The sequence below is a fragment of the Pseudomonas sp. NPDC078416 genome (assembly GCF_050268485.1).
GTDB lineage: Bacteria > Pseudomonadota > Gammaproteobacteria > Pseudomonadales > Pseudomonadaceae > Aquipseudomonas.
The window spans coordinates 1-57,671 of sequence record NZ_JBNNGV010000028.1 but is presented as its reverse complement, the minus strand read 5'-3'; the positions used below and the strand labels follow the sequence as shown (position 1 = coordinate 57,671).

At 60.9% G+C, this 57,671-nt stretch carries 48 protein-coding genes (1 of these 48 running past the window's edge); 36 read left to right on the top strand and 12 right to left on the bottom strand.

Features of this window, described 5'->3' with window-relative positions; translation table 11 throughout:
- On the bottom strand, positions 1-1,238 hold the 5' portion of the coding sequence (locus ACQKEN_RS20635; protein ID WP_427688345.1) for a CitMHS family transporter. It extends 127 nt beyond the left edge of the window; the window shows 1,238 of its 1,365 coding nt (coding positions 1-1,238); its start codon is at positions 1,236-1,238; the stop codon falls past the left edge of the window.
- 105 nt (positions 1,239-1,343) lie between these two features.
- On the opposite strand from ACQKEN_RS20635, the gene ACQKEN_RS20630 reads away from it, so the two are divergent.
- From ACQKEN_RS20630 to ACQKEN_RS20605, 6 genes are all read left to right on the top strand, one after another.
- Positions 1,344-2,237 (top strand): LysR family transcriptional regulator, encoded by an 894-nt coding sequence (locus ACQKEN_RS20630; protein WP_427688313.1) that lies wholly within the window; start codon positions 1,344-1,346, stop codon positions 2,235-2,237.
- A 307-nt stretch (positions 2,238-2,544) separates the two neighbouring features.
- Positions 2,545-3,426, top strand: coding sequence for an iron uptake transporter permease EfeU (efeU, locus tag ACQKEN_RS20625; protein ID WP_427688311.1), 882 nt, complete (start codon positions 2,545-2,547; stop codon positions 3,424-3,426).
- Positions 3,427-3,521: 95 nt separating this feature from the next.
- A complete protein-coding gene (gene efeO / locus ACQKEN_RS20620) occupies positions 3,522-4,646 on the top strand; it encodes an iron uptake system protein EfeO (RefSeq protein ID WP_427688343.1) in 1,125 nt (374 codons plus the stop codon).
- A 65-nt stretch (positions 4,647-4,711) separates the two neighbouring features.
- Complete coding sequence (efeB, locus tag ACQKEN_RS20615; RefSeq protein WP_427688309.1) at positions 4,712-6,028, top strand: iron uptake transporter deferrochelatase/peroxidase subunit; 1,317 nt, start codon at positions 4,712-4,714, stop codon at positions 6,026-6,028.
- A gap of 27 nt (positions 6,029-6,055) precedes the next feature.
- On the top strand, positions 6,056-6,880 hold the full coding sequence (gene efeO / locus ACQKEN_RS20610) for an iron uptake system protein EfeO (RefSeq protein WP_133775788.1): 825 nt from the start codon (positions 6,056-6,058) through the stop codon (positions 6,878-6,880).
- Positions 6,881-7,394: 514 nt separating this feature from the next.
- Entirely contained in the window at positions 7,395-7,742 is a 348-nt protein-coding gene (locus tag ACQKEN_RS20605) for a hypothetical protein (RefSeq protein ID WP_427688306.1), read from the top strand.
- A gap of 550 nt (positions 7,743-8,292) precedes the next feature.
- On the opposite strand, the gene ACQKEN_RS20600 is transcribed toward ACQKEN_RS20605, so the two are convergent.
- From ACQKEN_RS20600 to ACQKEN_RS20590, 3 genes are read right to left on the bottom strand one after another with little or no spacing between them, the layout of a single operon-like run.
- Positions 8,293-9,063, bottom strand: coding sequence for a molybdopterin-dependent oxidoreductase (locus ACQKEN_RS20600; RefSeq protein WP_074889123.1), 771 nt, complete (start codon positions 9,061-9,063; stop codon positions 8,293-8,295).
- Positions 9,056-9,679, bottom strand: coding sequence for a cytochrome b/b6 domain-containing protein (locus tag ACQKEN_RS20595; protein ID WP_427688304.1), 624 nt, complete (start codon positions 9,677-9,679; stop codon positions 9,056-9,058). The genes ACQKEN_RS20600 and ACQKEN_RS20595 overlap by 8 nt, the downstream gene beginning before the upstream one ends.
- Before the next feature lie 57 nt (positions 9,680-9,736).
- Positions 9,737-10,357: a hypothetical protein gene (locus tag ACQKEN_RS20590; RefSeq protein WP_427688341.1), complete on the bottom strand. Its 621-nt coding sequence runs from the start codon at positions 10,355-10,357 to the stop codon at positions 9,737-9,739.
- Positions 10,358-10,683: 326 nt separating this feature from the next.
- Between ACQKEN_RS20590 and ACQKEN_RS20585 the strand changes: the two genes are divergently transcribed.
- Entirely contained in the window at positions 10,684-11,379 is a 696-nt protein-coding gene (locus ACQKEN_RS20585) for a heavy metal response regulator transcription factor (RefSeq protein WP_427688302.1), read from the top strand.
- A complete protein-coding gene (locus tag ACQKEN_RS20580) occupies positions 11,352-12,764 on the top strand; it encodes a heavy metal sensor histidine kinase (protein ID WP_427688300.1) in 1,413 nt (470 codons plus the stop codon). The genes ACQKEN_RS20585 and ACQKEN_RS20580 overlap by 28 nt, the downstream gene beginning before the upstream one ends.
- A 204-nt stretch (positions 12,765-12,968) precedes the next feature.
- Here ACQKEN_RS20580 and ACQKEN_RS20575 read toward each other — a convergent pair whose 3' ends face one another.
- Positions 12,969-13,637, bottom strand: a complete 669-nt coding sequence (locus ACQKEN_RS20575) for a polysaccharide lyase family 7 protein (protein ID WP_427688298.1) — start codon at positions 13,635-13,637, stop codon at positions 12,969-12,971.
- Positions 13,638-14,206: 569 nt separating this feature from the next.
- Between ACQKEN_RS20575 and ACQKEN_RS20570 the strand changes: the two genes are divergently transcribed.
- The 7 genes from ACQKEN_RS20570 to ACQKEN_RS20540 all read left to right on the top strand — a co-directional run bounded on the left by ACQKEN_RS20570 (position 14,207) and on the right by ACQKEN_RS20540 (position 21,607).
- Positions 14,207-14,659, top strand: coding sequence for a MarR family winged helix-turn-helix transcriptional regulator (locus ACQKEN_RS20570; protein WP_427688296.1), 453 nt, complete (start codon positions 14,207-14,209; stop codon positions 14,657-14,659).
- 5 nt (positions 14,660-14,664) lie between these two features.
- The gene (locus tag ACQKEN_RS20565; RefSeq protein ID WP_427688339.1) at positions 14,665-16,755 is read left to right on the top strand and encodes an FUSC family protein; all 2,091 of its coding nucleotides are present in this window, start codon (positions 14,665-14,667) and stop codon (positions 16,753-16,755) included.
- Positions 16,752-16,961 carry a DUF1656 domain-containing protein gene (locus tag ACQKEN_RS20560; RefSeq protein ID WP_065988670.1) on the top strand — a complete coding sequence of 70 codons (210 nt, stop codon included), beginning with the start codon at positions 16,752-16,754 and terminating at the stop codon, positions 16,959-16,961. The genes ACQKEN_RS20565 and ACQKEN_RS20560 overlap by 4 nt, the downstream gene beginning before the upstream one ends.
- Positions 16,958-17,878 (top strand): efflux RND transporter periplasmic adaptor subunit, encoded by a 921-nt coding sequence (locus tag ACQKEN_RS20555; protein WP_427688294.1) that lies wholly within the window; start codon positions 16,958-16,960, stop codon positions 17,876-17,878. The genes ACQKEN_RS20560 and ACQKEN_RS20555 overlap by 4 nt, the downstream gene beginning before the upstream one ends.
- Positions 17,875-19,299 carry an efflux transporter outer membrane subunit gene (locus ACQKEN_RS20550; protein ID WP_427688292.1) on the top strand — a complete coding sequence of 475 codons (1,425 nt, stop codon included), beginning with the start codon at positions 17,875-17,877 and terminating at the stop codon, positions 19,297-19,299. The genes ACQKEN_RS20555 and ACQKEN_RS20550 overlap by 4 nt, the downstream gene beginning before the upstream one ends.
- 236 nt (positions 19,300-19,535) lie before the next feature.
- The gene (locus ACQKEN_RS20545) at positions 19,536-20,369 is read left to right on the top strand and encodes an aldo/keto reductase (protein ID WP_427688290.1); all 834 of its coding nucleotides are present in this window, start codon (positions 19,536-19,538) and stop codon (positions 20,367-20,369) included.
- Between the two features lie 221 nt (positions 20,370-20,590).
- Entirely contained in the window at positions 20,591-21,607 is a 1,017-nt protein-coding gene (locus ACQKEN_RS20540; protein ID WP_427688288.1) for a transporter, read from the top strand.
- A 122-nt stretch (positions 21,608-21,729) separates the two neighbouring features.
- On the opposite strand, the gene ACQKEN_RS20535 is transcribed toward ACQKEN_RS20540, so the two are convergent.
- Positions 21,730-22,140: a hypothetical protein gene (locus ACQKEN_RS20535; RefSeq protein ID WP_427688286.1), complete on the bottom strand. Its 411-nt coding sequence runs from the start codon at positions 22,138-22,140 to the stop codon at positions 21,730-21,732.
- A 331-nt stretch (positions 22,141-22,471) separates the two neighbouring features.
- On the opposite strand from ACQKEN_RS20535, the gene ACQKEN_RS20530 reads away from it, so the two are divergent.
- From ACQKEN_RS20530 to ACQKEN_RS20520, 3 genes are all read left to right on the top strand, one after another.
- Positions 22,472-24,088, top strand: coding sequence for an inorganic phosphate transporter (locus ACQKEN_RS20530; protein ID WP_427688284.1), 1,617 nt, complete (start codon positions 22,472-22,474; stop codon positions 24,086-24,088).
- A gap of 345 nt (positions 24,089-24,433) precedes the next feature.
- Positions 24,434-25,570, top strand: coding sequence for an FMNH2-dependent alkanesulfonate monooxygenase (ssuD, locus tag ACQKEN_RS20525; RefSeq protein WP_172612785.1), 1,137 nt, complete (start codon positions 24,434-24,436; stop codon positions 25,568-25,570).
- Between the two features lie 241 nt (positions 25,571-25,811).
- Positions 25,812-26,915, top strand: coding sequence for a sigma-54 interaction domain-containing protein (locus ACQKEN_RS20520; RefSeq protein ID WP_427688337.1), 1,104 nt, complete (start codon positions 25,812-25,814; stop codon positions 26,913-26,915).
- A gap of 31 nt (positions 26,916-26,946) precedes the next feature.
- Here ACQKEN_RS20520 and ACQKEN_RS20515 read toward each other — a convergent pair whose 3' ends face one another.
- A complete protein-coding gene (locus tag ACQKEN_RS20515; RefSeq protein ID WP_427688282.1) occupies positions 26,947-27,288 on the bottom strand; it encodes an antibiotic biosynthesis monooxygenase in 342 nt (113 codons plus the stop codon).
- 179 nt (positions 27,289-27,467) lie between these two features.
- Here ACQKEN_RS20515 and soxR point away from each other — a divergent pair, with 179 nt between their 5' ends.
- The gene (gene soxR / locus ACQKEN_RS20510) at positions 27,468-27,929 is read left to right on the top strand and encodes a redox-sensitive transcriptional activator SoxR (RefSeq protein ID WP_427688280.1); all 462 of its coding nucleotides are present in this window, start codon (positions 27,468-27,470) and stop codon (positions 27,927-27,929) included.
- On the opposite strand, the gene ACQKEN_RS20505 is transcribed toward soxR, so the two are convergent.
- From ACQKEN_RS20505 to rlmM, 3 genes are all read right to left on the bottom strand, one after another.
- Positions 27,920-28,408 (bottom strand): hypothetical protein, encoded by a 489-nt coding sequence (locus ACQKEN_RS20505; protein WP_427688278.1) that lies wholly within the window; start codon positions 28,406-28,408, stop codon positions 27,920-27,922. The genes soxR and ACQKEN_RS20505 overlap by 10 nt on opposite strands.
- Before the next feature lie 164 nt (positions 28,409-28,572).
- A complete protein-coding gene (locus ACQKEN_RS20500; RefSeq protein WP_427688276.1) occupies positions 28,573-30,000 on the bottom strand; it encodes an FAD/NAD(P)-binding protein in 1,428 nt (475 codons plus the stop codon).
- Positions 30,001-30,534: 534 nt separating this feature from the next.
- Positions 30,535-31,602 carry a 23S rRNA (cytidine(2498)-2'-O)-methyltransferase RlmM gene (rlmM, locus tag ACQKEN_RS20495; RefSeq protein WP_427688274.1) on the bottom strand — a complete coding sequence of 356 codons (1,068 nt, stop codon included), beginning with the start codon at positions 31,600-31,602 and terminating at the stop codon, positions 30,535-30,537.
- Between the two features lie 234 nt (positions 31,603-31,836).
- Here rlmM and acnA point away from each other — a divergent pair, with 234 nt between their 5' ends.
- From acnA to ACQKEN_RS20470, 5 genes are all read left to right on the top strand, one after another.
- Positions 31,837-34,578: an aconitate hydratase AcnA gene (gene acnA, locus ACQKEN_RS20490; RefSeq protein ID WP_427688272.1), complete on the top strand. Its 2,742-nt coding sequence runs from the start codon at positions 31,837-31,839 to the stop codon at positions 34,576-34,578.
- 354 nt (positions 34,579-34,932) lie between these two features.
- Positions 34,933-35,724, top strand: coding sequence for a CPBP family intramembrane glutamic endopeptidase (locus ACQKEN_RS20485; protein ID WP_427688270.1), 792 nt, complete (start codon positions 34,933-34,935; stop codon positions 35,722-35,724).
- Positions 35,725-35,825: 101 nt separating this feature from the next.
- Positions 35,826-37,391 (top strand): methyl-accepting chemotaxis protein, encoded by a 1,566-nt coding sequence (locus tag ACQKEN_RS20480; protein ID WP_427688268.1) that lies wholly within the window; start codon positions 35,826-35,828, stop codon positions 37,389-37,391.
- A 284-nt stretch (positions 37,392-37,675) separates the two neighbouring features.
- Entirely contained in the window at positions 37,676-38,329 is a 654-nt protein-coding gene (locus ACQKEN_RS20475) for a hypothetical protein (RefSeq protein ID WP_427688266.1), read from the top strand.
- A 423-nt stretch (positions 38,330-38,752) separates the two neighbouring features.
- Positions 38,753-39,418: a hypothetical protein gene (locus ACQKEN_RS20470; protein WP_427688265.1), complete on the top strand. Its 666-nt coding sequence runs from the start codon at positions 38,753-38,755 to the stop codon at positions 39,416-39,418.
- A 75-nt stretch (positions 39,419-39,493) separates the two neighbouring features.
- On the opposite strand, the gene ACQKEN_RS20465 is transcribed toward ACQKEN_RS20470, so the two are convergent.
- The gene (locus tag ACQKEN_RS20465) at positions 39,494-40,771 is read right to left on the bottom strand and encodes an autotransporter outer membrane beta-barrel domain-containing protein (RefSeq protein WP_427688335.1); all 1,278 of its coding nucleotides are present in this window, start codon (positions 40,769-40,771) and stop codon (positions 39,494-39,496) included.
- A 75-nt stretch (positions 40,772-40,846) separates the two neighbouring features.
- On the opposite strand from ACQKEN_RS20465, the gene ACQKEN_RS20460 reads away from it, so the two are divergent.
- From ACQKEN_RS20460 to ACQKEN_RS20445, 4 genes are all read left to right on the top strand, one after another.
- Positions 40,847-41,830, top strand: coding sequence for a hypothetical protein (locus ACQKEN_RS20460; RefSeq protein ID WP_427688349.1), 984 nt, complete (start codon positions 40,847-40,849; stop codon positions 41,828-41,830).
- 483 nt (positions 41,831-42,313) lie between these two features.
- Positions 42,314-44,170 carry a hypothetical protein gene (locus tag ACQKEN_RS20455; RefSeq protein WP_427688263.1) on the top strand — a complete coding sequence of 619 codons (1,857 nt, stop codon included), beginning with the start codon at positions 42,314-42,316 and terminating at the stop codon, positions 44,168-44,170.
- A gap of 55 nt (positions 44,171-44,225) precedes the next feature.
- Positions 44,226-47,177 (top strand): hypothetical protein, encoded by a 2,952-nt coding sequence (locus ACQKEN_RS20450; RefSeq protein ID WP_427688261.1) that lies wholly within the window; start codon positions 44,226-44,228, stop codon positions 47,175-47,177.
- Between the two features lie 141 nt (positions 47,178-47,318).
- Positions 47,319-47,816, top strand: a complete 498-nt coding sequence (locus ACQKEN_RS20445) for a hypothetical protein (protein WP_427688259.1) — start codon at positions 47,319-47,321, stop codon at positions 47,814-47,816.
- Here ACQKEN_RS20445 and ACQKEN_RS20440 read toward each other — a convergent pair.
- Entirely contained in the window at positions 47,791-48,480 is a 690-nt protein-coding gene (locus ACQKEN_RS20440; RefSeq protein ID WP_427688258.1) for an alpha/beta family hydrolase, read from the bottom strand. The genes ACQKEN_RS20445 and ACQKEN_RS20440 overlap by 26 nt on opposite strands.
- 857 nt (positions 48,481-49,337) lie before the next feature.
- Between ACQKEN_RS20440 and ccoN the strand changes: the two genes are divergently transcribed.
- The 8 genes from ccoN to ccoS all read left to right on the top strand — a co-directional run bounded on the left by ccoN (position 49,338) and on the right by ccoS (position 57,542).
- A complete protein-coding gene (ccoN, locus tag ACQKEN_RS20435; RefSeq protein WP_427688256.1) occupies positions 49,338-50,780 on the top strand; it encodes a cytochrome-c oxidase, cbb3-type subunit I in 1,443 nt (480 codons plus the stop codon).
- A complete protein-coding gene (ccoO, locus tag ACQKEN_RS20430) occupies positions 50,780-51,391 on the top strand; it encodes a cytochrome-c oxidase, cbb3-type subunit II (protein ID WP_427688254.1) in 612 nt (203 codons plus the stop codon). The genes ccoN and ccoO overlap by 1 nt, the downstream gene beginning before the upstream one ends.
- A gap of 5 nt (positions 51,392-51,396) precedes the next feature.
- Positions 51,397-51,606, top strand: a complete 210-nt coding sequence (locus ACQKEN_RS20425) for a cbb3-type cytochrome oxidase subunit 3 (RefSeq protein ID WP_427688333.1) — start codon at positions 51,397-51,399, stop codon at positions 51,604-51,606.
- On the top strand, positions 51,603-52,583 hold the full coding sequence (gene ccoP, locus ACQKEN_RS20420; protein ID WP_427688252.1) for a cytochrome-c oxidase, cbb3-type subunit III: 981 nt from the start codon (positions 51,603-51,605) through the stop codon (positions 52,581-52,583). The genes ACQKEN_RS20425 and ccoP overlap by 4 nt, the downstream gene beginning before the upstream one ends.
- A 241-nt stretch (positions 52,584-52,824) precedes the next feature.
- Entirely contained in the window at positions 52,825-54,255 is a 1,431-nt protein-coding gene (gene ccoG, locus ACQKEN_RS20415) for a cytochrome c oxidase accessory protein CcoG (protein WP_427688250.1), read from the top strand.
- A gap of 12 nt (positions 54,256-54,267) precedes the next feature.
- The gene (locus ACQKEN_RS20410; protein ID WP_427688248.1) at positions 54,268-54,801 is read left to right on the top strand and encodes a FixH family protein; all 534 of its coding nucleotides are present in this window, start codon (positions 54,268-54,270) and stop codon (positions 54,799-54,801) included.
- A gap of 31 nt (positions 54,802-54,832) precedes the next feature.
- Entirely contained in the window at positions 54,833-57,301 is a 2,469-nt protein-coding gene (locus tag ACQKEN_RS20405; protein WP_427688331.1) for a heavy metal translocating P-type ATPase, read from the top strand.
- A gap of 25 nt (positions 57,302-57,326) precedes the next feature.
- On the top strand, positions 57,327-57,542 hold the full coding sequence (gene ccoS / locus ACQKEN_RS20400; RefSeq protein WP_427688246.1) for a cbb3-type cytochrome oxidase assembly protein CcoS: 216 nt from the start codon (positions 57,327-57,329) through the stop codon (positions 57,540-57,542).
- The last annotated feature ends 129 nt before the right edge of the window (positions 57,543-57,671 follow it).

The window sequence follows — 57,671 nt, the reverse complement described above, 5'->3', positions numbered from 1 at the left end:
GGCGTCAGCGGGCTGACCGGGAAGCCGGTGGTGTGCACGCCCAGCAGTGACGCCTGTGCCACTTGCAGCGGATCGACGCCCAGAGAGCGGCCGACTTCAGCGATCACCGGCATCACGCCGAAATAGAAGGAATCGGGATCGAACAGCAGGCTCAGGGGCATCGACACGAAGCCCACCACCATCGGAATCAATTTGCCGTGACCGGCCGGGATCTGCGCCACCGCCACTTCGGCCATGGCCTTGAGCATGCCGGTGCCCTGCATGATGCCGGTGAACACCCCGGCCGCCAGAAGAATGCTGGCCATGGTCAGGGCGGTCTTGGCGTGGGCATCGATGCGCGCGCGCTGGGCGTCGACGTTGGGGTAATTGATGCACAGCGCCAGCACCGTGCCGACCATGAACATCACCACCGGATCGACCCAGCCGGAGATCATGATCCCCATGACTGCGAGGGTCAGCAGCAGGTTGAGCCAGAACAGGCGCGGCCGGCGCAGCACCGCTTCCTGCTCGGTCAGCGTGCGCTGCGGCACCACATCGATGTGCTCGGCCGTGGTCTGAAAACGGCCCAGCCCCAGGCGCTTTTCCTCGCGCCGCCCGAGCATCCAGGCGCAGAAGAAGACAAACGCCAGGCCGACGATCTGCACCGGAATCAGCGGCTGAAACAGCTCGGACACCGGCACGTGCAGCGCCGCAGACGAGCGCAGCACCGGCCCGGTCCACGGCAGGAAATTCACCCCCGCCGCCATCGCCGCGACGCAGGCCAGAATCCGCCGGTCGATGCCCAGCCGTGTGTACAGCGGCAGCATCGCCGGGATCGTCACCAGAAAGGTCACCGCGCCGGAACCGTCGAGGTGCACCAGCAACGCCAGCAGCGCGGTGCCGACGACAATCCGCGTAGGACGCGTGCCCACGGTGCGCAGGATGCGGTCGATGATCGGGTCGAGCATGCCGGCGTCGGTCATCACCCCGAAGAACAGAATGGCGAACACGAACATGCCGACCACCGGGGCGACGTTCTTGATACCGGTGATGATGAAGCCGCTGGTTTGCAGACCGAATCCGCCGATCAGCGCAGCGATGATGGGCAAGGCGATCAGGGCGACCAAGGGCGAGAGGCGCTTGCTCATGACGGCAGCGAGCAGGCAGAGGATGGTAATGACACCGAGGGTGGCGAGCATGGTTTGATCCTTCGTCGTCCCTGACCGGCGTGCGGCGGGACGAGCTGTTGTTGTTTTCAGCGAGTATCGAAACGGGGGTAAGCTTTGTAAATTGAAATGTTCGGCGCCCTGCGTTCGGAAAAACCGAATGACGCCCGTGGGGCAACTTCTTCGGAAAACCAAGCCATGAAGAACTCGATTCAGCACATCCGCGCCTTCCTGGCCGTCGCCCACACCGGCAGCTTTGCCAAAGCCGCGCTGGAGCTGAATCTGTCACCGTCCGCCCTGACGGTGCAGATCCAGCAGTTGGAAGAATGGCTCGGCGTCGCGTTACTGGAGCGCAGCCCGCGCCAGGTCAGCCTGACCGCGGCGGGTCAGAACAATCGCGGGCCCATGGAGAAACTGCTGCTGGACCTGGACAACATTGTCAGCGGCTCGCGGGACCTGGCCGCGCTGCGTCGGGGCGTGGTGACGATCGCCGCCCTGCCCTCGATGTGTTCCGGCACGCTGCCGCCCATTCTGAAATCCTTTCGCGAGCAATTCCCCGGCGTCGAAGTGCGCCTGCGGGACGTGGTGGCGCAGCGGATCGATGCGCTGGTGCGTGAGGGCGAAGTGGATTTCGGGCTGGGCGTGCGGGCGCGAATGGGCCACGGACTGGCGTTCGGCGTGGTGATGGTCGACCGGCTGAGCCTGTTCGTCCCTGCCGATCATCCGCTGGCACGGGAACGCTCGATCACGCTGCAGGCGCTGACCGGACAGTCGATCATCCTTACCGGCCGCGACAGCAGCGTGCGTGAGCGGGTGGAACAGTTATTTGCCGAAGAAGGGCTTGTGCTGACGCCCGGGCTGGAAGCGAACTACATGTCGACGGTCATGGCGCTGGTGCGGCAAGGGCTGGGGATGACGTTGCTGCCGGAATCCGCCGACGAAGGCCGCGGCGATTTGACGCAGGTGCGGGTCGAGCATCCTGGGGTGTGTCGGGAGATAGGGCTGATCACCCGAACGGGTGTGGGCCTGAGCCCCGCCGCCCAGAGATTCGTCGAAATCATGAAGGACGCCCTGTCACCGCAACTACCGTAGGAGCCGGCTTGCTGGCGAAAGCGTCCGTGTTCAGACATCGCCCTCTTCTGACGTGCCGGGTTCGCCAGCAAGCCGGCTCCTACAGTAGATCTCGACTATTCCCATCATCTGCGGCGGACAAGATTCCGTAGGCCGTCAACCGCCCCAGCTGAACGCGAGCTGAACACCTACACACCAAGCAGCTTTTTGCAAAAAAACCAGTACACCCATTCAATAATGAGTATCATTATGTTACACAATGGCTGAATGCGAATGGCTACCTGACGCATTCACGTCGCACACCCTATCAGATCTGCACCGGTGATAAATGCTCGTTCCTTTTTTGATCATGCTGCGCGAAGGGATTGAAGCCGCGCTTATCGTTGGCATCATTGCCAGCTACCTGAGACAGACCGGCCGTGGCGAGTGGATGCCCGCGGTGTGGATCGGCGTGTTTCTGGCTGTCGCCCTGGCGCTGTTCGTCGGCGGTGGCCTGGAGATGGTCAGCGCCGAATTCCCGCAAAAGCAGCAGGAACTGTTCGAAGGCATCGTCGGCCTCGTCGCCGTGGTGATCCTCAGTTCCATGGTCGTGTGGATGCGCAAGGTCGCCCGCTCGGTCAAACATGACCTGCACCAGTCCCTGGACGCCGCTTTGGCCGGGTCGAGAAACCAGACTTACGCGCTGATCGGCATGGTGTTCTTCGCCGTCGCCCGTGAAAGCCTTGAAACCGTGTTCTTCCTGCTCGCCGTGTTTCAGCAGAGTGAAGGCATGTCCGGCCCGCTGGGTGCGCTGTTCGGCCTGATCATCGCGGTGTGCATCGGCGTCGCCATCTACAAAGGCAGCATGCGCCTGAACCTGAGCAAGTTCTTCCGCTACACCGGCCTGTTCATCCTCGTCGTCGCGGCGGGCATTCTGGCCAATTCGGTGCGCTCGCTGCACGAAGCCGGGGTCTGGAACCACTTCCAGGACGTGGTCTTCGACATCAGCGCGATCCTGCCGATGGATGGCCCGACCGGTTCGGTGCTGGCCGGCATGTTCGGTTATCAGGATGCGCCCACCGTCAGCGTGCTGGTGGCGTACCTGGCGTACCTGGTCTTTGCGCTGTTCCTGTTCTTCAAGCCCCAGGCGCGGGTGGTGAGTCTGCCCACCCGTCCGGCCCATGAACACGGCCACACTTCTTCCGTTACGAATTCAGTTACGAACAAATAAGGGCACTCATGAACTCCACTGCCAACGGCCTTCCTCCCAAGAAAGCCAAGCCATCTCGCGCCCTGCAGTTCGCCGTTGCGGGCTCGGTGGTGCTAATGATCGCCGCCGGCGCGATGTTCTATTTCGCCTCCCAGGCCGCGCAAAAAAAGCGCATCGCCAACAGTGGCAATGAGACCGTCGTGACCATCAACGCGAAAAACTGCGAGCCGAATGCGATCACCGTGCCGGCCGGCAAGAACGCCTTCCGCATCGTTAACGCCTCGGACCGCGCCGTGGAGTGGGAAATCCTCGATGGCGTGTTCGTGGTGGAAGAACGCGAAAACATCGTTCCGGGCCTGAGCCAGGTCATCAATGCCAACCTGCAGCCGGGCGATTACGCCATCACCTGCGGCCTGCTGAGCAACCCGCGCGGCACCCTGCACGTAACGCCGACCGCTGAATCGGATGCCGCCGCCAAAGCGCGTCCGTCGATGGTCGCTTTCATCGGTCCGCTGTCCGAATACCGCGTCTACCTGAGCACCCAGAGCAGCGCGCTGATCCGCGCGGTCAATGATCTGCAACAAGCCATCGACAGCGGCGATCTGGCCCAGGCGCAGAAAGCCTACGCGCCGGCCCGTGCTGCCTATCAGCGCATCGCCCCTGCGGCCCAGCGCCTGTCCGAGCTGGACAACGCCATCAACGCCCGCGCCGATTACTACGAAAAACGCGAGCAGGACCCGGGCTTCGGCGGCTTCCATCGCATCGAATTCGGCCTGTTCTCGCAGAAATCCGTCGACGGCCTGACGCCGGTCGTGCAGAAGCTGCAAACCGACATCGCCAGCCTGAAACAGCAACTGCTGGCTCAGAGCATCGCCCCGGAACAGCTGGCGAGCATGGTCGTGCGCAACATGCGCAGCATCGCCGAGGTCCGCAGCAACGGCGAAGAAGAACGCTACAGCCACCTCGACGTGAACGGCTTCGCCGCCAACCTGGAGGGGACACGCAAGGTCATCGAGCTGCTGCGTCCGCTGCTGGCCAAGTCCTCCGGCGAGGTGCTGAAAAAGATCGACACCGCGAGCACCGCGCTGGATGACCAGTTGCTGATGCTCAAGACCGCCGACGGCTTCACGCCGTACGACCAGGTCAGCACCGAACAACGAAAACAAATAGCAGACAAGGCCAAGGCACTGGCCGATGCACTCGATGGAATCGATCCGGCCCTCGGCCTCTCAGGCCTGTGAGCGTGCCCGGGCGGGTGCCCCATGCGCCCGCCTGGCCTTGAAACCAGAGCGAAGACAGCATTCACATGAAAGACTCCGATTCAAAAAACGCGCCGATCTCCACGGACCGTCGCCGCGTCCTGCTGGGCCTTGGCGCTGCGGGCGCAGCGGTGGCCGGTGCAAGCCTGACCGGCAACGCGTTCGCCGCCACCGCGCCGGCGCAGGTCACCGAAGCACCGAAAAGTGAAAAGACCCAGGACCACAACGAGTTCCATGGTCCGCATCAGAGCGGCATCGTCACCCCCCGCCCTACCGCCGGGATGATGGTTTCGTTTGACGTGCTGGCCCAGGACCGCGAAGACCTCGAGCGCATGTTCCGCACGTTGAACGAGCGCATTGCGTTTCTGATGACCGGCGGCCCCGTGCCCAAGGTCGATCCGAAACTGCCACCACTGGATTCCGGCATCCTCGGCCCGGTGGTCACGCCGGACAACCTGACCATCACCGTGTCGGTGGGTGACTCGCTGTTCGACGACCGCTTTGGTCTGGAATCCGTCAAACCCAAGCGTTTGCAGCGCATGGTCGGTTTCCCCAATGACGCGCTGGAGGCCGATTGCTGCCATGGCGACTTGAGCATTCAGTTCTGCTCGAACGCCCCGGACAGCAACATTCACGCCCTGCGCGACATCGTGAAAAACCTGCCGGACCTGCTGCTGGTGCGCTGGAAACAGGAAGGCACCGTGCCCGCCCAGGCCCCGCTGAAACCGGGCCAGGCGCCGGAAAGCGCGCGCAACTTCCTGGGTTTCCGCGACGGCTCGGCCAACCCCGATTCGAACAACCAGAAAACCATGAACGAGCTGGTCTGGGTGCAACCGGGCAGCGACGAACCGGCCTGGGCCGCCAACGGCAGCTACCAGGCAGTGCGCATCATCCGCAACTTCGTCGAGCGCTGGGACCGTACCCCGCTGCAGGAGCAGGAGTCGATCATCGGTCGGGTCAAAACCACGGGCGCGCCGATGCATGGCAAGACCGAAGCCGATGTCCCGGATTACGCGACAGACCCCGAAGGCAAGGTCACCAAGCTGGATGCGCACATCCGCCTGGCCAACCCGCGTACGGCCGAAACCCAACGCAACCTGATCCTGCGTCGCCCGTTCAACTACTCGAACGGCGTGAACAAAAACGGTCAGCTGGACATGGGCCTGCTGTTCATCTGCTATCAGGCGGATCTGGAGAAAGGCTTCATCACCGTGCAGACGCGCCTCAACGGCGAGCCACTTGAGGAGTACCTCAAGCCGGTGGGCGGCGGGTATTTCTTTACCCTGCCGGGCGTGGTCGACAACAACGACTTCATTGGCCGGTCGCTGCTGGCCGCCTCTGCCCAGACAACAAAAACTGCCTGACACCCCTTACCTCACAGGAAGAGCTCTATGAAAAAGTCGCCCCTCGCGTTATTGCTGACCTTTGGCGTGTTGCAGACATCGATGTCCGCGTTCGCTGCCACCGCGCCGCTGGACCTGGTCACGCCGGTTTCGGATTACAAGATCTACGTGACGGAAAACGTCGACACTCTGGCCGCCGACACCCAGAAGTTCACCGACGCGATCAAGAAAGGCGACCTGGCGACGGCGAAGAAGCTGTTCCCGACCACGCGTCTGTCCTATGAGTCGATCGAGCCGATCGCCGAACTGTTCAGCGACCTGGACGCGTCGATCGACTCCCGCGAGGACGACCACGAAAACGGCGTGAAGGCCGATGATTTCACCGGTTTCCACCGTCTGGAATATGCGTTGTTCTCGCAGAACAGCACCAAGGATCAGGGCGTGTTCGCGGACAAGCTGTTGGCTGACGTGAAAGAGCTGCAGTCGCGTATCGCCGGCATCACTTTCCCGCCGGAGAAGGTCGTGGGCGGTGCTGCTGCGCTGATGGAAGAAGTGGCGGCGACCAAGCTGTCGGGCGAGGAAGATCGTTACAGCCATACCGATCTGTATGATTTCCAGGGCAACGTTGACGGTTCGAAGAAGATCGTCGATCTGTTCAAGCCGCAGCTGGAGCAGTCGGACAAGGCGTTCGTGGCGAAAGTCGAGAAGAACTTTGCGACGGTGGACAAGATCCTGGCGAAGTACAAGACCAAGGACGGTGGCTATGAGACGTACGATAAGGTGAAGGAGCAGGATCGCAAGGCGCTGGCGGGTCCGGTCAATACGTTGGCTGAAGATCTGTCGCAGATGCGCGGGAAATTGGGTCTGAACTGATTTCGATGCGATGAAAAGCCCGTTTGCCGAGAGATGGCAGGCGGGCTTTTTTGTTTTTAGGCTGTAGAAGCCAGATCAAGTGCGTCGGCCTAACGGCCTCAGTTTCGCCTCCGGCGAGTTACTTGGAAAAGCACCCCAAGTAACCAAGGGTGCCTGCTCCTGGTTTGGCCCCTCCTCCGTCGGGGTTCCTTCACTCCGGTCTCGCTCCGTGGGCCCGCGCCGAACGGGCATCCATGCCCTGACGGCGCTCTCGCCGCATCCATGCGGCTCGGCCCACTCCGCGAAACCTGCGTTCAGCCTGCACCCAAGTCGCGATTGGCGGTGTTTGAGCTTTTTGCATATGAAGATCAAGAGCAGATCAAAAGCGCGTTAAGCAGATCAAGTGATTCCCGGCTGAAGCCGGTCCTGCGGGAAGCGCGGTCATTGTGGGACTGGCTTTAGCCGGGAAGAGGCCGGATCGCTCGCCATCCGTTTTGCGGCTTGACGATCAGACTATTACAACGGTGATTGTGAAATGAATACTACAAGAAACACTACAAAGGCCTATGTTGTGGAAGCCTCGCCATCAGAAATAACAGTGAAAGTCATAGATGATGGTGTGATTGACCTACTCGTAGCGTTAGGTTTCGTCCCCACGCCAGACAAAGAACAGAAAGTGATGTCTTTGGTAACACTAAATCAACGCTCAAAAATAATTGTTTTTGAAAAATTGCGAGATGCGGGAGTTTGCTTTTCCGCAGGTCCAGGTTGGTGTCCTGCCGACGTATTTGAATTTCTGAGAGAGAATAAGATGCTAAGCGGGCCGTACCGCAGAATAGTGTGGCGTGGGCCGGGTGAGTCGCAAATAATCGAAAACAGCTAGTGAATACTTCAAGGTATCTGGGAACCATCGTTTTTTGCGGTGTAACTATCGACGCTTTCCCGGCTAAAGCCGGTCCCACTAAAACACCGCGTCCCCCAGTGGGACCGGCTTTAGCCGGGAATGGACGCGGAGCGTCCTCAGATGCATACCCACGCGGAGCGTGGGCACGATCAGAGGGAATGAATGCGGTGTCAGTAGGACCGGCTTCAGCCGGGAAGCCTTTGATCTGCTTCTGATCTGCTTTTGATCTTCATACGCAAAAAGCCCAGACACCGCCAATCGCGACTTGGGTGCAGGCCGAACGCAGACGACGCGGAGTGGGCCGAGCGGCATGGATGCCGCGAGAGCGCCGCCAGGACATGGATGTCCGTTCGGCGCGGGCCCACGGAGCGTCGTCGGAGTGAGGGAACCCGACGAAGTCGGGCCAAACCGAGAGCAAGCACCCTTGGTTACTTGGGGTGCTTTTCCAAGTAACTCGCCGAAGGCGAAACAGTCTGCCCCCAGGCAGACGCTCTAGATCTTGATTTTGCTTCAAAGATCTCAAGCCAGACTAGATCCCGCTGAACCAGTTGTACCCCTGATCTTCCCAATACCCCCCGGGATTCTCATTGCTCACCACAATCTCCACGATATGCTTCGGATTCTTGAACCCCAGCTTCGTCGGCACCCTCACCCGCAACGGATAACCATACTCCGGCGGCAGCGCCACCTCGGCAAAATCCAGCGCCAGCAACGTCTGCGGATGCAACGCCGTCGGCATATCCAGACTCGAGTAATACCGATCCGCGCACTTGAACCCGACAAACTTCGCCGTCGTGTCCGCGCCCACATGCTCCAGGAACGTCCGCAACGGCACACCGCCCCACTGCCCGATCGCGCTCCAGCCCTCCACACAGATCAAGCGCGTGATATCGCTGCGCTGGGGCAACTTGCGCAGTCCCTCCAGCGTCCACGGCGCCTTGTCGCGGACCAGCCCCGACACACCCAGCTTCCAGTCCGCCGTGTCCAGCTCCGGAATATCGTCCTCGCTGTAAAACGCATTGAACGGAAACGGATTACGGACCTGATCCTTGCTGAACGTCGGCGCCAGCTTCTGCCCGCTGAACAGCCAGGCCTGAACCCGGTCGTTCCAGCGCGACATGCTCCACAGCACCTTATCCACCTGATCGCCATCCTGCAGGTTACAACCGGTGAGCATCGCCATCGCGCCCACGGTCAGCCCGCCTTTGAGGAAATGCCGACGCTGCAGGCTCTCCAGCTGGATCTGCTGGGCCGGCTCCAGCTTGATGCGCGCAATGGCGCGTTTTTTAGGCTCAATCATGCTCAACCTTCCCGCTTTCAATCCCACGCGTACCGCCGGTGATCATCGGCATCAGGGTTTTCGGCACCATCAGCACCAGGGCCAGATGCACCACCACGAACGCGCCAATGAACGCCATCGCCGCAAAATGCACATACCGGGCGAAGTCGTATCCGCCGAACACTGCAGTCAATTCCTGCAACTGAATCGGCTTCCAGATCGCCAGCCCCGTCAGCACGATCAACACACCGGCGGCCAGCACCAGCCAGTACATCAACCGCTGCACGGCGTTGTAGACGCCCTTCTCGTGCTTGAGACGAAAGCGCAACGCATCGAGCATGTCGCGCTTGACCGCTGTGGGGGTGACCGGCAAAAAATCGCGCTTGAAATGCCGACTGAACAGGCCATACAGCACGTAGATCAGGCCGTTGATCACCAACAGCCACATCACTGCGAAGTGCCACGCCAGCGCGCCGCCCAGCCAGCCGCCCAGGGTGAAATCCCGGGGGAAGGAGAAGCTGAACAGCGGCGACGCGTTATAGATGCCCCACCCGCTCATGAACATGCAGACCATGCCGAAAGCATTGATCCAGTGCGTCAGGCGGATGGGCCATGGATGAATTCTGGTTTTTTTCATGGTGCGAGACTCATCACGGATTCGGTGAAAGCGGCGCCGTGAGACGCCGCAACCCGCTTACATCGGCGGCTGGAAGCCGTCTTTGCCGACCGCGACACCGCGTGCGGTCTTGCCGTCTTCGCCCGGGAACACGACGATCTTCGCGCCCTTGACCAGCTCATCGACCTTGCCTGGCTGCACGTAGGCGATTGGCACGTCTTCCGGCACGACCAGCTGCTTCTCGCCGCCTTTGTAGCCGACGCTCAAGGTGCGGCCGTTGGCCTTGCTGAGCTTGCCGACGGTGCCGTTGGTCATGGTGCCGGTGCTGCCGTCAGCGTTTTCCCAACCGTAGTGGCCTTCGCCGCTGCCTTTGAGGCTCGGTTCAAACACGGTCACTTCCAGGGCTTTCAGCGTGCCGTCGGCCTGGGGGATAGCGGCCGAACCGATGAAGCTGTCCGCTTTGATCGACTCGATGTCGGTCTTGGAGACCAGACGGATGCCGGTCTTGTCGGTCAGGCCGATGCTCTGATGGGCGCCGGAACGGGTGGTGAAATTCAGGGTGTTGCTGTCGACGCTGTCGACCGTCCCGCGCAGTGGCTTGACCACCGGCATGTCACCCGCAGCCATGCCGGCGGCAGAGGCCATGACGGCGGCGCTGAGCATCAGCATGCCGAACGTGGTGGTCAGGGCTGTCTTCATCTTCATCGGTGAATTCCTTCTGGCAGTTAGGGAAAGTTGAAGCTGAGGGTCATGTGTGTTGCATGACGGCCATCCTGTACCCGCAACCGGCACCCGACAATGACCGCCCGATTACATTTTTGTCATTCAAGCACACCGCCGCTAAGCGTGTCGGCCAAGGCGGCAATCAATGACAAAAATGTAACCGACCACGCGCCATCCGTTCGTTACACTCCACATCCGGCCAGGCCTGCAGCCCTGCGCGCCTGTTCTGACCCAATCTGATGAATCATCCGACACCCCACGCCGGCGACGCTGCCAACGACGTGAAGCGAGCCTGACAGACGATGCACATTCTGCTTATCGAAGACGACACCAAGACCGGCGAGTACCTGAAGAAGGGCCTCACCGAGTCCGGTTACAAAGTCGACTGGACCCAGCACGGCACCGACGGCCTGCACATGGCCCTTGAGCACAGCTACGATTTGCTGGTGCTCGACGTCATGCTGCCGGGCATCGACGGCTGGCAGATCATCGAAATCCTGCGGGCGAAACAGGATGTGCCGGTGCTGTTTCTCACCGCCCGCGATCAGTTGCAAGACCGCATTCGTGGCCTGGAACTGGGCGCCGACGATTACTTGGTCAAGCCGTTTTCCTTCACCGAATTGCTCCTGCGCATCCGCACCATCCTGCGTCGGGGGGTGGTGCGCGAGGCCGATCATTTCCATCTGGCCGATCTGGAACTGGACCTGCTGCGCCGTCGGGTCACGCGCCAGCAACAGGTCATTACCTTGACCAACAAGGAGTTCGCGCTGCTGCATCTGTTTCTGCGCCGCGAGGGCGACGTGCTGTCCAGGGCGCAGATCGCTTCGGAAGTCTGGGACATGAATTTCGACAGTGACACCAACGTTGTCGACGTGGCGATCAAGCGCCTGCGCAGCAAGGTCGACACGCCCTACCCGAGCAAACTCATCCACACCGTGCGCGGCATCGGTTACGTCTGCGAGGTGCGGCCATGCGAGCCCGACGCCAACCATCCCTGACCCTGCGCGCGACCCTGGCGTTTTCGGTGGTGGCCATGCTCGCGGTCGCCAGCGCCGGCATGTACCTCTACGAGACCATGAAAGGCGCGGTGATGACCCGCAGCGACCATGCGGTGCTGGCGCGGCTGGATCACTTTCGCAAACTGCTGCAATACGACCTGACCCTGACCACGCTGCAAAGCAGCCCGCAGCTGTTCGAGAACATGCTCGACAGCGAGGACGACATTTTTATCATTGCCGAGCCGGGCAAGCCTGCGGTGATCATGGTCAACCCGCTGCACGCGCCGCTGCCGCCGATGCCGGTGGTGCCGGCCAACATGCCGCTGAGCGTGGCCGACATGCGCAGCGGCATGCTGGATTCAGGCGTGCCGATGCGCGCGGCGACGGTCGAAGCAGTGTCCGGCGGCAAGGTTGTGCACCTGACGGCGGCGCACATCGCGGTCAAGGAGATGGCCACCCTGGCGGGTTTCCGTAACCGCATCCTCTTTGCCGTGGCGGTAGCCTTCATGGTGACCGCGCTGCTGGGTTACGTGTTGCTGCGCCGGGGTCTGCGGCCGCTGCGCAGGATGGCCAGCCACGCGGCGGCCATCACCCCGGCGCAGCTGGACAGCCGCATGGACAACCGCGACACGCCGGTGGAGCTTCAACAACTGGGCGAGGCCTACAACGCGATGCTCGACCGGCTTGCCGATGGCTATCAGCGGCTGACGCAGTTTTCCGCCGACCTGGCCCATGAAATCCGCACGCCGGTGGGTTCGTTGATGGGGCATTGTCAGGTGGCACTGCGCCAACCGCGCACCGAGGATGAATATCAGGCGTTGCTGGCCTCGAATCTGGAGGAGCTGGAACGCATCTCGCGGATGGTCGAAAGCATCCTGTTCCTGGCGCGGGCCGATGAAGCCCAAGCCGCGCTCAACCGCCAGACGCTGGATCTGGCGGACGAGATGCAACGGGTGGCCGGGTATTTCGAAGGGCTGGCGGAGGAACGTGAAATCACCCTGCTGACCAAAGGCGACGCGCAAATCGACGCCGATCCCTTGTTGCTGCGCAGGGCGCTGAGCAACTTGGTGGCGAACGCGATTCGGTACGCCGATGAAGGCAGCGTGATCGACATTCGTGTAATCGAAAGCCGAGTGGTTGAGGGCAGCAGGCACTGCCGCATCGAAGTGGAGAACCAGGGCCCGACGCTGGACGACGCCACCCTGGGCAAACTGTTCGACCGCTTCTATCGCGGCGACGCCTCACGTCACCAGAGCTCCGACTCCAACGGACTGGGCCTGGCGATCGTCGCCGCGATCATGCAGCTGCATGGCGGCGAAGTGACGGTCAACCAGCCTGCGCCGGGGCGGATCTGTTTCGGGTTGGTGTTTCCTTCGCGGCGCTGACGGAGCAACTGAGGGAGTGGGTATGTCCGGCCAACACAGGACATGTAGGAGCGCGCTTGCCCGCGAAAGCGGTGGGTCAGGCAAGATTGATGGCACAGGCATATCGCCTTCGCGGGCAAGCGCGCTCCTACACGGTTTTTTGTATCGGCCAATATTCCGGGCTGTGACGCTCACTGATCACTGCCGCATCCGCATCGAAATGCCTCACGCCTTCTTGTCGTGGGTCGCCTGCAGTTTGTAGAACGTCGCCGCGCCGCCCTCGGTGGCGTATCCGGTGTTGTCCTGGGTGTACACGCCGGCCTTGAAGTACAGCGGCTTGCCGCTCCACGACGGGTCGAGTTTGGCGCCCCATTGCATTTCATGGGCGTTGACCGTGAGGTTGCCGGCGGCGGTCAGGTGGATGGTGTAGGTGAAGCGCTCCTTGAGCAGCACGCCGGTCGCGACCTGGATCACCGCTGGCTCGGAGGTCGGCGTCAGGCGAAACTTGACGACGATGTTGCCGCTTTTGAGTTTTTCCTTGTACTGATACTCAAGCTTGATCAGCGGCTCGGTGCTGCCATAGCAGTGGATCTGGCCGATGACGATCTTGCCCGTCGAAGGCACCTGATCCACGGTCAGCGCCGCGCGCAGGAAATTGTCCGCCTGGGAGTAGACCCAGTTGTGCACCGCACCGTTGGCGTAGGTCTCGCGCAATTCGGTACGGGGATAGATCGCGTTGTCAGTCCTTGACCCGGTGACCGGTGCCCAGAAGAACAAAGTGTCCCCTGAACGGAAGTAACCATCCTTGTAGCCGGCCACCAGTTTTGGCGTGTCGATGGTGGCGGCGGGGATACCGACCGGTACAGAAAGATTCCAGATGGCGAGATCAATCATGGTGCACTCATGGTGCGCGATGCGCACAGCAAAGAAGGTGTCTGGAACAGGCCTGTCACTGCCGTTCCCGTCATCTTTGCTATCGGCTGAACCGTTTGATCTTTAGTCGTCCCCGGAGTCAAGAAACCGCCGAGCCGCCTGGAGACGTGAGCAAGGCCAGTACAGTGCCACTACAGAATGAAAGTGGCCCATTGCCCTCTCGATTTGCACAGCCAGCGTAAACCGGGGAATGAGGGCTAATAATTTGGCGCCATTTTTTTGGAATCCGCTTAGACGGCGCTGAAAAAATTAGTTCAGGCAGCGAGGTGCTGGCCGACAGACGGTAGGAGAAAATTCCTGCCCGATACTGTTTTCCTTCCCGATTGGCGGTCGTAGGCGTCTGGCACGCCCCTCGCGTTCAAGACCCGATTCAGACAACCCCTCCTGCGACAATCTGCCAGACCTGCCCCATCAGATTCCATTTGACGCCACCACAGTGTTACAAGATATTATTAGTTAGCAGCCTAATAATGCAGCGCCTAATCATTCAGCTCCTAACCAAATCCACGTACCGTTTCAATGGCCTTTTCATGAACCCTGACACCCTGCAAATGCGCGTCACCGGCGGCGTCGTCGCGGCCTCCCGGCAGTGGCGTCGCGTCTGCCAGACCACGCTGATCAACGTCGGCGTCTCCGAAGCCTGCGCCGGCCCGTTGCTGATGATCGCGCGCCTGGGTGAAGGCGTGCGTCAGGTCACGGTGGCCCAGGCCTGCGGGCTGGAAAGCCCGTCACTGGTGCGCCTGCTTGATCAACTGTGCAAAGCCGGGCTGGTGCAGCGCACTGAAGACCCCACCGACCGCCGCGCCAAGGCCTTGAGCCTGACCGACGAGGGCCGCGCGCTGGCCAATTCCATCGAGGAGGAGCTGATCCGCCTGCGTCGCGACATCTTCAGCCACGTCGACCCCGCCGATCTGGAAGCAACGCTGCGCGTGTTCAACGCCATCGCCGAAGCCACGCCGACGGCGCCGGAGTCGTCATCTTGAGCAGCATGTTCAAAGGCTTTTTCGACGGCGTACCGCCGGGGCGCGACTGGTTCTACGGCGTGCGCACGTTCGCAGCGTCGATGCTGGCGCTGTACATCGCGCTGATGATGGAACTGCCCCGTCCCTACTGGGCGATGGCGACGGTCTACATCGTCTCGAGCCCGTTCGTGGCGCCGACCAGTTCCAAGGCGCTGTACCGCGCGGCCGGCACATTGCTCGGCGCTGCGGCGTCCGTGGTGCTGGTGCCGATGTTTGTGCAGACGCCTTTTTTGCTGGCGGTGGTCATCGCGCTGTGGACCGGCACCCTGCTCTTTCTGTCCCTGCATCTGCGCACGGCCAACAGCTACGCGCTGATGCTGGCGGGCTACACCATGCCGCTGATTTCCTTCCCGGTGGTCGACAACCCGCAAGCGGTGTTCGATATCGCCGTCTCGCGTACCGAGGAAATCTTCCTCGGCATCGTCTGCGCCGCAGTGGTCGGCGCAATGTTCTGGCCACGTCGGCTGGCGCCGGTGCTGGTCGATGCCATGGGCAAGTGGTTCAAGGACGCCTCGGCCTACAGCGACCTGTTCCTCTCCCGCAGCGCCACGCCGGAAGCGGTCGGCGGCCTGCGCACGGCCATGGTCGGCACGTTCAACAGCCTGGAGCTGATGATTGGCCAGTTGCCCCACGAAGGCGCCCATCGCCAGACCGTGCGCAACGCCAAGGAGCTGCGCGGCCGGATGATTCACCTGCTGCCGGTGATCGATGCCCTGGACGATGCCCTCTGGGCGCTGGAACGACGTTCGCCCGAGCACGTCGCCGACCTCGCGCCGCTGTTGATCGAGTGCCGCGACTGGGTCGAGCAGACCGCCGAAGGCGCGCCGATCAAATACTGGAAGGCGCTGCACACCGAGCTCGACCGGCTGCAACCCACGCCTGCGCAGATCGACGATCGCCGGCAACTGTTGCTGTCGAACGCGCTGTATCGGCTGCGCGAATGGATCGACCTGTGGCAGGACTGCCGCAGCCTGCAGCACGCCATCGAAACCGACGATCACTCGGCATGGCGCGCGGTGTATCGCCACTGGCGGCTGGGGCGGCTGTCGCCGTTTCTCGATCGGGGCATGATGCTGTATTCGGTGGCGACCTCGGTCAGCGCCATCATCGTCGCGTCGGTGCTGTGGATCATGCTCGGCTGGCAGGACGGCGCGAGCGCGGTGGCACTGGCGGCCGTGTCGTGCAGCTTCTTCGCGGCGATGGACGACCCCGCGCCACAGATCTACCGCTTCTTCTTCTGGACCATGATGTCGGTGATCTTCGCCAGCCTCTATCTGTTTGTGGTGCTGCCCAACCTGCACGACTTCCCGATGCTGGTGCTGGCGTTTTCGGTGCCGTTTATCTGCGTCGGCACCCTGACCGTGCAGCCGAAGTTCTACCTCGGCACGCTGCTGACCATCGTCAACACTTCGTCCTTCATCAGTATCCAGAGCGCCTACGACGCCGACTTCGTCAACTTCGTCAATTCAAACCTGGCCGGGCCGGCGGGTCTAGCATTCGCCTTCGTCTGGACGCTGATCGTCAGGCCATTCGGCACTGAAGTGGCAGCCAGGCGCATGACCCGCTTCAGTTGGCGGGACATCGTCTCCCTCAGCGAAGACGCCACCCTGGCCGAGCACCGGCACATGGGCGTGCGCATGCTCGACCGTTTGATGCAGCACCTGCCGCGCCTGGCGATCACCGCGCAGGATTCCACCAGTGCGCTGCGCGAGGCGCGCGTTGCCCTGAACATGCTGGATCTACTGGCGTACATGCCCCGGGTCGAGCCGGCGCCGCGTCAGTTGCTGCGCCAGGTCGCCACCGAAGTCGGCGCGCACTTCCGCGCCTGCCTGAAAGCCCGGGAGCGTTTGCCGGCCCCTAAAGGTCTGTTGATGACCATGGACCGCGCACGCCGCGCGCTGACATTCAACGGCACTGGTGATGACGCAGCGCGAATGAATCTGCTGCACGCCCTCAGTGGCTTGCGCCTGGCGCTGCTGCCGGGTGTGGAGATCGTCGATGTGCTCGCCGAGCAGGAAGAACAACCGCCCTATGGCATCGATGGAGCGCCGTTATGATCGGTGATGTGGACATCAGCGGGATCTTCCTGCCGACCTTTCTGGTGCTGATGGGCATCGCTTACCTGATTTTTCTGGTGGTGCACGCCGTGTTGACGCGCGCCCGCTTCTACCGCCTGGTCTGGCACCGGGCTTTGTTCAACGTCGGTCTATACGCTCTGCTGCTCGGCGTCGTGGATACCCTAAGTCGATACCTGATGAAATGAAAAAACCTCTTCTGACGCTGGGCCGCGTGGTCCTGACCCTGCTGGTTGTCACCCTCGCCGCGATCGTTGTGTGGCGCATGGTGATGTATTACATGTACGCGCCGTGGACCCGCGACGGACACATCCGCGCCGACGTGATCCAGATCGCCCCCGACGTTTCGGGGCTGATCGAGAAGGTCGCGGTGAGCGACAACCAACCGGTCAAGAAAGGCCAGTTGCTGTTCACCATCGACCAGGACCGCTTCCGCCTCGCCTTGCGCCAGGCCCAGGCCACCGTCGCCGAGCGCAAGGAAACCTGGGAACAGGCCCAGCGCGAGAACCGCCGTAACCGCAGCCTCGGCAATCTGGTCGCCCGCGAACAGCTGGAAGAAAGCCAGTCCAGGGAAGCCCGCGCGCTGTCGGCGTTGAACGAAGCGCAGGTGGCCGTCGATTCGGCGCAATTGAACCTGGACCGCTCGGTGATCCGCAGCCCGGTGGACGGCTACCTCAACGACCGCGCGCCCCGCGACCGCGAATTCGTCAGCGCCGGGCGTCCGGTGCTGTCGGTGGTGGACAGCAACTCGTTCCACATCGATGGCTACTTCGAAGAAACCAAGCTGGACGGCATTCACATCGGCTCCGGCGTGGACATCCGCGTGATCGGCGACAACGCGCGCCTGCGCGGCCATGTGGTAAGCATCGTCGCCGCCATCGAAGACCGCGACCGCAGCAGCGGCTCGAACCTGCTGCCCAACGTGAATCCGGCCTTCAGCTGGGTGCGACTGGCCCAGCGGATTCCGGTACGCATTGCGTTCGATGACGTGCCGGCGGACTTCCGCATGATTGCCGGGCGCACGGCGACGGTGTCGATCATCGATGACGCCCGCACAGATGCTCAGGGAAATGACCAACCCGTCCAGCCAGGAGCGCCGAAATGAAACACCGCGCACGCCTGCTGACCGTGGGCATGGGCTTGCTGTTGTCGGCTTGCACCGTGGTCGGCCCGGATTACAAGTTGCCCGATGAAGCCGCCGTCAATCGCCCCGATCTGCAAGGCGAACTGGCGGGTTCGTCGACCAATGTGGTGTCGGCGCCTGTGCCGGCTGACTGGTGGCGCCTGTATCACGATCCGAAGCTCGACGAGTTGGTGGGTCAGGCGCTGGTGTCGAGCACTGACCTGCGCGTCGCTGCGGCGAACCTGCAACGGGCGCGCTTTCAGATGAGCGAAGCGGACGCGGCCGGCGGCTGGAGCGGCACGGCCAAAGCCGGCGCGCAGCGCTTGCAGGAAGCCGGGCAGGCCTATCTGCTGCCGGAAAAAGTGCCGGTGTCCAATGTCGGTGATGTCGGCCTGACCACTTCTTACCAGTTCGATCTGTTTGGCGTGTTGCAGCGCGGCATCGAAGCCGCCCAGGCCAACGCCGACGCGACCCAGGCGGCTGCCGACACGGCGCGCATCACGTTGGTGGCTGATGTGGTTCGCGCGTACACGCAGGTCTGTGCCGCCAACGAAGAACGCAACATCGCCCTGCACTCCCTGGACCTACAGCAGCAGAGCCTGAGCCTGACCCAACGCCTGCGCGACGCCGGCCGTGGCGATGAAACCCAGGTGACGCGCTCGCAAACCCAGTTCCGTTCGCTGCGGGCCGAGTTGCCGCGTTACGAAGCGGCGCAGAAGTCGGCGCTGTATCGCCTGTCGATGCTCCTCGCCCGTCCGCTGAACCAGTTGCCCAACGGGGTGGCGGAATGCGCCGAGCTGCCGCACATCGCCCAAGTGATGCCGGTGGGCGATGGCGCCGCGCTGCTCAAGCGCCGCCCCGATGTGCGCCAGGCAGAACGGCGGCTGGCGATGTCGACGGCGGCCATTGGTGTGGCGACGGGCGAGCTGTATCCCGACATCAGCATCGGCGCGACGGTGGGTACTGTGGGGATTCTGGACGAACTGGGCGATCCGTCGACCAACCGCTGGGGCTTTGGCGGGGTGATCAATTGGACCATCCCGTCCAATGGCGCCCGGGCGCGGATTCATATCGCCGAAGCGTCAAATCAGGTAGCGCTGGCGCGCTTTGACGGCGTGGTGCTGAACGCCATCCGCGAGGCCCAGACCGGCTTGTCGCAGTACACCGCCCTGCTGGAACGCCGCGATGCGCTGGTTGAAACCGAAGAGTCGGCGCGCCAGGCGGCGGACCAGACCCATCGGTTCTTCCTGGCCGGCCGTGAATCCTTCCTCGCCGACCTGCAAGCCACCCGCACCTACACCGACATCACCGCGCAACTGGCGGCGGCCAACACACAGGTGGCGATGGGGCAGATCGACCTGTTCCTGGCGCTGGGCGGGGGTTGGGAGAACGGGCATAAGTAAGTTCTCGCAGGTTGGCGCGCACTCTTTGTTGTGGGACCGGCTTTAGCCGGGAAGGCGTCGGTCGCCACACCGCAAAATTGATGTCGCTCAAACGGGCCTCTTCCCGGCTGAAGCCGGTCCCACTATGGGTACGCAGTCCCACTCACTCGCCGCGTATTCGCTTGGAATTGAACCCCTGCCGGCCGGTACTGCCTGATTCTTAATCATTGAGTCCTATCCGCCCGGAGGCACCCCCGATGCGCACGCTTGAACTGGCAGACAAAACCGTCCCCGTTATCGGTCAGGGCACCTGGCACATGGGTGAGGACCGCCATCAGTTCGAGGCGGAAGTCTCGGCGCTGCAACTGGGCATCGACCTGGGCCTGACGCTGATCGACACCGCCGAGATGTACGGCGAAGGCGGCGCCGAGCAAGTGGTCGGCGAGGCAATCGCCGGGCGTCGCGACGAGGTCATGCTGGTGAGCAAGGTCTACCCGCACAACGCCAGCCGCGCGGGCATTCCGGCGGCGTGCGAGCGCAGCCTCAAGCGCATGAACACCGACTACATCGACCTGTATTTGCTCCACTGGGCCGGTCAGTACCCGCTGGAAGAAACCGTTGAGGCTTTCGAGCGCCTGCGTGAAGCCGGCAAGATCGGCCGCTGGGGCGTGTCAAATTTTGACGTGTCCGACCTGCTCGAGCTCGACTCGCTGGGCCTTGGCGGCGGGTGTGCCACCAACCAGGTGCTGTACAACCCGGAAGAGCGCGGCATCGAATACGACCTGCTGCCCTGGATGCAAACCGCGCGGATGCCGCTGATGGCGTACTGCCCGATTGGCCAGGCGGGCAACTTGCTGATGAACCCTGCCATTCTTGAAGTCGCCGAACGCCACGACGCCACCCCGGCGCAGATCAGCCTGGCGTGGGTGCTTCGGCAGGACGGCGTAATCGCCATTCCCAAGGCCGTCACCCCTCATCATCTGGAATTGAACGCTGCGGCAGTTGATATCGAGCTGTCCATCGAGGATGAATTGCTGATTGATTTGTCATGGCCGGCACCACTGCGCAAGACCTCGCTGTCGATGGTCTGAAGACGCCCGTTTTTGTAGGAGCGCGCTTGCCCGCGAATGCAGACTGCCAGCCAACATCGATTTCGCTGGCTGACCCGTTTCGCGGGCAAGCGCGCTCCTACAATGACCGCGATCAAATCGTAACCATCTGATACAAACCGTCACAAAACTGTCAAAACCCCTTGCGATGATGCCGCTTTCGATTTCGTGCCCTGCGGGGCACTTCCCGTCTGCGAGCCTTCATGAATCAACGCATCGCCCACCATCTGGATTCCGATCTGTTTGGCTTGCTGTACGGCTACCGTTTTCGTCCCGGCGAGCCTGGCCGCGAGCTGGATTCGACGGCCGCGCTGGAATGCCTGCGCCAGCCAACCGCGCCGGACGAGTTTGTCTGGCTGCACCTGAACCTCGCCCACGCCAGTTGCGAACGCTGGCTGAAAACCAACCTCGACCTGCCCGACGAGTTTCTCGAAGCGCTGCACGAAGGTTCACGCTCCACGCGCATCGAACACGTCGACTCCGCCCTGCTCGCGGTGGTCAACGACGTGGTGTTCGACTTCAACCGCGTCTCTACCGACATCGCCACGTTGTGGGTCTGCGTGCGCAGCAACCTGATGATCTCCGCGCGCCATCAGCCGTTGCGCTCGGTGGACCGGCTGCGCTCTTCAGTGAAACAGGGCGAAACCTTCCGCTCCCCCCTCGAACTGCTTGCCCACCTGCTGCGCGACCAGAGCGACGTGCTGAGCCAGTTCATGCGCAAGACCAGCCTCAGCGTCGACAAAATCGAAGACCAGCTCCTCTCCCAACGCCTGAGCAACAACCGCACGGAACTGGGCGCCATGCGTCGGGTGCTGGTGCGCCTGCAACGGCTGCTGGCGCTGGAGCCCGGCTCGCTGATGCGCCTGCTGCACCGACCGCCGCAATGGCTGTTGGAGGAAGATTTGCAAGAACTGCGGCAATCCACCGAAGAGTCGGCGTTGGTGATCAGCGACCTCACGGCCCTCGGCGAACGGATCAAACTGCTGCAGGAAGAAATCGCCGCCAACCTCAACGAACAGAGCAGCCGCACGCTGTTCACCCTGACGGTGGTCACGGTGCTGGCGCTGCCCATCAATATCGTGGCTGGTTTTTTCGGGATGAATGTCGGGGGCATTCCACTGGCCAGTGATCCTCACGGGTTCTGGGTACTGGTGGCGCTGGTAGCGACCTTTACGTTTATCGCCGGACGTTGGGCATTTCGAAAAAGTCGGGAGTATTAAACGCCGTTAATCATAAATCTGACGACCCGCCCCGACCGTCATGGGTAAGGGCGGGAAATCAGGCTTATGTTGAGTGGGGCGAACTTATGCCGCAGGAATTGAGGTTCTAAGCAGGCTACTATCTACTCGACAATGTAGACGTCACCCTTAAAGTTCTTTCCTGAATTAAATGTTCTGAGATCTTTGCCTTGTTTGATGAAATCTTGAAGTTCATGCTCAGCGCCCTTGGTGTTCTGGATAAAAATAAAGTAAGCCGTCACCTCGCCGGGTTTGACGTCGGACCGTAGCTGGATGGATTTGGATTTGAGTGGCTCGTCAGGACTAACGGCCGTTTCCGGCGCAGTCAGTATCGGATCGGTGGAAGCAGCACGACCATTTTCGTCAAACAAGCAAAGTACATACTTGTAGATCTGAATTTGCTTGGTAAATACTTCAACCGTGAACTCAACGCCTCGTTCAATAACATCTCTCGGGTTCTTCCCTGTCACGTAGGGCTTATCGTATGGGTGTTGGGTTTTATCGTTAGCGACCATGATTGCATTCCTTAGCAAGTAACATCACTGGATAAATTGAGTGAGGACCGAACCTCGATTTCACACTAGCCTATTCAGCCCCTGAGGCTTCAGATTTCCCGTCATCATGGACGAATGGTTAGAACGATTCGCGATGACTTAAATAGCCAAACTTTAAAACCTGGCGAGTTTAAATACTGGCGGTATCCGTCTGCGGAACCGAGAGCCGGTCTAGACAACGCATCCGTTGGTCTGGATCTCGATCTATCCACGCATCAATTGATCCACGTCGCATTTTTGTCACATTTTGAAATGATCATGTCTGCCATCCCCCTCAACAGGATCGCAACCCATGGCAACCCCCTCACTGGCTCAACGCCCTCTGCAACAGGGGCCCGGACTGAGTGCTCAATTCGGCCGCAAGCCTGGCGTGATGACGATGGTGATTTTCTTCGTCGTGCTGGTATTGGGCCTGTTTTACACCGGCTACAGCCTCAAGCAGGACATGGATGATCTGGGCACTGTGGTCCTGACCTGGACCCCGTTCATTCTGCTGGGCGTGGCGCTGGTCATTGCGCTGGGCTTTGAGTTCGTCAACGGTTTCCACGACACCGCCAACGCTGTCGCCACCGTGATCTACACCCACTCCCTGCCGCCGAACTTTGCCGTGGTCTGGTCGGGAGCGTTCAACTTCCTGGGTGTGCTGTTTTCCAGCGGTGCAGTGGCCTTCGGCATCATTGCGCTGCTGCCGGTCGAGCTGATCCTGCAAGTCGGCTCGTCGGCGGGCTACGCGATGATCTTCGCCCTGCTGATCGCGGCGATCCTGTGGAACCTCGGCACCTGGTGGCTGGGTCTGCCGGCCTCGTCTTCCCACACGCTGATCGGCTCGATCATCGGCGTCGGTATCGCCAACGCGCTAATGCATGGCCGCGACGGCACCAGCGGTGTCGACTGGTCCCAGGCGACCAAAGTCGGTTATTCGCTGCTCCTCTCGCCGCTGGTGGGCTTCACCTGCGCCGCGCTGTTGCTGATGGCGCTGCGCATGTTCGTGAAGAACCGCGCGCTGTACAAAGCGCCAGAAGGCAACAAGCCGCCGCCGATCTGGATTCGCGGTCTGTTGATCCTGACCTGCACCGGCGTGTCCTTCGCCCACGGCTCGAACGACGGCCAGAAAGGCATGGGCCTGATCATGCTGATTCTGGTGGGTACGCTGCCAATGGCCTACGCGCTGAACCGCGCCATGCCGGCCGATCAGTCGGTGCAGTTCGCGGCGGTCGCTCAAGTCACGCAACAGGCCCTGAGCAAAGCGTCGCCGCTGCCTGCGCCGGCCGACTCGCGCCAGACGCTGTCGGTCTACATCCGCGACAAGCAGGCGACCCCGGAGCTGGTGCCCGCGCTGGCGGTGATGGCCGGCAAGATCGGCGATCAGGTCGCCAGTTACGGCTCACTGGCCAAGGTGCCGGCCGAGGCCACCGCCAACGTGCGGAACGACATGTACCTGACCTCCGAAGCCATCCGCGTGATGGACAAGAACAAGGTGGGCAACTTTGACGCCGACACCCAGGCCAAGGTCGACACGTTCAAGCAGCAGATCGATACCGCCACACGCTTCATCCCGCTGTGGGTCAAGGTGGCTGTCGCCATCGCGTTGGGCCTGGGCACCATGGTGGGCTGGAAGCGGATCGTGATCACCGTCGGTGAGAAGATCGGCAAAACCCACCTGACCTACGCCCAGGGCGCATCGGCCGAAGTCGTCGCGATGCTGACCATTGGCGCGGCGGACATGTATGGATTGCCGGTTTCAACCACCCACGTCTTGTCTTCCGGGGTGGCCGGGGCCATGGTCGCCAACGGCTCCGGCCTGCAGATGCGCACCCTGCGCAATCTGGCAATGGCATGGGTACTGACCCTGCCTGCCGCGATTCTGTTGTCGGGCAGCCTGTACTGGCTGTTCACCCAGATTTTCTGATTTTCAAGAGTCTCCCGTACTCTCCTTCAGGCGCCTCGGCGCCTGTTTTTTTGCCCGGTGCTTTTTAGTGGGACCGGCTTCAGCCGGGAAGAGGCCTGTGTAAAGACCCTCAATCCTCCGGCGTGACGCGCAACGCCTTCCCGGCTAAAGCCGGTCCCACAAAGCGCGCTCCTACAGGGTTCTTCACCACCCAGGCATTCGCATCCAGCCCTCGGATCCGTACAAACCGGGCATATCTCTAACGGTTATAAAAATATGGAATTCAGTTCTTTTACGGAATAAATGGGAGCCTTTATAACGGGTGCACTTGTCACAAGCCCACCGATTCCGCTCGAAGGATTTCTCATGGATGTTTTCTGGTTTCTACCGACACACGGCGACGGCCATTACCTGGGCACGACCAAGGGCGCGCGCCCGGTCACGCTCAATTACCTCAAGCAGGTCGCCCAGGCCGCCGATGATCTGGGTTACCACGGTGTACTGATTCCGACCGGCCGTTCCTGCGAAGACTCCTGGGTGATCGCATCGGCCCTCGTGCCGTTGACCGAGCGTCTGCGCTACCTGGTGGCGATTCGTCCAGGGATCATCTCTCCGACCGTTTCCGCACGCATGGCCGCGACCCTGGATCGTCTGTCTGGCGGACGCCTGCTGATCAACGTCGTGACCGGTGGCGATCCCGATGAAAACCGTGGCGATGGCAGTTTCCTCGATCACAGCGAACGTTACGAAGTCACCGACGAGTTCCTGAAGATCTGGCGCCGCGTGTTGCAGGGCGAAGCCGTGGACTTCGAAGGCAAGCACCTTAGGGTGCAGAACGCCAAAGCCCTGTACCCGCCGATCCAGAAGCCCTATCCGCCACTGTATTTCGGTGGCTCCTCCGAGGCGGCCCATGAACTCGCCGCCGAGCAGGTTGACGTTTATCTCACCTGGGGCGAGCCCCCTGCGGCCGTGGCCGAGAAGCTGGCGGACGTGCGTGAGCGGGCCGCGCGTAACGGTCGCACCGTCAAGTTCGGTATCCGTCTGCACGTGATCGTCCGCGAGACCAGCGAAGAAGCCTGGAAAGCCGCCGATACCCTGATCGAGCACATCAGCGATGACACCATCGCCGCCGCGCAGAAATCCTTCTCGCGTTTCGACTCCGAAGGCCAGCGCCGCATGGCAGCCCTGCACGACGGTCGCCGGGACAACCTGGAAATAGCCCCCAACCTGTGGGCCGGCGTCGGCTTGGTGCGGGGCGGCGCGGGCACGGCGCTGGTGGGCAATCCCCAGGAAGTCGCCGCACGCATCAAGGAATATGCGGACCTGGGCATCGAAAGCTTCATCTTCTCCGGCTACCCGCATCTGGAAGAAGCCTACCGCTTCGCCGAACTGGTGTTCCCGCTGCTGCCCGAGCCGTATCGCAGCCTGGCAGGCCGCGGCATCACCAACCTCACCGGCCCGTTCGGCGAGATGATTGCCAACGACTTGCCGCCGCAGAAGTAAGTTTCAGCGCCGCCCCCTGTAGGAGGGACCGGGGTGGCGCTCCACCTTGCCCGCGATAGCAGATCCATCCGCACCCCCTGCTTCAAGTGACCCATCGCGAGCAAGCTCACTCCTACACACCCGTTTGCCGCGCGGCCGCGCTGCGCCTGGGAACCGGTTGATCTGCCAGCGCGACAACGGCCATCGCGACAAGGAGTCCTCCATGACAGCCCGCTTACCGTTCCAACCACAAGTGACCCCCATGCAGCTATTGACGCTACCACCCTCGCCGGCCCTGGCCACTTCGATCCGCGCCACCGCGCAGGTGTTCGAGGACCCGAGGTCCCAGGCGCTGCTGGCCCACATCGAACAAGTCGCGCCCAGCGATGCCAGCGTGCTGATCATCGGCGAAACCGGCACCGGCAAAGAGCTGGTGGCGCGCCACATCCACAACCTGAGCAGCCGCCGTCACCAGCCGTTTGTGGCGGTCAACTGCGGCGCATTTTCTGAGTCGCTGGTGGAAGCCGAGCTGTTCGGCCAGGAAAAAGGCGCGTTCACCGGTGCCCTCACCGCCAAAGCCGGCTGGTTTGAAGAAGCCAACGGCGGCACCCTGTTTCTTGACGAAATCGGCGATCTGCCCCTGGCGATCCAGGTCAAGCTGCTGCGCGTCTTGCAGGAGCGCGAAGTAGTGCGGCTGGGCTCGCGCAAGAGCACGCCGATCAACGTGCGGGTGCTGGCCGCCACCAACGTGCAACTGGAACGCGCCATTAACGCCGGGCACTTTCGCGAAGACCTGTTCTATCGCCTGAACGTCGTCAATCTGGAGCTGAGCACGCTGCGCGAACGGCCCGGCGACATCATGCCGCTGAGCCGGCACTTCATCGACGTCTACAGCCAGCGTCTGGGTTGCGGGCCGATCCAGATCAGTGCCGATGCCGAGCACAAGCTGCGCACCTACGGCTGGCCGGGGAATATTCGCGAGCTGGAAAACGTCATTCACCACACCCTGCTGATCTGCCGCAATGGCGTGATTCAGTCCAGCGATCTGCGCCTGTCCAACCTGCGCCTTGAGCGTCAGGAGGATTCAGCCCCCGCCGTCGACGATTCGACCGAAGCGCTGCTGGCCCGGGCGTTCCAGCGTCTGTTCGAGGAGCAGGCCGGCGCGCTGCACGAGAAGGTCGAAGACGCCTTGTTGCGCGCGGCCTATCGTTTCAGCCACTGCAATCAGGTGCACACCGCGCAATTGCTGGGGTTGAGCCGCAACGTCGTGCGCGCGCGACTGATCAAGATCGGCGAACTGGCCGTCAACAAACGCCGTCCCGGTGAGCAGACCCAGGGTGAACGGATGCTGCACTTGTCGGTGTGAGCCCACAGCCGTGCTACCTGTGGGACTGCGTTCACTCCTGACGCGGTCCTACGATTTCCCCTGCCACTTCGTACGCGTTGAAGATCATCGACGTCGCCCGGTGTTGACGAATCAATTCCCACATATCCCCTTCGCCCTGCTCGGCATTCTCGAACGCGCGCGCGCAGTCGGTCTTCGACCGCCATTGCACGTGGCTGAGCACCCGCTGGCGGTCTTCACTGACCTGCACGCTGGCGCGGACAAAGCCTGGGTAGGTGCGGGTGAATTGCTCGAAACGCTCGTGGAGCGCCCCGACCAGCCCGGCCTGATGGCGCGGATCGACGGTGAACTCAACGAACTGACTGAAAGGAAGATGAGCGGCTGCGGGTGTCATGAACGTTCTCCACGGATGACGGTTGATGCTGAACAGGATGCTGCGCCAACCGGCATGGCCCCATACGATTCTTGCGCCGGTGCGCCACTTGCCAAGCCGGTCCGGCCAAGCGATGCTGCGCAAGATAAAACCTCCAGTTAACTGGAGGTCAAGCATCGTTCGGCACACAGGAAGACTGCATGCTCACCCAGGACAACCCGCCCATCGCCCGCGAACTCACCGTCGGCCAGCTGTCCGCGCGCAGCGGCGTGGCCATCACCGCGCTGCGCTTTTACGAGGCCAAAGGCCTGATCAGCAGCCAGCGCAACGCCGGTAATCAACGTCGCTACCCCCGGGACGTGCTGCGTCGGGTGGCCTTGATCAAAACCGCTCAGCGCCTGGGCATTCCGCTGGCGACGATCCAGACCGCACTGCAAACCCTGCCCCAAGACCGCGCGCCCAGCGTTGAAGACTGGACGCGGCTGTCCGAGCGCTGGAAAACCGATCTGGATGAACGCATCAGCCGCCTCACCGCCCTGCGCGACCAACTCAATGGCTGCATCGGTTGCGGCTGCCTCTCGATGGAGGCCTGCCCGCTGCGCAACTTCGGCGACAGCCTGAGCGCGCAAGGCGCCGGGCCGCGCCTGCTGGATCAGGATTGAAGGTTTTGCGGACTGACCAGGGTGCCGGCGAGGGTCTGGTCGGCCAGTGACAGATGCATCTGCTGCATCGCTTGATTGAGCTGGTTGGTGGCCTGAATCAGCGAGTTGGTCATGGCCATGATTTCCATCTGCAACTGGCGCAGTTTGCCTTCCCGGGCGCGAGGCGAGAGCGATCGGTCGCTCATGAACGCGTGCATGTCCTGCATGCGTTTGGCGATGCGCGCCTGAATCGAGCGGATCAGTTTGAGCTGCTCCTTGATCCGGTCAGGCAGGTGCGTGGCGTCGATGTCGGCGTTCTTGTCACCCTTCTTCGCCGCTTTCTGCGCGTCCGGTGACAGCAGCACTTCGATGCCCTGACGCACCTGATCGGCGGCACTGAGGGTCTGCTGCGGGTCGTCAGTGCCGAGGGGGTTTGACGTAGCCGTTTGCGGCAGCAGCATCGCTGCTTCGGCAGGGTTTCTGAAACTCAAGCTCAACATGAACGATGGCCTCCATAGCCCTGTCCGATCGCTGACGTCCCTGTCGCCTCGCGATGAGAAGCGGGCGGTCTTACCGGGTCGATAAGGGGCTTTCGGCTCGTTCGGAGCGTGCTTTAGGAGGCGCTGCGGAAATTGTGTCGTGGTCGACACAATTTCTTGTCCAGTCAGCCTGGCACGTTGCTCGCCGCCGCCAGTCGCGCCGCCAGCGCTTTGGCCTGCAACGCCACGTCGGTGACGGCGGTGCTTTCCCACCACAGCCCGCGCAAGGGCGGGCCCATGGCGAACAACCGCGAGGAGTAGCGCCCTTCGGCGTCCATCACGGCGCCGCCCGCGTCGGCGGCAATGCCCAGCGCCAGCGGCCCCGGCTGAATCAGACCGCGGGCCAGCAGATTGCGCGGCAGGGCACGATCGACCCGGCGCCAGTCGTATTGAATGCCGGTCGAGTTGATCAACGCTGCCCCATGCTCCGTGGCGGCCATGTCCTGCCCGCGATAGCGAACGGTGATACAGATCTGTCCGCCCTGAGCGCCCTCAACGCTGAGCAACGAGGCAGCGTGGATGTGCAGGCGCCCTTCGCCGATCAGCCGCTCCAGCAACTGCGCACTGGGCGGTGGCGAGCGGTGGTGATGGCTTTCCCACCAGGGCCGGACATGGCGTACGAATTGGCGCCGCTGCAGGTCAGACGCCTGACTCCACAGCCGCGGAATATGCACGCGCACCGTGTCGAGCGGCGCCTGCCAGTCGATGCCCTGGGCCGCCGCCTGCGCGCACTGCTCGCGCAAGGCCCTGACCAGTTGCCGGGTGCTGCGAATGTTCGGGTCGGCAGCGAGAAAATCCGGCCACGTCGGCGGCTGGCGACGCACGTGGGGCAGCAGGCCATGGCGGGAAAACACGTCGATCGGCCCGCGGTGACCGGCTTGCTCCAGGGACACCACGGCGTCGACCATGGTCAGGCCCGAGCCGATGATCAGCACTCGGCCCTGGGGGTCGAGCTGGCCCATGGCATTGACGTCCCACGGATCGACAGCGGCAGCGTTGAGGGCATTTGAATCGCGCTGAGGCGTGCGCGCGGCGGCGAACATGCCCGTTGCCAGCACACCGAAGCGGCCAGTCAGGTGTTCGCCGCTGGCGAGGGTCAGGCGCAGGCTGGTGGCGTCAGTCTGCAGGTCGGTCACCTCGCCGCGCACGTGCTCGACGGTCGAACCGTGACGCTCGCCCACCGCCCGGGCCTCAGCCAGGCGCTGCTGGACGTACAGACCGAAAATTCCCCGCGGCGGAAACAGCTCGGCCACCGGCACGTGCTGCTGATCAGACTCCGGCCAGCCGCCGGCGGCGATGTAGTCGGTCAGCCAGCGGGTGAGATCATCGACGTCGTCCGGATCGACGCTCATGCGCGCGGCGTTGCCGTTCAGCGTATGGCCCAGTTCGGTGGCGCTGTAGGCCTCGCCCCGGCCCAACTCGCTGCGTGACTCGACGATGACGATGCGCCGTTGTCCCGGCAGGCGCAGCAGTTGCACCGCCAGCATGGTGCCGCTGAGGCCACCGCCGACGATGAGGATGCCGGCGTCAGGTCCATTGTGTTCAGCGCTCATTGCCTTTCCCCTTCTCTTCGCCCCGCGGGCGCGCACGGCTGATTATGGACAGCGTGCCCTTGCTCGTCGATCAGAGACGATTCGAGATAAAGCCTGGCGTGAAAAACGCCACGCCAAATAGTCAACTCCGTAGGAGCCGGCTTGCTGGCGAACGCGATGGATTAACCACGAATTTTGACCTGACACCCCACAGACAATTGTAGGAGCGCGCTTGCCCGCGAATGCGGTGGGTCAGGTGTGAGGATGTCGTCTCATCAACCGCGTTCGCCAGCAAGCCGGCTCCTACGGGGAACGGCGCACTATCGAGAATCGTCAGCGTGAGCGAGATCTTCGCACTATCGAAATCCACAGGCGTCTACGGGACCGTAGCAACGCGTGCGATCGTCGTCATACCCACCGTCCGTAGGAGCCGGCTTGCTGGCGAACGCGATCGTTCTGTGACTCACCCAGCGCCTGACACACCTCATTCGTGGGCAAGCGCGCTCCTGCAATGATCGGCGCCCGGCAAGATGTTTCAGACGGGTGATGGGCGGATCAGCCCTTGCGCTTCATGTCCAGTCGCCGCAGATGGCAGGTCACTTCTTCGCGGTCGTGGTACAGCTGCTTGCAACCGATGGCGACCTTGACGCCGCGCGCCTTGAAGCCGTCTTCGATGCGCTCCAGCAAACGCCGCACTTCGGCATAACGCTGTTTCATCGGCAACTTGAGATTGACCACGGCCTCGCGGCACAGACCTTCGCCGAGCCAGGTTTCCAGCAGCGCGGCGTTACGCGCAGGCTTTTCGACGATGTCGCAGACCATCCAGTCCACCGGCTGGCGGGGCTTGAAGGTGAAGCCGTCCGCCATCAAATGCTGCACCAACCCGGTGTCCATCAGGCTTTCGGCCATCGGTCCGTTATCGATCGCGGTGACCAGCATGCCGCGCCGCACCAGTTGGTAGGTCCAGCCACCGGGGGCTGCACCGAGGTCGACGCCGGTCATGTCGCCCGACAGGCGCTCCTCCCACTGATCCCGGGGGATGAAGTGGTGCCAGGCCTCTTCGAGCTTGAGGGTGGAGCGGCTGGGCGCTTCCCGGGGAAATTTCAGGCGCGGAATGCCCATGGGCCACATTGCCGAGTTGTTTGCGTCGGCCAGACCGAGAAACACTTCGCGTCCGCTTTTAAAGGTCAGCAGCAAACGCGGCAGGCTCGGGTTGTCGATCAGCTTGCCGGCCTTCTCCAGCGCCTTGCGCAACGGCGCCTCGAACTTGCGGCAGAAGGTCGAGAGTTCCTTGCCGTCATTGGTGTCGACCACTTCCAGCCACAGGCTGCCGCACGGCGCAAACCCGGCCATGTGCTCGAGGATCACGCTGATGCGGTCAGTTTCAGGCAACTGGACAAACACGCCACGGGCCCACTGCCGGGGGAAAATCAGCTCGCGGAACTTCAGGCTGTTCATCAGGCGCTCCGCACCATCGGCCTCGGTGCAGATGAATTCGGCAAAGGCGGCGTCGGTCTTGGCCTTCGCGTAGCCGGACACCTCAAGGCGAGCGGCGTGCTCGCTGAGTTCCGAGCAGACCTCGCTTTCGAAGCCGGGGCGGCAATGCATGAAAAGGGTGTTCACGGGACGGTCTCCTCGCGCGCCACGAATCGGATCGCGGCGCAAGCTGTACATGAGGATTAACCTCAATGACTCGAAAGCGGCGCATGATAGCCGAATCAGGAACCACTGGCTCAGCCGGTGGGTCCAGTACTACTCAACGATCACTTAAAGGCGCCAACCAGAGCGCTGCTGCAAGCCCGTCTTACCGTCGATCGCCCGTCCGCGCGTACTGCACGGACCGTCAAGGAGTCAGTCATGCCCTCCCTCGATAGCCTGAAAAGCCTCAAAACCCTCGAAGTCAACGACAAGACCTACCACTACTTCAGCCTCCCGGATGCCGCGCGCACGCTGGGCAATCTCGACAAACTGCCCATGTCGCTCAAGGTGCTGCTGGAAAACCTGCTGCGCTGGGAAGACAACCACACGGTGACCGGCGACGACCTCAAGGCCCTCGCCGACTGGCTGACCGAGCGCAAATCCCACCGGGAAATCCAGTACCGCCCCGCCCGCGTGCTGATGCAGGATTTCACCGGCGTGCCGGCGGTGGTTGACCTCGCCGCCATGCGTGCCGCCGTGGCCAAGGCCGGTGGCGATCCCCAGCGCATCAACCCGCTGTCGCCGGTGGACCTGGTCATCGATCACTCAGTCATGGTCGACCGTTTCGGCGACGACAAGGCCTTTGGAGAGAACGTCGACATCGAGATGCAGCGCAACGGCGAGCGTTACGCGTTCCTGCGCTGGGGCCAGAGCGCGTTCGATAATTTCAGCGTGGTGCCGCCGGGTACCGGCATCTGCCATCAGGTCAACCTGGAATACCTCGGCCGCACCGTGTGGACCAAGGAAGAAGACGGCCGCACCTACGCCTTCCCGGACACGCTGGTTGGTACCGATTCCCACACCACCATGATCAACGGCCTCGGCGTACTCGGTTGGGGCGTCGGCGGTATCGAAGCGGAAGCGGCCATGCTCGGCCAACCGGTGTCGATGCTGATTCCGGAAGTCATCGGCTTCAAGCTCAGCGGCAAGCTGCGCGAAGGCATCACCGCCACCGACCTGGTGCTGACCGTGACGCAAATGCTGCGCAAGAAAGGCGTGGTCGGTAAATTCGTCGAATTCTATGGCGATGGCCTGGCGGACTTGCCGCTGGCGGACCGCGCCACCATCGCCAACATGGCGCCGGAATACGGCGCAACGTGCGGTTTCTTCCCGGTCGACGACGTCACGCTAGAGTACCTGCGCCTGTCGGGGCGTCCGGACGAAGCGGTGAAATTGGTCGAAGCCTATTGCAAGGCCCAGGGCCTGTGGCGCTTGCCCGGTCAGGAGCCGGCGTTCACCGATGCGCTGGAGCTGGACATGGGCTCGGTGGTCGCCAGCCTCGCAGGCCCTAAACGTCCCCAGGATCGCGTCGCCCTTCCCGATGTGTCCAAGGCCTTCAGCGACTTCCTGGGGCTGGCGGTCAGCCCGAGCAAGCACGAAGAAGGCCGACTGGAAAGCGAAGGCGGCGGCGGTGTCGCAGTGGGCAACGCCGCCCAGGTGGGCGAGGCTGAGTATGAATACAACGGCCAGACCTATCGCCTGAAGAACGGCGCGGTGGTCATCGCTGCCATCACCTCCTGCACCAACACCTCAAACCCCAGCGTGATGATGGCGGCCGGGCTGCTGGCGAAAAAGGCCGTGGAGAAAGGCCTGCAGCGCAAACCGTGGGTCAAGAGTTCGCTGGCGCCGGGCTCGAAGGTCGTGACCGATTACTACAATGCAGCCGGTCTCACCCAGTATCTCGATCAGTTGGGCTTCGACCTGGTGGGCTACGGCTGCACCACCTGCATCGGCAACTCCGGACCGCTTCCTGACCCGATTGAAAAAGCCATTCAGCAATCGGACCTGACCGTCGCGTCGGTGCTCTCGGGCAACCGCAATTTCGAAGGACGCGTGCATCCGCTGGTGAAAACCAACTGGCTGGCCTCCCCGCCGCTGGTGGTCGCTTATGCGTTGGCCGGCACCGTGCGCACCGACCTGAGCAGCGAACCCCTGGGCAAAGGCAGCGATGGCAAGCCGGTGTACCTGCGTGACATCTGGCCGAGCCAGCAGGAGATCGCCGACGCGGTCATGAACGTCAGCACCGGCATGTTTCACAAGGAATACGCGGAGGTGTTCGCCGGCGATGAGCAGTGGCAGGCCATTGAGGTGCCCGAGGCGGCGACCTACGTCTGGCAGCCGGACTCGACCTACATCCAGCACCCGCCGTTCTTCGAGGACGTCGCCGGTCCGCTTCCGGTTATCGCCGACGTGCAGCAGGCTCGCGTGCTGGCGGTGCTGGGCGACTCGGTGACCACCGACCACATCTCCCCCGCCGGCAACATCAAACTTGATAGCCCGGCCGGTCGCTACCTGCGCAGCAAGGGCGTGGAGTACAAGGACTTCAACTCCTATGGCTCGCGGCGTGGCAACCATGAAGTGATGATGCGCGGCACCTTCGCCAACATCCGCATTCGCAACGAAATGCTCGGCGGCGAAGAAGGCGGCTACACGCTGCACGTGCCCACCGACGAGAAGCTGCCGATCTATGACGCAGCCATGCGTTATCAGGAAGAAGGCACGCCGCTGGTGGTCATTGCCGGGCAGGAATACGGTACTGGCTCCAGTCGCGACTGGGCGGCGAAAGGCACCAATCTGCTGGGCGTCAAAGCGGTGATTGCCGAGAGTTTCGAGCGCATCCACCGTTCCAACCTGGTCGGCATGGGCGTGCTGCCCCTGCAGTTCAAGGCTGGCGAGAGCCGCAAAACCCTGGGCCTGACCGGCAAGGAAGTGCTCAACATCACCGGACTCACCGGCGCCACTCTGCAACCGGGCATGAGCCTGGCGGTGCAGATCACCCGTGAGGATGGCCAGCAGGAAAACATCGACGTGCTGTGCCGGATCGATACCCTGAACGAGGTGGAATACTTCAAGGCGGGAGGGATTCTGCACTACGTGTTGCGGCAATTGATTGCGTCCTGAGCCTCATCCCGGCGGAAGCCGGTCTCGCTGTCAGTGGGACTGGCTTTAGCCGGGGAGGCGTCAGATGCCACAACGCAATATCAATGGTGCTCAAACCGGCCTCTTCCCGGCTGAAGCCGGTCCTACGGGCACACCGCGTGCAATTAGTGGGACCGGCTTTAGCCGGGAAGGCGTCGTCTGCCTCAACGCAAATTGCCAGCGTCTAACCCAAATCCCTCGTCATCAGAAACGCCCTACACTACCTTCGCCCAGCATCCACGAAACAATCGGACCAGCTCCCTGCTGATCTGACATACACACGCGTTTAATCAACGTTAAAATCGCCAGTCTATTCCGACGCTCAAGGACGACTTCATGTCGGTGCAACGCTGGACAACCCTCTTTCTGCTCTCTCTCGGCTACTGCCTGGCGCTGCTCTACGGCCAGTTGAGCGTGCCCGTGGTTGTCACGTTCGGCCTGCTGATCATGGCCGCCATCTGTGTCAGCCATTTCCAGCACCGCGCCGTGCGCCTCTTCGGCCACGCCCTGTTTATCGCCGTCGCAGCGGGGCTGGCCAGTCACTGGTGGCCGGGTTTCCTTAGCACAAGGGCGATTGCCGGCGTGCGCCTCAGCCCCGAGGCCGCGCCCTATTCGATGTACCTGAATCTCGACAAGCCCCTCATCGGCGTCTGGATCGCAATCGCCTGCCCTTGGGTGTTTATCGCGTTTGGTCCACGACGCTGGCTGGGCGTCACCAGCATTGCTCTTCCCTTCACCGCCGCAGCATGTTTATCAACAGCGCTGCTGCTGGGCGTCGTCGGCTGGTCGCCCAAGTGGCCCGAGCAAACGGGCATCTGGGCGTTGAACAACCTGCTGCTGGTCGCACTGACCGAGGAACTGTTTTTTCGGGGTTACCTGCAAGGGAGCCTGAAACGATGGCTGCAACCTCTGCCCTGCCACGACGCCCTCGCAATCGTGCTGGCGTCCGCATTGTTCGGCCTGGCGCACCTCGGCGCTGGCTGGGAATGGGCGCTTCTCGCGGGCATCGCAGGCACAGGTTACGGAGTGGCTTATCGACTGGGCGGCCTGCCTGCTGCCGTGCTCACCCACTTTGGCCTAAACCTGCTGCATTTCAGCCTGTTCACCTATCCGATGTTCGACCGGTAAGCGTGTTTGAAGACACCCGAAATATGAAGCAGTTCACAAAAGCTTAATTTTTTTCGCTTCGGGCCGATAACCGTTCACAGCCTTCCTGGATCGAATAGCTCATGCGAAATAACCAGCCCATTACTCAACGCGAACGGACCTTCCCGGCGCAGCAACGGTTGATCTCTACCACCGATGCGCGCGGCGTCATCACCTATTGCAACGACGCCTTCATTGAAGTCAGCGGTTTTTCCCAGGATGAACTGATCACGTCGCCGCACAACACGGTGCGCCATCCAGACGTGCCATCGGCGGTTTTCGAACACATGTGGGCCACGCTCAAGCAGGGCTTGCCGTGGATGGGCATCGTCAAGAACCGTTGCAAAAACGGCGACCATTATTGGGTCAACGCTTACGTCACACCGGTCTTCGAGAACAAGCAGGTCGTGGGCTTCGAGTCCGTGCGCATCAAGCCGACCGCTGAACAGGTGCGTCGCGCCGAAGCACTCTATCAACGCCTGAACAGCGGCAAAAGTGCAGTGCCAAGCCGCGACAAATGGCTGCCGATGTTGCAGGACTGGCTGCCATTCATCCTGGTGAGCCAGGTGAGCTTTTTGATTGGTGTGTGGCTGAATTCCCATTGGGGCTTCCTGCTCGCCGCCGCGCTGTCCGTGCCGCTGGGCCTGCTGGGGTTGAGCTGGCAACAGCGTGGCCTCAAGCGCTTGTTGCGGCTGGCCGAGCAAACCACCTCCGACCCACTGATCGCGCAGATGTACACCGACAGTCGTGGCGCGCAAGCACGGCTGGAGATGTCGATCCTCAGCCAGGAAGCGCGCCTGAAGACCTGCCTCACCCGGCTGCAGGACACTGCCGAACACCTCAATGCCCAGGCGCGTCAGTCCGACACCCTGGCGCAGGCCAGCTCCACCGGCCTGGAACGTCAGCGCGTCGAAACCGAGCAGGTCGCCACCGCTGTCAACCAGATGGCCGCGACGACCCAGGAAGTGGCCAATCACGTGCAGCGCACCGCTGACGCCACCCAGCAGGCCAACGAGCTGACCCGCCGAGGCCGCGAGATTGCCAGCGACACCCGCGAAGCCATCCAGCGTCTGTCGGCCTCGGTGGGTGAAACCGGCCTGACCGTAACTCAGCTGGCGAAGGACAGCGATGAAATCGGCGGCGTTGTCGATGTCATCAAAGGCATCGCCGACCAGACCAACCTGCTGGCCCTCAACGCGGCGATCGAAGCCGCTCGCGCGGGCGAAATGGGTCGTGGCTTTGCCGTCGTCGCCGATGAAGTCCGCCAACTGGCGCAGCGCACCACCGAATCCACCGGCCAGATCCACGCCCTCATCGCCAAGCTGCAACAGACGGCGACCAACGCGGTGCAGACCATGAACACAGGGCGTCGCCAGGCTGAAGAAGGTGTCGAGCAGGTCATGGAAGCCGACAGGGCGCTGGTGGGCATCAGCGATGCAGTGGCCAACATCACCGACATGACCACGCAGATCGCCGCCGCCACCGAAGAGCAAAGCTCGGTGGCGGAAGAGGTCAGCCGCAACATCAGCACCATCGCGCACCTGGCCGACCAGACCTCCGACGAAGCCCGTCGCTCGGCCACGCTCAGTGCGGAGCTGACCCAGACCGCCAACACGCAATACTCATTGGTGGAGCGCTTTAACCGCTGAGTGATTGACGGGTTATGCGAAGGCCCCGGCAGATCGTCTGCCGGGGCCTTTTTGTTGGTATCAGGATTTAAGTAGGACATTTCTGAAAATCGTTGGAGCGTGTGGTTTTTGAGTTTGAAGCGGGCCTGGGGCATTGACAGGATTTGTCGAACTCTATTAGTTGATTATTGAAAGACGATAAATAGTTACCACCATCGGTGGAGTATTTTTTGGTCTGGACGACTAATTTAATTTGCACTCTCTCTGCGAATGAAAGCGTAGAGGTGTGTTCGATGGAGAAATTAATGAATAGTGAACGCCTCGCCTCCCCGTCCATTCCAGCAGCTGAGTCGGACGGCTTGTTGCTAACCAGCGAACTCGAGAATGGTTTGGTCGTCATCCTTGATGTGCCGGACTTCGTTAGAAGTGGTGACGCATATCAGCTGTTACTTAATAGCGAAGCAGTTGGCCCTACGCAAGCCTTTCCAATCCCAAATCCTGGAACTAGCGATAAGGTGACCGCTTACCTTCAACAAGATGAGTTCGTAAGTGATGGCATTTATGAAATCGCCTACCGCTACATCACCTACCCAGGGGGAAACATCGCTGAGTCGGGGCCTACACGGGTTCGAGTAGACCGAACAAAACCCGGCGCCACCCTCCTCGCTCCCCTCATCTTCCCCACCGCCACCTTCGGCGATCAACTCGTTGGCCTGCTCCCTGGCTACGCCGGCATGGAACCCGGCGATGTCATCCAGACATTACTCAACGGCGTCGAAGGCCCGTCCCATAAGGTCCAGACGGAAGAGCTCACCCTCCGGCCAGTTGAAATCGCTTTCAGCCGCGAACACTTGCAAGCCCATGCAGCGGAAAACGTGTCCGTCGAGTATTTCGTCACCGACCGCGCGGGCAACGTATCCATCACCAGCCTGCCGACCCTGGTTTCAGTAAAATTGTAACCAGCGTTCAGGCTATTCAACTGAATACCAAAGTTAACCACCTCCACGCTTATGCGTGGAGGTTTTGTCAATAAATTTGCCCGGAAAAAATATTTTCAATTATTTTTTGGTGCTTACATTCCACAGAACCTACATCTCCGTAGGAAGCGTCTGATGGACTATAAGAATTTTATAGACTACGCGCGGTACATAATTATTTAAATCACCCAAAAAGGCCGCAAAAACTGCCGCATTCACACATCAAGGACATATTCAACTGTGAAAGTTTTTCGAAGAAGCCATGCAATCCCATGCACTTCGCTTGTTTGACAGTAATATTTTTCGAATCGATCATAGGCATGTGCAGCGCCGCATTCCTACAAGCAAGCGCACAACACCTCATCCTGTAATCCTCGCACTAGCGATCTGATCAAGGAGTTTCCAATGGAAGATGAAACGGATATCCAGCCGTCACCTCACTCACAACCAACCGAGTCAGATAACAATAAAAAGGTAACAGTGCCAAACCCCAAAAATACCCGCAGGACGAAACGCAAATCGCCTGGCAAGAATTCAATCCCGCTCTACGAAGATCTGCAGGCAGGGCCGCCCGTGGGCAAGAGTGCGGCTGAACAGGCGATGGTCTACGCCGGCCAGCTTCAGAACGCCCCGGGATTCCCTTGGCACCACGAGGTGAAGGACCCGGACCCGGCGCCTGTGTTCGAAGCCCCTTACATCACCGGTGCCGACCCCGAGGGGCCTACCGACGCCCAGCTGAACGTGGGCATCTACATCAACATCCCGCGCTCGCCGAAGTTGTGGTTCGGGGATCACCTGAAGCTGCGCTGGGGCCACAACACCTTCTACACCACCGTCGGCAAGGTAGAAGGCCGTAAAGGCCCTCGGCTGGTTCAATACCTTAATAATGAAACCCTGGCGGACTACGAAAGCGGATGCGTCGAGGTGCGCTACGAAGTGGTGCGGCGCGCCAGGCTCGTCGGCATTTCGGAAACGCTGACCGTCAACCTGCCCCGCCTGAGGAAGCGACGCGGCAAGGGCTCGACCACGGGTCGTCCCCCACGACGGCGCCGGATGCAGCCGAAACCGTAAGCCCACGTAAAAAGCCCCGACTGCATCGCTGCAGCCGGGGCTTTGGAACCGCGTTTCAATCAATTGATGCGAATGTCAGAACGCCAGACGCACACCCACGTTCGCACCCCAAGGCTGTTCAACATGCTCACCCTTCATGTAGTCGAAATCAGCGTGTACCTGGAATCGCTCGGACAGCGACACCGAAACACCTGCGCCCAATTCCGCCCGGGAGCCGAACAGGTCGTTGTCAAAACGCTGACCGTTCACGCTGACGTCATTACTGCGGGAGAACTCGTGGGCCAACGCCACCCGTGCGTAGGGTTTAACAACGCCGCCGTCCTTAAGGGCGAAGCTGCGTCCCACGGTAGTGCCGACCTTGCCCAGCACCGACTGAGTCTGGTTGGTTTTGGCCTGCATGCCGTTGTCCAGTGTGTAGCTGCTGCCATCGATCCAGACGCTGGACACCTGCGCGAACGGCTCGACGAAATACTCATCGCCCAGCTTTACATGCTTGCCGACTTCCAGCGACCCGCCCAGTGCCTTGCTGCTGTAATCGCCCTTGGCCTTGGTGCCATCGCTCATCGCCACCTTGGACTCGTTGTGGAACTGGTTGAGTTTCATCACGCCGTCCAGGTAATAGCCGCCCTCCGACAACCACGTGCCGTACGCGCCGACGTAATAGCTGTCGACCTGACCCGACGTGCCTCGGCCGATGTCCAGATCCGACTGGCTGTAACCGCCCATCAATCCGAGCAACAACTGACCGTTGCCCACCGGCACCGGCGCGTCCGCACCGAACGACAGACCCTGCTGCTTCTGGCTGTAATCAACGCCGGAATCCAGCGCCGCATTGAAGCGACTGCCATACGTACGCATCCAGCCGCCGCCCTGCTCCTGGCCCCGCACTTCCCCCATGCGACTGCGCAACGTCGTCAACTCGCTGTTCCACACCGTGGGTGCCGTGTTGAACAGCGCCAGCGCACTTTTCGTGGAGGGACTGATCTCCTTGCCCGAGCCGACGATAAACCAGTCAGTGCCCTGGCGTTCGAGCTCATAGGAATACACCCCAAGATCCGCCCGACCGCCCACCAGACCGAACTCCGCATCGCCGCCTTCGGTGTGAACCACCCGAAGCGGGTCGAACTCGGCGGGGACCGCTTCGGTGCCGGTGTTGTGTACGTTGAGGAGATGAATACCCTTAGCGACACCTGCCACATTCAGCAAATCGCTGGCCCCAGTGTCCAGATTAACGCGCATATCAAATGTGCCCCTCCCGGACAGCTCACCCAACGTAAGCTTGTTGAACGTCTCCCCGTCAAAACGGACTATTCCGCTACCCAATGTGAGCTTTGGAAGAACGGTATCGCCCACCAGCGTCCATGCTGCTTCGGAGTTGATTGTGAGACTTTCAGCATTGAGCAAGTTGCCCTTAAAGCGCGCGCTGTTTTGCAGCGTTACGTCGAGCTGACTGCCATCGCCGGCGAGCAGGTTCCCCGCAAGACTGCTGTCATCAACAACCAACTGCACCACGCCGCTGTCTTGAACGTCGATCAGATTGCCGTTCCCAGCGAACAGCTCGGCGCCATTCCTAACGGTTATCTCAGCAATGCCACTAAACATGTGGTTGCCTCTGACTCGAATTGCAGAATCGGACATTCCAGCTACCCGAGAGTGATCAATGAGGATCAAGTTCGCGCCGAGCTCAGGCTCGCCGCTACCGGGAACCTTGCCCGCGGAAGTCGCAATCAACCCAACCCCATCGCCCTCCACGAGACTGTTGTCCTCGATCGTGACCGTGGAACTAGCGGCGTAAATTCCCGTTCCCTCTCCGTCTGGGCGCATTGCGGCATTCACACTCGTACCCACCAAAGTCACGGTCCCGGCACCCACCTCAATGCCTCTACCCAGCCCGGTTATATGGCTATTAACAAATCTCGCCTGGGACTCAGCGCCACCAAGCCGCTGCAGCCGAATAGCTGCCCGGGTCGAGCTGATGATTACCGCACCAGCAGCGTTAATTCGCCCTCCGGAAAGCATGACCGCCGCCTCCGTGAAGGCATCATTCAGCGTATGCCTTATCACGCCGCCATTTATATTAAGTACCCCTCCCAAGCCTGGGCTGGAGACCTTATTTATCTGAGCGCCGGTAAACAAGTTCAAAGTCGCGCCAGGCCCGGCCAGTACATAGTCCAGGCCAGTATTTTGACTCACATTTTCAACTTGCCCTGCGGGAACAACAATGGGAAAAGTGGATCTGGAAATTTGGTCCCCCGCAGAAACTTGAGCTGCCAGCGACATAGTCAATATGACGGTGGCGGCCTGCCGGCAAGACGCAGCGTTAGACCGCTTACAAGTACGTTGACTCACGGTAGATATCTCAATCACAAAAAAGAATGCACACGATGCAGTGTTCAACTCATTCAAGACTAAGCGCGTGTATTATTTTTACGCAGAAGCGGCTGAATTAATTGTAGGCTATTTCTTACAGACGCAGATCGCTTCTCGAATCCACAGCTAAGATCCTGGCCCGAAATTATGAACAATCATGCCGATATCCAGCTCATCAACACTTCTGAGCACGGCGCAGCTTTGCAGGACCTCTCCGACTTGCGCCCAATTTTTAACATTAAAAATCCACCTCTAGTATTGACAGACTACTCGAGCTGACATTACGTGCATTAGGACTTCAGAATTAAAGCGCAGACCGTCCACGCTTTTTTTGGACCCAACAGCCCTATCATAAGAAAGATTGACAGCATCAAATTTTCTCGATTACGTAGCGTAACTATCTGACAGAATCTTTTGCTTGTAATCATCGGCCAATTAGCCATAACACTTTGTAATGGCGATATAAAAATATAGGCAGCCTCATCCGGGCCGATGCAACTGGCTGCCTTTTCCAGGAGAAACATAATGTGTAATTCGAAAAATCGCTCGCTGGTAACCCGTCAATCACGCGGGCCTTCCAAGGCACTTACTACGCCAACTATTCCAACGGCTGACCCCATTGACGGCTTGCTTACACTTGACGCTCTTCTGCAGCCAGTCAATATCGTGTTTCCGTGCTGGAACGAAGCATTGCCCGGAGATTCATGCCAGATCACCTGGGGTAAAGAGACCCTGACAGAACAATTCTTTATCACTGACGAGACACCCGGCACCCCTATATCCTTAGTGATACCGCCAGAACTTCTAAAGCATGGAGAATATAGCGTTGGCTATGCAGCAACCAACGAGGGCGGTGCGGTATCTGTAAAGTCGCCGCAGATTCCACTCATCGTAGATACAATCGCACCCGGCGGTGACCTAATCGCCCCCATGATTTTTCCTCCTCAAACACAGGATGGGATCCTTACCGCCGATGAACTGACTGAGTTGGGCGGCACTCTTATTGCTGAAGTTCCAGGTTACTCAGGGATGGCATGGGGCGATCTGATTCGTACTTCGTGGGGGTCGACCGCCGGACCTGAGCACACGGTGACCTCATCGGAAGTGACAATGGATCGCGTGATGTTGAGCTTTCCTCGTGAGTTCCTGGAAGGGTTGGGCGATGTCACGGAGCCGGTTACCTTCGTTGTCACAGATCGGGCAGGAAACCAGTCGATCAAGTCGAACGAAACCACATTCCGTTTGTTCCTTGTAGATATTCCAGATAACTATCTTGCCCCCATTTGTTCTCAGGCGAGTGATGGCATTGTGGACGACGCCGACGCCAGAGCAGGGGTGGCAGTGGATATCCCTCAGTATCCCGATGCGTTACCCGGCGATAACGTAACTCTTTTCTGGGACAGCTACCCCCTGCCAGAAGTCCAGTTGAATCCTGGGGATGAAACGTTCGACCCCGTTTTCACCATAAACGTACGATATGCGATCATCGCACTAGCGGGCGATGGGATTGCGCAATTACATTATGAAGTACGCCGTGACAATGTTCTGGTCGGCACCTCGTTAGAGCTAGAGGTCGATGTCAATATTACGCTGCCTGGCCCGCAAGATCCGGAACCGGGCACGCCCGAAAACGACGCTCTAGCGCTTCCTGTTATTCGCGGCAGCAGCAGTAATGCCAATAATGAAGACAATGTAATCGACGAAGACGATTTCCTGCTTGATGCCTACGCACTAATTGGCTGGAGAGACGAATTCGCCATTGGCGATGTGTTTACGCTTACTTGGGGTTCACAAGCCGAACAGGTGATCTACACGCTGCGTTCAAGCGATATTAATCGAGACTTGATGCTCACCATCCCCAATAGGATTCTGGCTGGAGAGGGCACGGGCGAAGATATCAAGGTGTTCTACGCGATATCGCAAACCACAAACCCAAATATTTCACGATCGTCAGCTCAAAGCGTCTCAGTCCGTTCTCAAGGTGACCTTCCGGGCGGAGAAACAGGCCTACAAGGGCCAATTTTTACGAAAGCGAACCAAAATAATGCAATCAGCCCGATATTGAGTCCGGATGGAACACCCATCCATATTGTACCCTATGAAAATATTGAAAAGTACCCTCGAGTCACCGTGGTGTTTCGCGGATATAACGCAGCAAATGGCGACACACCCGTGCCAGGTGCGAGCTTCGAAATGACACATGTACTTGACGAGTTTGAGGTAGTGGAGGGTTATAGCTTTCGCGTCACCGACCAACAACTTCGACTGATCTGCACAGGACGCGCAGAAGCTTACTACCGTGTCCAAGGCCCGAATGGTCCAGTCAACTCCATTACTACGCCTGTATTAATCCGCATGGCAACCCCTGGATCGGGCTGCTAAATAATTTGGCGGGCCGATGAGGCTCGCCTACCACTACATACCAATGGAAAGCAAAATGAATACTCCCCGAACGGACCTGTTGCCCGCACCAGCGATGCAAAACCTGCACGACCCAAGCGGGATTGGCTACGCAGACACTCTTGATCCTCATGTGCCTTTATCAGTCCGGATAGGCCCATATGTAACCATCGCGGCGGGTGACATCATTGATCTATTCTGTGATGACCAACTTGCATTGAATTACACAGTCCGTGACGAAGATCTAACTCCTGAAACGCCTACCTTCGTCGTTCTTCCACTTGACCAAAAGTTCATCCACCCAACAGAAATCACACTTTACTATGAAGTGACCGAGCCAATTGGAGGCGTTAAAAACCAGTCATCCCCTATCATCGTTCCCGTGAAAATAACTGTTCCAGGTGGTACTGACATTAATCCAGCAACTCCCTGGGAAAACGAAGCGCTTGCAAAACCGATTGTCTCCCCACCCGGCATCATCACCTCCCCTGAAGGCGTCTTCGTAGAAATCGCCCCATACATGAACATGGCCGTCGGCGACGACGTCAAGTTGTCATGGCATGGGCAATTCGTTCGAATGGTCATCATGAGTGAGGCCGAGATCGGTAAGCCAGTCATCATTCAGGTACCCAAAGGCGCCATCGAATTCGCAGGCAGTTCGGACATGATCGAAGTCCGCTATGAAATTCGCGACGTCGTGAATAACTGGTCGCGTTGGTCATTGCCGACCTATGCACAGGTGGAAATTGGACGAGATACCTTACCGGCACCGGTCGCGCCGCAGGCGCCTGACATGGAGCTTGATCTTGAAAAACTCGCCGGCTCGCCCGTCCAGATTCTGGTGCTGTCTAACCCGCAGATCGCAAAAGATGATGAGGTCATGTTGTCTGTAGAACGTGAGACGGGTTCGGGCATGCCCCTGCCCACCTATCGAACGACAAAAGTGGTTCAGAACCCCTTCGGATTTTTGGATTTCTCGCTCCCTAATGATCTTTTCCAACCGATCAGCCAAGGTCGCGTTCGCATAAGGTATCGGGTGATGAAAACCACCGGCCTGGCATTGGTATCAAAAAATCTACCGTTGAAAATCATCGGCAAGATGATGGAACTGGATCCGCCACGAATTCCCTTGGCCGAGCAAAACGAAGGGGTACTGGATCCCACTGCTCATAACGTATTGGTTGAGGTCCCACCTTACTACTTCATGCTTCCTGGCCAAGATGTGAATCTTGTGTGGATGGGCAAAACTGCCGGCGGCGCAAACGTCATGTACGAGGAGCGTAAGAATCTCAGCCATGGTGATATCGGCAATACCTTGCAGTACGCGATTCCCGACATGAAGGTCAACACACTGGCTGGCGGCTCATTGGAGGTTTACTACACCGTCACTTCATTCGAGCGGGAGTTCTTCAAGTCGCCCGTACTGAATGTGCTGGTTGGCGATGACACTGGAGCTTCCTTTCCAGCGCCCTCAATCGATGAACTGGACAGCAGTGGCGTACTGGACCCCGCGAACATTGCCCTGGAAGCTACGGTACGCATCGCGCGGTATCCGGGCATGGCAGTGAATGATCAGGTCACACTCCATTGGGACGGCCAAGGATCCAGCGGTAGTTACACTGATTTCACCGTAATTAATAGCGGTACCGTCAGCAGAGAAGTGATTTTCAGGGTCAACAAGCGTGTCGTAGAGGCCAATACAAACAGCGACGTGACCGCTTGGTACGAGGTCGACCGGGGCACTCAAAAGTTCGTCTCCACACAACTGCGATTCCGTGTCGGTAGCATGGTCTACGCGCCGCTGCCCAATCCCACGGTCAAAGAAGCCAAAGGCGACACGCTCGATCCTGCTGATGCACCCAGCGGCGCGACAGTCCTGATTGCTTCCGATGCAAATCTGGAGGCTGGCGATATCGTTGAAACTCGCTGGAGCGGTCCAAAAGGCAGCGGGACAAAGACCAACGTCATCACGGTCGAGGAGGCATTTCGCGAGCTATCGGTCGTGTTTGCTAGCCAATTGGTGAGTGCAAACGATGGTCAAAGAGTCAACGTCTCCTACACCGTGCAACGCGCTAGTGGCTTGCAACAGTCCGAGGTCGTGAGCCTGCAAATTATGAGTTCAGTGCTCGAGCTGCCAGCACCTGCCGTGGACTCAGTCGGCGCTGACGGAATTTTGCGTCCCGCATTGATTCCAGAATCAGGCGCAACTGTTCGCGTCAGTTACCGCAACATGGCGCCTGAAGATCGTGTCACCACTCGCTGGTCTAGCGTCTCGACATTTGATACAGCCACGCAAACGGTTGGAGACCAACACGCTCTCGTCTTCAATGTGCCTAAAGTACAGATCTCTGCAGCTGAAGGGAGTACGGCAACAGTGAGCTATGAAGTCATACGAAACGGCGTACCTCGCCGCTCAGAAGAACTGTCGCTCAATGTTCTCAAAGGTCTGGAGTTCGACACATCACCGGCCACTTTGGGTGGAAAGATTTACCTGCTTCCGGGACATCCCGAACTGCTTCCGGTCTTCCCGACCGGAACTACGATCAAGCGGGTAGCAGCCGGCGGTAAACCACCTTATACCTACTCATCGAGCATGCCGAATGTGGCTCATGTTGACTCAACAGGCCTGGTCTCGGTACGCAGCAGGGGCGGTTCAATCATTACGGCGACCGACGCTGCAGGCGAGAGCAAAAGCTTCACCGTCTCCGTCACCGGCGTCATCGAATGCCACGGCGTGGGCTCCGGCAATTACACCCAGATATCCAACGCGGCGAATCGCATCGGCGGGCGTATCCCGAGCATCCACGAGTTGATCGAGATCTATAACGCCTACGGCAACCGCTGGCCGATGGGCAACGCCAACTACTGGTCTTCCACCGTCGCCAAGAACGTGTTGGGCGCGAAATGGTACTACGTGAAGAACCTCAACACCGGCAAGGATTACAAGCTGCTCCACATCAATTCCAGCCTGGGCGTCGCGATTCGCTGATCGGCCACTCGCGTTAGCGTTACAAGCCTCACACGTGTAAGCAGCATCCCCTTTCAAAGACGTCGTTGTCACCCGACGGCGTCTTGACAGGTGCAGCCCGCCCACACCGCCCAAGAACCCATGCAAGGAACCCCCAGAAAAATGCCCGCAAAACCACCTCTCCAACGCCCGCAGGCGCCGGCGGCCCTCGGCACCTTCAGCGCCACCGTCAATGGCCATCCTTTCATCACCCACAGCCTGAGCGCCATAGCGTGCCTGCGCCCGGGCCGGTCAGACCCGCTCACCTGCCGCATCTGGAAGATCCTCGCCACCGGCACGGTTCGTCGCCACCGCACCATGATCGGCCTGTTCATCGACCAAACGGTGCAGCCCGGCAGCTACAACCTGTTGCGCAACGATCAGATCACCGTCATCTATCACCTCACGCCCACGCGAATGGCGAAGATTTATCACTCCCGCGATCTGCAGCAAGGCAACCTGACGCTGCTGGGCTGCGATGCAGCCGCCGGAGCGCTGCACGGCAACTTCGAGTTTGCGGTCCCGACCAAGAACTTCCACGTAACCGAGGGCCTGTTCGACCTGGTTTGTGACATGAACGCCGACGAACACCCCGCTATTCGATCAGCCGGCGCGCCATAAGCCCGGCGATTCCCTGCATGCACGCCTCGACACTGAGGCCCGACGATTTCAACGGCTTGAGGTCATGGTTGGCGGTGGGCACCCAATGCACATCGATGCTCTTCGACAGCTCGTACCCTTCAACCGCCTGCCGATTGCCCAGCGCATCCCGCTCGCCCTGAACGATCAGCGTCGGCGTCCGCAGTTCCGCCAGGTGCGCGACCCGTGGCTTCTCGGGTTTACCTGCCGCGTAGAACGGATAGCCCAGACAGAACAACCCATCGACTTCGACGTCGTCAGCGATGATGCTGGCCATGCGTCCGCCCATGGATTTGCCACCGATTGCCACTCGCCCGCTCACAACCGCACGCACCGCGGCGTACACCTCATGCCAGCACTCCAGCAACTTCGGCTGGGGATTGGGAGGTCGTCTGCGCCCGTCGATTCGCCGCTGGGCCATGTAGGGGAATTCAAAGCGCAGCACGCCAACACCGAGGGACGCCAGACGCGTGGCGATGTCGTTCATGAAGTCGCTGTCCATCGGAGCGCCCGCGCCGTGGGCGAGAATCAGCGTCGAGGGCGCGTCCGCCGCCGGGCCGGTTGGCGCGTTCCAGATCCAGCCTTGTTCTTGCGCCAGCTGCGCGCAGTGATCGGCCGTTCGCTTCGCCGCGTGTTGTTTGCTCATGCAGGTCTCTTTTACCAAAACATCGACCACCCGCCGGCTGAGGCGAGCACCACGGCCGCCATTATGCAGCAACTTCGGAAAGCACTGACCCTGCCCGCCGATTGCCCTGTCCCGACAGCAAAGGTTCAGCTCCCAGGCGTTAGTCTGGCCCGGCACTTCGGCAACGAGCACCGAACCCTGAGCGCCCCAACCTGCACACAACCGGGCGGTTTCACCGACGGAATATGCTTTTTGTCCGCTCCGGACGATCACCCGTGACGATCGCCGGCCTTTCTGCCAGCTCGGGCCAAATATTTTTGGGCAGATAAAAGTGCCAATGTCAGCGGCTTTTTGTATACAACTTTGCAGTAGAAACGCTCTCTCGACGCACAGGAACAGCAGGCAGAGAACCGTTTCAGCCATCTCCGGAAATGGTTGATCGCCGCGTCCCGCCAAGGACGCGGCAACTTCATCTCACGCGCGGCCAAGTGTCGCAGGTGCGGCGCCAAAGCCTTCCCTCCGCGATCATTCGCGTCTAAGCTGTGTCCGCACAGTGGACCGGCGACAGCTAGCCACAGGCCCAGCAACAAGATTGTGCCCGGCAACGCAACCCTCTTGCAGACAAGCAGCCCCAGCGCTGTTTTCACCCGCAGGGTTGTATCCAATCCCTCCCACTCACGCGCGCGATCCAGCTCGACCTGTCTTCCTTCCCTCCGGCCACTCAGCCAGAACCCTCCCACGCTTCGGCGACCGGGCGTCTGCGTGCACCGCGTCTATCGTCTCCGTCGATCCCCAGCCACGCCACTGCGTGACGGGTTACGCGCGATCGAAGGTGCGGCTGTGACCACACTAATAAAATACACACCGTGGAACCTGACATGAGCACAGCACCCCGTCCGACTGCTTATAACTACAAGGTCGTCCGCCAGTTCGCCATCATGACGGTGGTCTGGGGCATCATCGGCATGGGCCTGGGCGTCTTCATCGCCTCCCAGCTCGTGTGGCCTGACCTGAATTTCGGTTTGCCGTGGACGACATTCGGTCGCCTGCGCCCCCTGCACACCAACCTGGTGATTTTCGCGTTCGGCGGCTGTGCGCTGTTCGGCACCTCCTATTACGTCGTCCAGCGAACCTGCCAGACGCGGCTGATTTCCGACGGCCTGGCGGCCTTCCATTTCTGGGGCTGGCAGGCGGTGATCATCGGCGCCATCGTCAGCCTGCCGATGGGCTACACCACCACCAAGGAATACGCCGAGCTGGAATGGCCGATCGCGATTCTGCTGACGGTTGTCTGGATCGCCTACGGCGCGGTGTTCTTCGGCACCATCGTCAAACGCAAGACCAAACACATCTATGTCGCCAACTGGTTCTACGGTGCATTCATCGTGGTGACGGCGATACTGCACATCGTCAACCACATCTCGCTGCCGGTGAGCCTGTTCAAGTCGTATTCGGCCTATGCCGGTGCTACCGACGCCATGATCCAGTGGTGGTACGGGCACAACGCCGTGGGCTTTTTCCTCACCACCGGCTTTCTCGGGATGATGTATTACTTCGTGCCCAAACAGGCCGAACGCCCGATTTATTCCTATCGTCTGTCCATCGTGCATTTCTGGGCGCTGATTACGCTGTACATCTGGGCCGGCCCGCACCATCTGCACTACACCGCCCTGCCCGACTGGGCGCAATCGCTGGGGATGGTGATGTCGATCATCCTGCTGGTGCCGAGCTGGGGCGGCATGATCAACGGCATGATGACCCTCTCGGGCGCGTGGCATAAGTTGCGCACCGACCCGATTCTGCGCTTCCTCGTGCTGTCGCTGGCGTTCTACGGGATGTCGACGTTCGAGGGGCCGATGATGGCGATCAAGACCGTCAACGCGCTTTCTCACTACACCGACTGGACCATCGGCCACGTGCACTCCGGCGCGCTGGGATGGGTGGCAATGATCACCATCGGCGCCGTCTACCACATGATCCCGAAACTCTACGGCCGCCCGCAGATGCACAGTATTGCGCTAATCAACACGCACTTCTGGCTCGCCACTGTCGGCACCGTCCTCTACATCGCCGCGATGTGGGTCAACGGCATCACCCAAGGATTGATGTGGCGGGCGATCAACGACGACGGCACCCTCACCTACTCGTTTGTCGAGGCCCTGCAGGCCAGTCATCCCGGGTACATCGTCCGCGCGCTGGGCGGCGCGATTTTCGCCAGCGGCATGCTGTTCATGGCCTACAACGTGTTCCGCACCATTCGTGCAGCGAACACGGAAGAAGCCGAAGCCGCCGCGCAGATCGCTGTCGTGGGGGCCCACTGATGATCAAGCACGAAGCACTGGAAAAAAACATCGGCCTGCTGTCGATCTTCATGGTCATCGCCGTGGCGATCGGAGGGCTGACGCAGATCGTTCCGTTGTTCTTTCAGGACGTCACCACCCTGCCCGTCGAAGGCATGAAGCCGCGCCCGGCGCTGGAGCTCGAAGGCCGCGACGTCTACATCGCCAATGGCTGCGTGGGTTGCCATTCGCAGATGATCCGGCCGTTCCGCGCCGAAACCGAACGCTACGGGCATTACTCGGTGGCCGGGGAAAGCGTCTGGGATCACCCGTTTCTGTGGGGGTCCAAACGCACAGGGCCGGACCTGGCCCGGGTCGGCGGTCGCTACTCGGATGACTGGCACCGCGCCCATTTAAACAATCCGCGCGACCTGGTGCCGGAGTCGATCATGCCGGCATACCCCTTCCTGGCGGACACCAGGATCGACGGCACGCTGACCGGCAAGAAGATGGAAGTGCTGCGCAGCCTGGGCGTGCCGTACACCGATGCCGATATTGCCGGTGCAGCCGACGCGGTGAAGGGCAAGACCGAAATGGATGCGCTGGTGGCCTACCTTCAGGGCCTGGGCACCCTCATCAAGAGCAAACGGTGATCGTCATGGACATGGGAACGATTCGAGGCCTGGGCACTGTTTTGGTAATGGTGGCCTTCATTGGTCTGGCGTTGTGGGTGTACAGCCCGCGGCGCAAGGCGGAATTCGACGATGCAACGCTGCTGCCGTTTGCCGATGACCCCGAGGCGATCGCGCAGGTCAGGCAGGCGCAAGCCAACGCCCTGAAGATCAGCGCAAGGAGCCCCAAACCATGAGCACCTTCTGGAGCGTTTACGTCACAGTGCTGACCCTGGGCACGATCTTCGCGATGGGCTGGCTGCTGATCGCCACGCGCAAGGGCCAGCGCGCCGACACCACCGATGAAACCGTCGGCCATGCGTTCGATGGCATCGAGGAATACGACAACCCGCTGCCCAAGTGGTGGTTCTGGTTGTTCATCGCCACGATCATTTTCGCCCTGGGTTATCTCGCGTTTTACCCGGGCCTGGGCAACTGGAAGGGCCTGTTGCCGGGTTATGACTACGCCGACAACGACAAGAAAACCCAATTTTCCGATGGCACTACGGGCTGGACCGGCGTGCATGAATGGGAGAAGGAAATGGCGCGGTCCGAGGCGCGCTTCGGACCAATCTTTGCCAAATTCGCAGCGATGCCCATTGAAGAGGTGGCCAAAGATCCGCAAGCGCTGAAGATGGGCGGTCGATTGTTCGCGTCCAATTGCTCGGTCTGCCACGGCTCCGACGCCAAGGGTGCCTACGGCTTCCCCAACCTGACCGACGCCGACTGGCGCTGGGGCGGCGATGCGCAGAGCATCAAAACCTCCATCATGAACGGCCGTCACGCCGTGATGCCGGCGTGGGGTGCGGTGATCGGCGATCAGGGCGTGCGCGACGTGTCGGCTTTCGTGCTGACCCAGCTGAACGGCCACACGCTGCCGGCGGATGCGACAGCCGATCCGGCGGCGGGCCAGAAAATCTACGCCACCACCTGCGTCGCCTGTCACGGTCCGCAGGGCAAAGGCGTCGCCGCACTGGGCGCGCCGGACCTGACCCACCCCGGCGCGTTCATCTACGGCGCAAGCTTTGCGCAGCTGCAACAGACCATCCAGTACGGCCGCCAGGGCCAGATGCCGGCCCAGGCCTTGCTGCAAGGAAACGACCGGGTGCACCTGCTGGCGGCTTACGTGTATAGCCTGTCCCATGGGGACGAAACGGCGCAAAAGCAGGAGTAAAAGGGCAGCACCGTTAAAGGGGTATACGGTCGCGCTCTACTGTAGGAGCGTGGCTCGTCCCGCGATCTGGCGCGAAGCGGCAGCACATAAGGCGCCCGAGGTTTATGGGATAGCTAACGGCCTCAGGTTGACGACTGCTTCGCAGCCGATCGCGGGACAAGCCACGCTCCTACACGTGATGCAGCCAGTTCCTGGCACCGTATTAGAAAACTTCATTGCTCCACTGTGGTAGGACGCGTTCATGAGCAACCAGATTCCGCTGCACAACGTCACGCCGCCAACGAATACCGACGGCGACACCGTTGACCTGTATGCCTCGCGGGAGAAGATCTACACCCGCGCGTTCACCGGGGTGTTCCGCACTCTGCGCATGGGTGGCGGCGTTGTGCTGTTCCTGCTGTATTTCGGCACGGTCTGGCTCAACTGGGGCGCGCACCAGGCGGTGTGGTGGAACCTGCCGGCGCGCAAGTTCTACATCTTCGGCGCCACATTCTGGCCGCAGGACTTCATTCTGTTGTCGGGCATCCTGATTGTCAGCGCGTTCGGCTTGTTCTTCATTACTGTGTTCGCCGGGCGCATCTGGTGCGGCTATACCTGCCCGCAAAGCGTGTGGACGTGGGTGTTCATGTGGTGCGAAAAGGTCACCGAAGGCGACCGCCATCAGCGCATCAAGCTCGACAAGGCGCCCATGGACAGCAACAAGTTCGCGCGCAAGTGTGCCAAGCACAGCCTGTGGTTGCTGATCGGGCTGGTGACCGGCCTGACCTTCGTCGGCTACTTCTCGCCCATCCGCGAACTGCTGGTGGATTTCTTCACCGGCCAGGCCGATGGCTGGTCGTATTTCTGGGTCGGCTTCTTCACCCTCGCCACCTACGCCAACGCCGGCTGGCTGCGGGAACAGGTGTGCATTCATATGTGCCCCTACGCGCGTTTCCAGAGCGTCATGTTCGACAAGGACACCCTGATCGTTTCCTACGACCCACGCCGCGGCGAGCCAAGGGCTGCGCGCAAGAAGGACGTGGACCACAAAGCCCAGGGCCTCGGCGACTGTATCGATTGCACGATGTGCGTGCAGGTCTGCCCCACCGGCATCGACATTCGCGATGGCTTGCAGATTGAATGCATCGGGTGCGCGGCGTGCATCGACGCCTGCGACTCGATCATGGACAAGATGGACTACCCGCGCGGCTTGATCAGCTACACCACCGAGCACAACCTTTCCGGGCAGGTGACCCATACACTGAGGCCACGGTTGATCGGCTACGCGGTCGTGCTACTGGTAATGATCGGCGTGCTCACCAGTGCCTTTTATACGCGCCCGCTGGTGGGTCTTGATGTCACCAAGGACCGGGTGCTGTACCGGGAAAACGCCGAGGGCCGGATTGAAAACGTTTACAGCCTGAAGGTCATGAACAAGGACCAGATCGACCACACCTATGTGCTCGACGCCACCGGGCTGCCGGACCTGAAGCTGCAGGGCCGGCGCGAAATCAAGGTGCCGGCCGGTGACATCATCAGCTTGCCGGTGGAGCTGTCGGTCGCGCCCGAGCAACTGCCGTCGAGCAGCAACGAAGTCAGTTTCATCCTCACGGAAATCAAGAACAGCGACATTGAGCACAGCGACACTGAAGTCCACGCCAAGAGCCGTTTCATCGGCCCGCCCATTCGCTGAGAGAGGTCGGAAATGACCGCAGTCACCGCAGCAAGTCCCTGGCACCGGCATTTATGGCCGTGGATCATCATAGGCATCCTGACCTGCTCGGTGGCGTTGACCCTGGCCATGGTGATCATCGCCGTGACCCACCCGGACAACCTCGTCACCGACAACTATTACGAGGCCGGCAAAGGCATCAACCGCTCCCTTGATCGCGAGTTGCTGGGTCAGTCCCTCCACCTGCAAGCCCGCGTAGGCCTCGACGATTTGACCGGCGAAGTAGATGTGCAACTGAGCGGCGCCAGCCAGCCGGAAACCCTGGTGCTGAACCTGATCTCCCCGACCCAGCCGGACAAGGACCGTAAAATCGTGCTGGCGCGTAACCCTTCGCAGCCGGGGCGTTACGTCGGGCAGTTGGGCGACAGGGTCGAAGGCCGGCGCTTCGTCGAATTGCTGGGGATGGAAAACGCCCAGACCTGGCGCCTGTTCGAGGAAGAACGAATCGTTCCCGGGCAGCCACTGACACTGGGCGACGAGCCGATTCAGGGCGCGGGCAGCCATTGACGTGAAAGCCACTCAACTGACAGCCACCGCGATAACAACCCTGCGGTCTTGCTACCACTGCACGCTGCCCGTCCCGCCGGGCGCGCGCTTCGTCGCTTCGGTGCTGGGTGAGCCTCGCGAATTCTGCTGCCCCGGTTGTCAGGCCGTGGCTCACGCCATCGTCGCCGGCGGCCTGGAAAGCTATTACCTGCATCGCAGCGAAGCGTCGGTCAATCCGCAGGTACTGCCAACGCCCTTGGCCGACGAACAAGCCCTCTTTGATCGTCCCGACGTGCAAGCGCCGTTTGTCCGCCATGACACCTCCGCTGGCGATGTCGCCGGCGATGTGGCTGAAACGACGCTGATGATCGAAGGCATCACCTGCGCGGCGTGCGGCTGGCTGATTGAGCGGCACCTGCGCACGCTGCCTGCCGTGGTCGAAGCGCGGCTGAACCTGTCCAACCATCGCCTGCACCTGCGCTGGCATGACCAGCCGTTGCCCTTGAGCGAGGTGCTGTCCGAGCTGCGCAGCATCGGTTACGCCGGCCATCCTTATCAGGCGGACAAGGCGACCGAGCATCTGGCTCGGGAAAACCGCCGCAGCCTGCGTCAACTGGGCGTCGCCGGGCTGCTGTGGTTTCAGGCGATGATGGCGACCATGGCGACCTGGCCCGAATTCAACATCGACCTCAGCCCCGAGATGCACACGATCCTGCGCTGGGTGGCGATGTTTCTGACGACGCCCATCGTGTTTTACAGCTGTGCGCCGTTCTTTAAAGGGGCGCTGCGCGACCTGCGCGCGCGCCATCTGACCATGGACGTTTCGGTGTCGCTGGCGATTGGCGCGGCGTACCTCGCGGGCCTCTGGACGGCGGTCACCGGGGTTGGCGAATTGTATTTCGACGCGGTCGGCATGTTCGCGCTGTTCCTGCTCACCGGCCGCTACCTCGAACGCCGCGCCCGGGAACGCACCAGCGCCGCGACGGCACAACTGGTCAATCTGCTGCCGGCGTCGTGCCTGCGCCTGAGCTCGGACGGCCAGACCGAGCGCATCCTGACTGATCAGTTGCGTTTGCACGATCACGTGATGGTGCACCCCGGCGCGATGTTGCCGGCGGACGGCCGAATCATCGCCGGTCGGTCGAGCCTCGACGAATCGCTGCTCACCGGCGAATACCTGCCGCAGGCCCGTCAGGTGGGAGATGCGGTCACGGCTGGCACCACCAATATTGAAAGCGTACTGACCGTGGAAGTGCTCGCTCTGGGCGCTGATACACGGCTCTCCGCAGTCGTCCGACTGCTGGAACGCGCCCAATCGGAGAAACCGCCCCTCGCGCAGATGGCCGACCGCGCGGCGCAGTGGTTTTTGCTCATTTCGCTGGTGCTGGCGGCGTGTGTCGGCGTGGTCTGGTGGCAGCTCGACGCCGGTCGCGCGTTCTGGATTGTGCTGGCAATGCTCGTCGCCACCTGCCCGTGCGCCTTGTCGCTGGCGACGCCGACCGCCCTGACTGCCGCCACCGGCACGCTGCACAAACTCGGGTTGTTGCTCACCCGTGGCCATGTGCTGGAGGGGCTGAACCGGATCGACACGGTGATTTTCGACAAGACCGGCACGCTGACCGAAGGGCGTCTGACGTTAAGGGCGATTCGCAGCCTTGGCGCGCTGAGCAGCGACGACTGTTTGAGCCTGGCGGCGGCGCTGGAAAGTCGGTCGGAGCACCCGATTGCCCGGGCGTTCGGCAAGACGCCGCTGATCGCTGAAGGGGTCTTCGCTACGCCGGGACTGGGGCTGGAAGGCGTCGTTAACGGGCGCCTCTTGCGCATCGGTCAGCCCGCGTTTGTCTGCGCCTTGAGCGGCGTCGCTGTGCCCTCCATGCCGGATGAGCCCGGTCAGTGGTTGCTGCTGGGGGATGACACCCAAGCCCTCGCCTGGCTGGTGCTGGATGATCGGTTGCGGGACGACGCCGCAAGGTTGGTCGAGGCGTGCAAACAACGCGGCTGGCAGACGTTGTTGTTGTCCGGCGACAGCTCGCCCATGGTATTCACCGTCGGGAGTCAGCTGCAGATTCATGACGCCCGGGGCAGCCTCCGGCCCGATGACAAGCTCGCCATCCTGCAACGGCTTCGCGCCGAGGGCCGTACCCTGCTGGTGATTGGCGACGGGGTCAATGATGTGCCGGTGCTGGCAGCCGCCGACATCAGCATCGCCATGGGCTCGGCCACCGATCTGGCCAAGACCAGCGCGGACGCAGTGTTGTTGTCGAACCGTCTGCATGTGTTGGTGGATGCGTTTGGCCTGGCCCGGCGCACACGGCGGATCATTCTGGAAAACCTGGCCTGGGCCGTGTTGTACAACGGGCTGGTGCTGCCCTTCGCGGCGATGGGCTGGGTCACACCGCTGTGGGCCGCAGCGGGGATGTCGGTGAGTTCGCTGGTAGTGGTGTTGAATGCGTTGCGTCTGACACGGCTAAGTCCACTTTCTGCAGAATCCATGGCTGCCCCTCAGACGGTGACCCCATGAACGCACGACCCCATCCGGAGGCCCGATGCCTGCGCTCTACATCATGATTCCGGTGGCGCTGCTGATTGTGGCGGTCGCGATTTACGTGTTTTTCTGGGCGGTGGACAGCGGTCAGTACGACGACCTGGACGGCCCGGCCCACAGCATTTTGTTCGATGATCAGGATCCGGGGCACAAGGCCGGGGTGGATGAAGCGCTGGGGAAAGGCAGAGCGGATGATCAGGGGGGTGATTTCAAGTGAGGCAGTCGGTTTTTGCGGGGTATTCAAGAGCCCTTTCGCGGGCAAGCGCGCTCCTACATTGGAACCTGATTCTCGAAGGGGGTTTGGGCCTGTCCGGCGGTCAGCGCCAGAGCCTGCTGCTGTCACGCT

Coding starts and splice junctions, on each gene's coding strand:
- ACQKEN_RS20580 (WP_427688300.1), top strand. CDS start 11,352: ATGCGAGCCCGACGCCAACCATCCCTGACCCTGCGCGCGACCCTGGCG.
- ACQKEN_RS20520 (WP_427688337.1), top strand. CDS start 25,812: ATGCAGCTATTGACGCTACCACCCTCGCCGGCCCTGGCCACTTCGATC.
- ACQKEN_RS20530 (WP_427688284.1), top strand. CDS start 22,472: ATGGCAACCCCCTCACTGGCTCAACGCCCTCTGCAACAGGGGCCCGGA.
- ACQKEN_RS20585 (WP_427688302.1), top strand. CDS start 10,684: ATGCACATTCTGCTTATCGAAGACGACACCAAGACCGGCGAGTACCTG.
- ACQKEN_RS20440 (WP_427688258.1), bottom strand. CDS start 48,480: ATGAGCAAACAACACGCGGCGAAGCGAACGGCCGATCACTGCGCGCAG.
- ACQKEN_RS20500 (WP_427688276.1), bottom strand. CDS start 30,000: ATGAGCGCTGAACACAATGGACCTGACGCCGGCATCCTCATCGTCGGC.
- ACQKEN_RS20630 (WP_427688313.1), top strand. CDS start 1,344: ATGAAGAACTCGATTCAGCACATCCGCGCCTTCCTGGCCGTCGCCCAC.
- ACQKEN_RS20600 (WP_074889123.1), bottom strand. CDS start 9,063: ATGATTGAGCCTAAAAAACGCGCCATTGCGCGCATCAAGCTGGAGCCG.
- ACQKEN_RS20480 (WP_427688268.1), top strand. CDS start 35,826: ATGCGAAATAACCAGCCCATTACTCAACGCGAACGGACCTTCCCGGCG.
- efeU (WP_427688311.1), top strand. CDS start 2,545: ATGCTCGTTCCTTTTTTGATCATGCTGCGCGAAGGGATTGAAGCCGCG.
- efeO (WP_427688343.1), top strand. CDS start 3,522: ATGATCGCCGCCGGCGCGATGTTCTATTTCGCCTCCCAGGCCGCGCAA.
- ACQKEN_RS20550 (WP_427688292.1), top strand. CDS start 17,875: ATGAAACACCGCGCACGCCTGCTGACCGTGGGCATGGGCTTGCTGTTG.
- ccoP (WP_427688252.1), top strand. CDS start 51,603: ATGAGCACCTTCTGGAGCGTTTACGTCACAGTGCTGACCCTGGGCACG.
- ACQKEN_RS20455 (WP_427688263.1), top strand. CDS start 42,314: ATGTGTAATTCGAAAAATCGCTCGCTGGTAACCCGTCAATCACGCGGG.
- ccoS (WP_427688246.1), top strand. CDS start 57,327: ATGCCTGCGCTCTACATCATGATTCCGGTGGCGCTGCTGATTGTGGCG.
- ACQKEN_RS20545 (WP_427688290.1), top strand. CDS start 19,536: ATGCGCACGCTTGAACTGGCAGACAAAACCGTCCCCGTTATCGGTCAG.
- ACQKEN_RS20590 (WP_427688341.1), bottom strand. CDS start 10,357: ATGAAGACAGCCCTGACCACCACGTTCGGCATGCTGATGCTCAGCGCC.
- ccoG (WP_427688250.1), top strand. CDS start 52,825: ATGAGCAACCAGATTCCGCTGCACAACGTCACGCCGCCAACGAATACC.
- ACQKEN_RS20425 (WP_427688333.1), top strand. CDS start 51,397: ATGGACATGGGAACGATTCGAGGCCTGGGCACTGTTTTGGTAATGGTG.
- ACQKEN_RS20450 (WP_427688261.1), top strand. CDS start 44,226: ATGAATACTCCCCGAACGGACCTGTTGCCCGCACCAGCGATGCAAAAC.
- ACQKEN_RS20410 (WP_427688248.1), top strand. CDS start 54,268: ATGACCGCAGTCACCGCAGCAAGTCCCTGGCACCGGCATTTATGGCCG.
- ACQKEN_RS20605 (WP_427688306.1), top strand. CDS start 7,395: ATGAATACTACAAGAAACACTACAAAGGCCTATGTTGTGGAAGCCTCG.
- ACQKEN_RS20540 (WP_427688288.1), top strand. CDS start 20,591: ATGAATCAACGCATCGCCCACCATCTGGATTCCGATCTGTTTGGCTTG.
- ACQKEN_RS20560 (WP_065988670.1), top strand. CDS start 16,752: ATGATCGGTGATGTGGACATCAGCGGGATCTTCCTGCCGACCTTTCTG.
- efeO (WP_133775788.1), top strand. CDS start 6,056: ATGAAAAAGTCGCCCCTCGCGTTATTGCTGACCTTTGGCGTGTTGCAG.
- ACQKEN_RS20555 (WP_427688294.1), top strand. CDS start 16,958: ATGAAAAAACCTCTTCTGACGCTGGGCCGCGTGGTCCTGACCCTGCTG.
- efeB (WP_427688309.1), top strand. CDS start 4,712: ATGAAAGACTCCGATTCAAAAAACGCGCCGATCTCCACGGACCGTCGC.
- ACQKEN_RS20470 (WP_427688265.1), top strand. CDS start 38,753: ATGGAAGATGAAACGGATATCCAGCCGTCACCTCACTCACAACCAACC.
- ACQKEN_RS20575 (WP_427688298.1), bottom strand. CDS start 13,637: ATGATTGATCTCGCCATCTGGAATCTTTCTGTACCGGTCGGTATCCCC.
- ssuD (WP_172612785.1), top strand. CDS start 24,434: ATGGATGTTTTCTGGTTTCTACCGACACACGGCGACGGCCATTACCTG.
- ACQKEN_RS20595 (WP_427688304.1), bottom strand. CDS start 9,679: ATGAAAAAAACCAGAATTCATCCATGGCCCATCCGCCTGACGCACTGG.
- ACQKEN_RS20445 (WP_427688259.1), top strand. CDS start 47,319: ATGCCCGCAAAACCACCTCTCCAACGCCCGCAGGCGCCGGCGGCCCTC.
- ccoO (WP_427688254.1), top strand. CDS start 50,780: ATGATCAAGCACGAAGCACTGGAAAAAAACATCGGCCTGCTGTCGATC.
- ACQKEN_RS20515 (WP_427688282.1), bottom strand. CDS start 27,288: ATGACACCCGCAGCCGCTCATCTTCCTTTCAGTCAGTTCGTTGAGTTC.
- acnA (WP_427688272.1), top strand. CDS start 31,837: ATGCCCTCCCTCGATAGCCTGAAAAGCCTCAAAACCCTCGAAGTCAAC.
- soxR (WP_427688280.1), top strand. CDS start 27,468: ATGCTCACCCAGGACAACCCGCCCATCGCCCGCGAACTCACCGTCGGC.
- ccoN (WP_427688256.1), top strand. CDS start 49,338: ATGAGCACAGCACCCCGTCCGACTGCTTATAACTACAAGGTCGTCCGC.
- ACQKEN_RS20535 (WP_427688286.1), bottom strand. CDS start 22,140: ATGGTCGCTAACGATAAAACCCAACACCCATACGATAAGCCCTACGTG.
- ACQKEN_RS20475 (WP_427688266.1), top strand. CDS start 37,676: ATGAATAGTGAACGCCTCGCCTCCCCGTCCATTCCAGCAGCTGAGTCG.
- ACQKEN_RS20505 (WP_427688278.1), bottom strand. CDS start 28,408: ATGTTGAGCTTGAGTTTCAGAAACCCTGCCGAAGCAGCGATGCTGCTG.
- ACQKEN_RS20565 (WP_427688339.1), top strand. CDS start 14,665: ATGTTCAAAGGCTTTTTCGACGGCGTACCGCCGGGGCGCGACTGGTTC.
- ACQKEN_RS20570 (WP_427688296.1), top strand. CDS start 14,207: ATGAACCCTGACACCCTGCAAATGCGCGTCACCGGCGGCGTCGTCGCG.
- ACQKEN_RS20485 (WP_427688270.1), top strand. CDS start 34,933: ATGTCGGTGCAACGCTGGACAACCCTCTTTCTGCTCTCTCTCGGCTAC.